Source organism: Xanthomonas sp. D-109 (assembly GCF_017746095.1).
GTDB classification, from domain to species: Bacteria; Pseudomonadota; Gammaproteobacteria; order Xanthomonadales; family Xanthomonadaceae; genus Xanthomonas_A; species Xanthomonas_A sacchari.
Map to the genome: position 1 here is coordinate 296445 of NZ_JAGHWV010000006.1, position 55920 is coordinate 352364.

The window sequence follows — 55920 nt, forward strand, 5'->3', positions numbered from 1 at the left end:
GCCTGCTGTTCAAGCCGCGCGACCAGGCGAAAGTCGAGCACATCGCCGACCGCTTCAACCAGGTCAAGGACAACTGGGGCTTCCTGGTCGAGGAACACACCACCTCCAAGCGCCAGCGCCTGTACGCGCGCCTGGATGCCGACATCCACGACCTGCTGCGGGTGGACCCGGACAACGCGCTGGGCCGCCAGTACTGGGCCGACATCAGCTACGGCAACCAGGGCCCGCTGCCGGTGCAATTGCCGCAGCCGCCCAAGGGCGTGCCGGGCTGGGCGTTCTGGCAGCTGGAAGATCTGAAGGCCACGCGCCGCTACATCAACTGGTGGATCGACGAACGCCAGGTCGACTACGGCGATTTCGGCGGCGGCATCTCCGACGATTCCGACCTCACCCAGCAATGGCCCGGCGTTGCCCTGATGGGCGTGGACCCGGACAAGCTCAACGCCTCGCTCACTGCCCTGTCCGACGCCAACTACCGCAACGGCATGTTCACCGACGGCCTCTCCACCATCGAGACCGACGAACTGCATTCCTACGAGGACGGCATCAACATCAACAGCGAAATGCTCTACCTCAACTGGGGCGACCCGCTGACGGTGGAGCGGCTGATGCGCACGGTGAAGGCGTTCGACCGCATCATCCAGGTCAACCCACAGGGCCACCTGCTGTTCGCCAGCAACTGGTTCGGCGGGCGCAAGGTCTACCGCGAACCGAACTGGCAGTGGCAGAAACCCTATTCGTTCCCGATCCTGCACCCGGCGCTGCTGCTGGGCGGCTACAACGCCGACCCCAACAGCCGCCGCATCGTCACCGGCCTGGCCGACGGCTACCTGGCCCACGCCTACACCGACGCCAAGGGCCAGTGGGCGCTGCCCAACGAGATCAACTGGGCCACCGGCAAGACCCGCGGCGGCAGCCTGTTCGACGGCAGCGGCGGCCCCGACACCCTGCACACCTTCTGGGCCGCCTACCGCTGGACCGGCGATGCGCGCTACCTCAAGGCGATCGACTACCGCGTCGCCAAGGCCGGCCCCGGCGGCCTGTCCCTGCTCAACGAGAACTTCCTCGACGTGCTCGGCAAGCGCGACAGCTGGGGCGCCAGCCTGGCCAAGGCGGCGGCCGACGCCGACCCCGACGACGCCCCGGACTTCGCCCACCACGTCGCCTGGGAACAGAGCGGCGACCCGCGCTGGCTGGAGACCCTGTACCGCGCCGAGACCCGCGACAAGCTGCAGAGCTTCTACATGAACACCGAAGGCCACTGGTGGAGCGACCGCGTCGAATCGCCCACCGTGAACCTGCAGCGCGCCCGCCTCGGCGGCGTCGCCCTCAAGCGCAACCAGACCTACCCCGGCCACACCGTCAGCTGGCGCTTCGCCGATCCCGAAGGCGCGGTGCAGGTGGCGCTGCTGCTGCCCAAGCCGCGGCAGGACCGCTTCACCGTCATCGGCTACAACACCAGCGGCAAGATGCAGCGGGCGCAGATGACTGGGTGGAATGTCGCTGCCGGGCAGTGGCGCATGCGTTCGGGTGTCGATCGCGATGGCGATGGGAAGATCGATGGCAAGGCAGCCACGCGCGAGTTCGCGTTCGAGAAGAGCGGCGCTGTGGACGTGGAGTTCCCGGCCGGGCAGACGGTGGTGATGGAGTTCGAGCTGGTCGCGCCGGCCGCGGTGCCGGTCGAGCTACGGCCGGATCTGGGGATTGGGCGTGGGGATGTGCGGGTGACCGCGGATGCCATCGAAGTCACCGTGCATAGCCTGGGGCATGTGGATGCGCTGGCGGGGTTCGTGGTGTTGGAGGATGCGCGGGGCAGGGAATTGGCGCGGGCGGCGTTTCCTGCGTTGGAGGCGCCGCGCGATCTGGAGCCGAAGACGGCGCAGGTGCGGTTGGTGGGCGCGGGTAGTGGACGCCTCAGTGGCGCCCGGTTGCGCCTAGTGACCGTAGGGAAGGTGGATGAGGTAACCCAGCGAAACAATGCGATGGATTTGCGATGAAATCCGAAGGCGGCGCGCGGGGTTTGCTGGTTATCTCGGAGTGACTTCATTAAACGCGTAACGGTTAGATCAGAAAGAACGCGGCATAACGAGCCGCGCTGAAGGCAGAACAGTGCAGATAGAGACAAGCGGCCACCTATGTCTTGGCCGGCTTGACTGAGTTCATTGACTCAGCGAGGATTGCGTTATCCAGCGTTCAGACTGTCCAATAAACGTACGCATTTGCTTTTCCGGAGTTCCTTAGATTTCAGGAGAGACATATGAGCAACCACGAAGAGGGCCTCATTACTCAGTACGTGCATCAGATCCAAGCGTTGGGCGCGCGGGCAGAAGCAGGCGAAGATGTAATTTCTGCAATAGATGCGGTTGTGAAAAAAGCAATTGAGCATTTTCGCACCGTTAAAAGTAGCGATTCTCAAGCCAATCTTTCAGCCTTCAAGGGCAAGTTGGCAATCACCGCAGAGGTTGCCCATTCCTCTCAACCCGCCCTCAAACGCACACTTCAGCATGCGGCTGAGATTTGCCCGGCTGAAATCTAACAATTCTTTGAGTCATCCGAGCCGACGCCGCTCATCGCGTGGCTTAATTCAAGTGTTAGCGCTCATAACCAACCAGTAGGCGGTTCCATGTCTTCAACTCCGCTGTCGATTCGCTCTCTCCCAACAAGATACGAGCCATTAACGAATGTATTTGGCCAAAAGGCTAAGACTACGTTTATTAAGTCGGCTCCAGATATCGAGTTTGCAAAACGGCTAATCGCATCCGCGGAAAGCGCGCAGCAAGGAAAAGTTGCTTTCATTAGCGCGCCTAGCGGTTCAGGAAAAAGTACTTTCGTGCACGGGCTCGAGATCTTCCTCGCGGACAAGGTCGATCATGTAGAACGCATCCCGGAGCAGCACGAACTCGCAGTTGAGCAAATACCAGGATACATCGCCAAAATTCCGAAGAAGAACAAAATAACGATACTAAACTTCGATGGAAGGGAGTCGCCTTATTTCGATCAGGCGCAGTATCAAACATTCTTAGGGTCACTAAATGCGGTACTACGACAGCGACCTGATCTGGTAATACTTTGGCCAGTAACGGACCCAGAATTTGCCCAAAGACTCATTGAAATTCTAAGAAAGGTCGGTGGCAACAGTGCATTCGGCATATCGCCCATGCATCAACTGATTGGACCTGAAGAATCTCAGTTCTCTTCGGTGCTAGAGAAAATACTCCAGGTAGCAAATTGGCGTCTAGATGACGCCGCTATCTCGATAACTGAGGTAGATACGTTAATCGCTGAAAATCAAAGTGTTGGTACATTTTTAGATGCGCTGCAGTCTCTGATCACTCAGCGTTTTGATGTAGGTACTTTCGGAATAACATTCCCGACACTTGTCATCACAATATCTTCTGGCGCACCAAACATTCGAGAAATATGTAGGTCCCTACGCAGGGCAGACAGTTATTATATAGAAGCATCTCGCTTACTCATGTACACGCGGCGCTCGAATGTGTCGGAGTGGTGGCAGAACCGATCCACGCACCTCAAATCCGCCCTGCCCCACGTAATAGCACTCTTTAATGCACAGCTTGCGTCCATTTCCGCTAGCTGTCTTGTTCATGCAATAGCTCAGTATGGAGAGCAGGATCTAAAAGATCTGACCTCTGGCGTTCGTGCTGATAAGGGCAATGCTAAGCGGGTTATGGGATCTTCCGAGCTATATAAGTACCTCGGCAACGAGGCTTTAGACAACCGGGAGTATGGTTCGAGCGTGAGCGCCGAGACGTATCAGTCATTTGACAAAATTCAAGCGGTTTCCGAAAGTCGGCACAGGAGCATTAATGAAGCCGTTATGTCATTGGCACTCGACTCTGGCGCAACAGCACCCGGACTGGAATTTGAGAACTCTTTAGTCAAAGGGTTGCAAACTGACGCAACCTACACCGGAGGCCGCGGTCTTGTTGCGCTTGAATTTCATCACAAGGCAACTGGCGAATCTAATCAAAACAAGATTGCAATCTACGTTCTGGAGAAGCTCAAGGAATATGCAATAAACTACGGCTTGGCGGATCGCTAGAGAAACAGGGGTCAGAGTGCACTTTATCCGTACTCAACACTTAGAAAGTGTAATCTGACCTTGGTCTCGATCCCTGTTCTATTGAACGCAAAGCCACTAAACATGGCCCGGTCTGGATGAGGCGCGGAAGACGCACACGTGACGACGACAGCTGACGACCTCAAAGCCCAACTCGCCCGCTCGGGTGTCATCCTGGAGATTGGGGGATTCCGGCCGCCCGACGATCCCCTGGCGAGTTGGTTCGGTCGTGTGAACGTCTGTGCGCTTGGCGAGGCATGGCCGGAGACGGCGGGACGGCCGATGCATGCGCTGTGTCAGATCAACGTCAGCGAATTGCCGCTGCGTCCGTCCCGCCTCGCGGATATCGCATTCATTGCGGTGTTCATCGGTCCCGATACGCTCCCGGTCGATACGCCCAACGGACAAGGGTGGTGTCTGCGGGCGTACAAGCGGCTCGATGGACTGATCCCGCTGACGCCACGGCACACCGATTCGCCAATCAGCGCATTTCCGATGCGGCCGCATGTCTTTCATGACGACTACCCGTGCTGGGAGGATGCGCCGATGGATCTGCCAGCAGATATCGAAGCGCACTACCACGATCTCTTCCGTAACCTGGATGGTTTCAAACTGGGAGGATGGCCGACGCTGATCCAGGCCGAGATCTTCTGGGCGCCCTTCAAACGCCATCCCGCATCGCCCGGGTTCGTCTTCCAGATCGACTCCACGGACAAGGGCCGCTGGATGTGGGGCGACGGCGGCGTCGGCTACTTCGGCCGCGGAACAGCACCAGGAAAAGAAGACGAGTGGGCGCTTGCGTGGCAGTGCTACTAGCAACGCCCGGCGGAGAAGGCTGCGGGACCAGGTGCGCAGTTGATCGACTGATGCATCAATCGAAATCCTAGCCAGACTGCGCGCTATTGTGCGCGGTGCGCCGACAGGTCTACTCTGATCCAGCTGTCTGGTCGACCACATTAGGGGGTGTGATATGAAGTGTGGACTGCTGTCGTTGATCCTGCTGGCGGGCCTTGTGGCATGTCACTCCGCGCCGTCGCCGCGGCCCGCCGTCGCACATGGGGATGGCGCATCGCCGGACCGTCCCGTCGATCTGTCTGCGGCGCATAGCGAAGGCGCGGGCATCGCCGCGCAACGCACATGGCTCGATCAGCACTACCCCGGCGCGCGCATCAAATCGCAGTCGCTGTTGTTCGAGCCGTCGGCCATGGACCTCATCACGATCGTGCTGCCCTCCGGCGAGGAGCGCGAGGTCTACTTCGACATCTCGTCCTACTTTGGGAAGTGGTGAGCGGCGCAAGGCATGTCATGCAGGCATTTGTCATCGGATTCCTGGCGCTGATTGCGCGCGCCGGAGCGGCCTTCGTCGTGGCGGTCGTCTTCCCATCCCGCCTGGCGTTGTGGCTGCTCCTGTTTACGTCGACCACGGCCTTCCTCTGTCTGCTTTGCGTCGACTGGTTCCTGCGGGATGGATTGGGACCGGACTCGGTCACATCGCAGGGAATGCAGGCGGTCTTGCGTGTCGCCGACAGTGCCTGGCTTCCGGCGTTGTGCTGGGTGCTCCTCAACGGTTCGGCCCATCTGGTCTATCGATGGATGCGCAGGAAACGTGGAGAACGCACCGTACTCGGCGACATGCGCTCGGGGTGAAGCGTGGCGACTAGCTCGCCGTACCAAAGGTGCTGAGTCGCGAAGCCGATCGCTTCACGCAGCGGTTCAATCAGGGAATGACAGATGCAAACAATCCGCTTTACCGCGCTGAAGATCTTGACGCTCTTCGCCGCCGTGCTGGTGGCAGTTCCGGCACAGTCGATGTCGCTTGATTGGCGAACGGTCTACTTCAAACAAGGACATCCGCTTGTAGGGGAGAACCTTGAGGACTCGATGGATAACGCGAGTGGACCTCAACTCGAGAATCTACAGGTGAATGTCTCAATCATGAAGGAGTATCCGAACGTCGCTTATGACTTGATGGGGAGGGCGAACGCAACGGAGTGCAGCCCTGCATCGTGCATGATGTTGTCGGCACGTCGCGCCGAACTGGTTTATGACTATCTGCTGGAGCAGGGCATTCCCGCCTGTCAGATCAAGACCATCGTCGCCGCCGGCACCAGCAGTCCGATTGCGCGACCGCAGGATGATGCGCCCCCTGACAGGGCAGTGCACCTGTTGGTGACGCTTGGCAAGACGTGCTGATGCAATGAGATGTCTCTGAAGCGGTCAACTGAACCGTTGACGCACGCTGGTTCCCTTTTATTGAGTTCTGTTCGGCAAGGCAAGGCAACTCCCACTCCATCGCGAACCGATCTAGGAACGCCACAGAATGCATCGACGTATCCAGGCCCTGGGAGCCGCGACCATCGTGGCGTGTGTCGCCGGCTTCATGCTCGTCGGCTATTCGCCGATGCCGTGTGCCTGCGAGACGCCATGGCAGCTGGTGTACGCCGCGTCCGGCTTGCCGTCTGACCGTCCCTATCGGACCTATGACGCGGAGCAGCTGCAACGTGGCCTTGACCGCCATCTTGCAGGATCGACTGTCGCAGGTTCGAGTGACTACTTCTTCGATGCCTGCCAGGAAACGGCGCCCCGGCGGCGGCGATGCGTCATCGCCACCGAAGAATCGCTGCTCCGAAAGTCGGGCTACGTGATCGAGATGGACACGGACGCGGAGGGAAGGCTCGAACGCACCCATGTGACGACTTACTCGGCGTGGCGCTAGCCTTTCCTACGCGGGAAAGAAATCGGATGCAGCGATGATTCGTGTCATCTCGAAATTTCTCGTGTCCGATGACTTGAGAATCGCTACGACAAGGTTATGCAACAATGCGCCTCAGGCGCTGGAGAGACAATATGAAGAATCATCTCGCCGTACTGCTGCTGATCGTGGGCCTGGCCGGTAGCGTGCCCTTGCTTGCCCAATCTTCCAAGTCGCCCTTGCTCGGCAAATGGGTGCTCGATGTTGCGAGCATGCCGGTGCCGCCCGCGCAGCGGCCGAAGGGCGCCTCGCTCACCTACAGCGATGTGGGCAAGGGCAAGTGGCAGACGAATGCCGACATCGTCGGTGGTGATGGGCATGACATCCATGCCGTCGCCATTTATCCGCTCGACGGAACCGCAGCCCCAAGCAAAGGCTACCCGACGGTCGACACCACGGCCGTATGGCTGCCGGCGCCGAACGTGATGGTCGCGGCGTTCTACTTGAAGGGAATGCCACGCACGACGCGTACTTACACCGTCGCCCCTGACGGCAAGACGATGACCGAAACCGTGGTCTGGTTGAACATCAACGGCGAGCCGGCGATCACGATGAACCGCTTCAACCGTGCTGAATAGCCTATGCGGAAAATACGGGTCAGAGAGCGCTTTCTTGGGAGTTCGCTCTGCCCCTTCTTCTAATCTCTGGAATATGGCGAATGAGGAGCAAGCATCGGCATGTCGTCATTCGTACTTCAAGCGAGAAGCATCGCTGTAGAACACCCAGAGTGGGAGTGCCATCTGGTCGGCTTCGCCGACCAAGCGTTCGATACCACGACCTATCTCCTGCTCCGGCGCGCATTCTCGTTCGACGAGCAGGACGTGGCGTTGAGGATGGACACTTATCAAGTCGAATGGTGCGGCCAGGATACCTCCGGCTATGGCGGCGTCTCCCAGTTTCTGCTCAGCCCTGGCCAAGCGCGGATCAAATTCGTCCCAGATTCGCCGATGGCACTGGCTGGCTTGGGGCTTCTCACGATCGTGTTCCAGTTGACATCGCCGGAGTACCTGGCATTGCAGGCTACCCTTCGGGGCATATTCGCGGGAAGCGGTTGCCTCTTGGTGACCGATGCTTAAAGTGTCGTATCCGACTCATATCCGCTCGCGGACTTGATCGTTCGGGATTAATGGCAAAGGTGGGCTAGATGCGACTTGTCCTTGTCACTGCACTTTTCCTGGCCGCGTTCTCAGCCGAAGCCAGCAGCACGATGTGTGCGTTCTATGCGCCACCCGGCACACCAGTGCCGAATCTGGAATTTCTCGGCTACGACAAGATTGGTGGGATCCTCATTCAAGACAAGAATGGGCCACGCAGTCTTCCGCAAGGTTCCTACAAAGTCGTTGCGTTGGATCAGAGCGCTAGCAGGATCGACCTGACCTACACCAATCCAGGCGATCCCTCGCTTCCACCGAGCTTCAGACTAAGGGGAGCAGGGCCGGACACGACGTTGACTGTGCGTGGCAAGACGTACAAGGGCAAACTAAGTTGCGGGGCGTGGTGAGCCCTCCGCGACCGCCTGGTCGTCAACCAGCGCTGTGCCGCTGAGCTGAAGGCTGGGACTGGCGCCTCTACTGAACCAGGAACCTGTTGGCGGCCTGTGCGCACTGGGCGGTCGTTTGGAGAAGCCGTAGTGAAGAGTATTGATTGGAGTCATGTGGGTCCGTCCTATAGACTGGAATTTATTCAAACCAACGACAATTCGTGCGGATCGACGCAAAAGAGGCAACTTGCGACATGAAAAGGGTCTCCCTACTCGCCGTGTTGGCGCTCAGCGTGCTGCCACCCGCCGTCGAGGCCAAAGATCTCTTCGCGAAAGATCGCTGCAAAGCCGCGTACGAATATCACTTCCTCAACAGGGCCGTGGCGTTCGAGGATTGGACAGGAGTAGAGCTCTTGCTTGAAGGAGGCGCAGACCCAAACGGCCGTGGCTATGCGCAGATCACGGAGTGCGTTCGCCTTCCAGGCGAGTTCAGCTCTCCACTTGCACTGGCAGTAAGGAGCGGGAACGCCGACCTCGTTCGCTTGCTACTGAAATATGGGGCGGATCCCAATCTTCCGGAAGGAGAGTCGGTGACCCCAACGGGGATTGCACGCGGCATGGCTTCCCCGGTCATCCTGCAATTGCTGCTTGAGCATGGCGGAAGATAGGCACAATGCGTTATTCGTGCGAAATCGCATCCATCTGCCGCTAACGGACGCATGACCACATTCCAATTCCAACCCCGCTGGAAGGAAGAACTCGTCTGCAGCGGGCCGGGTGGCGCGTTCGTGCTGGACTTCCCGATGGGCGTGCCGACGGTCTACGTGCCCACCGAGCATGCCTGGGCGCAAAGTGCACCCGAATGGGCACGCGACCTGTGGTCGGTGTTCAAGGCCGAGCTGGAAGCTTGGTGCGAGGCGCGCGACGTACAGTTCTTCCTGGATGGATCGGCCAAGTGTTATGGCGCCATCGCCAAGGCCTAGGTGAACACGCCGACAGCAGGCGGATGCACGTGGCTTGGTATCCTGGCGCGCCATCGCGGCAAGATATCCAATGAGCCAGAGTAAAGAACACGCTGACGCGACGAACGTCCCGCTGTACAACTTGATCGCGCCGGAATCGCACGAGGTCCTCGGTCCGTGGGCGGACGCGTTCCCGGCGTATACCGTCGTGGTCGGCTACTCGAGTCTCGGTCACTTCTTTCTGCATGATCCGGCCAGCCAGGATTACGCGGTGCTGCATCCGTTCAAGGCTGCCGGCAAGTCGTATGGCGCGCACGTGTCCACCGCGGCGTTCGAGGCGGCCATCCTGCGCGATCCGGGCTTCGAGGCGTACGTGTTGCACGGCGACCACGTGCGGGCGATCGCGGCGCGTCTTGGCCCGTTGAAGCCCGGGCAGATCTACATCCCGCAGCCGTATCCGACGCTGGGCGGCACGGAAGCGCCCGAGACGTACGACAAGGGCGATGTATGGGTGTTCGCGGATCTCGTCGCGCAAAGCGTGGGCTTGTGACGTGAACCCGAGCGATTTCGCAAGGCATGACTGATGGGAATGGCGCGCGCAAGTCGTCGATCGACACGTGTGTTGTGTGTGCTCGCCGGCGCGCTACTTGGTGTTGCCGCGCTGTGCGTGGGCGTTGACCCTGCGTCGCCGGTACGGTCGGGCGCGTGCGTGCTGCTTGCGATCGGCGCCAGTGTCCATGTGGTCTCTGCGTTCCTGGGCAGCGACGCCTGGCGGAGTCGCTTGATTGGGCTATGGCCGGGCATCTGAAGGCACGCTTTCAACAACCCGGGCGGCACGGCCTCGCCGCCCGAGTCAAATGCAACGCGAACGCCGCAGACGCTCGCCTCAGTGCTTTGCGGCCTTGCGCCGGTACACACCATTGAAGCTCACATTGGCGCCGCCGCACTGCAGGTTGTCCGAGACCACCAGCATGTCGCCGACTAGTTGCAGGCGGACCTTGCAGTCGTCCTCGCTCAGCTCCAGCCGGTTGCCTTCCGGAAACCCCCGTGCGGTGACGGCGCCAATGTTCGGGCCGCCCGGCCGGACTTCGGGGCTCGGGTTGGCGCTGGGCCAGTAGGCATCGCCGTTGGCGGTGAGGGTGCCGTCGCCGTTGGCGATCAATTGCAGGCCGTTGTCGCCGTCGTGCCACTGACCGACCCAGGCCTGCGGCTTCGGTGCGGCCGTCGCCGGCAGTGGCTGCACGCTGGACGCCGCCACCCAGCCGGCGCTGCCGCCGACCTTGTTGGGGTAGAACGCGCAGACGAAGCCGCCACGGCGCTGCGCCAGGATCACCGTGTCGTCCTTGACCACATAGGCGCGCTGCCGGCACGCGGTCTCGCCCTTGGCCGGGCAGCCCTCGTCGTCGTTGAGCAGGTACAGGCGCGGCACTGCGACCTTGGCGAGCGAGAACCCGGCCGTGCTCATGGGGAAGCCGCCGTTGCGGCACATCGCCGTGTCCTCGTCCGGCGCCGCGTGGGCCAGTGCGGGAATCGCCAACAAGGCGAGCAGCCAGGTCTTGTGCATCACAGTCGCTCCAAAGATGGGCCGACAGTGTGGGCCAACGGGGGTGAACCGGTGGCGAGCGAGCCGGCAGGCGAGGGCGTCGTGGCGCCTGCCAGGCACTGCCGCCACGGTGTGCAGTGGTCCAGCCGCAAGTCATGCGTGGTGTGGGGTCGCCGACGCGGAAAAACGCCTCGGCCTGTATGTAGATGCCATCAGGCACGTTGCAGGGATCCCCGTTGCGGCGATCCAGCTTTCAGACCCAAGAGGGTAGTGGAATGGCAGTGAAGTACCGGACCGGCAATGTCTTTGCGATCCCGTTGGACACGGGAACGTATGCGCTATGCCAGATGCTGTGGGCGCCGCAGGGCGACTATCGCCAGGTGGTCGGCTTCTGCGTGCTGGAACGGCATGCATCCACGCCGGTACTTGGCCCGTCGCCGGGACAGCCGCTGCCGGTGCGCGATGGCGACCAGGACATCCGGTTGCTGTTCACCGGCACCCAGAAGCTCAAGCGCGGCGACTGGCAGATCATCGGCTACGCGCCGCTGCCCAGCGACATCAGGGATTTGCTCACCTTCCACATCGCCGGGGAGCTGCACGAAGGCGATACCTTCTTGCGGATGCTGGTGGTGGACGAGTACGCCCGCTATCCGGCGATGTCGGTGCTTGGATTCGAGCTGGTGCACCGGATGCTCAGCGGCAGCCAGTGAGCCGTTGACGGCCACCGGCCGCTCGGCGAGCATCGCAGGCAGGCCCAACGCAGGCGCGTGGCCGGCGCCGTACATCACTCTGTCTGGATCAGCTGACACCATGCCCGCGAGCCTGTTGACCGAGATCGTCCTGCGCCCGCTATTGGAGATCGTTCTGTACGGCCTGTGCTACGTCGTCGGCATGATCGTGGTGCCGGCGTTCTCGTTCGGCTACTACAGCGTCGAACCGTGGAGCAGCAAGCAGCGCAGGAAATCAAGCAAGCGCAGTGCCTATCTGGCCCCGCGCGTGGTCTCGGCCGACACGGCGGCCTTCTGGGGCGGGTTCGCGCTGGTGGGCTTTGGGCTGTTGGGCTATGCGCTTTGGCAGGCGGCGGGCGCTTAACCCGGAAGCCACACCGCGTTACGCTTCCTGGACATCGACTGCAACGGATTGCACCTCCTCATGCCTCACTCTGCCACCTGCTTTACCACGCGACACACGCTGTCGGCGCTGCGCGACCAGATCGGCGAACGCCCGGAACTGGAGATGGCGTTGGAGTGCATGATCGAGGTGGAGGAGGAACATTTCCCGGACCCACCGACCTTTGCGGCACTGTCGCATCTGGCGCAGTGCACGGCGTGCCAGGCCTGGAGAACCGCCTGGATGGACGCGCAGTTCCCGGAGCGTGTGGTGTGGCGCAAGCGAATCGCTCGCTACTGCTGCAGCAGCATGTTCGCCGCTGTGACCAAGCCGGACAGGGTGGTGTGGATCGGGTTCGAGTTGTTCCGCGGCGAGGATCCGACCTGGTATATCAACGACGCGATCTGTGTGCAGTTCTGTCCGTGGTGCGGGCAGCGTCTGCCCGATCGGCCTTTCGAGCCGGATCTGGAGCCGGCGCCGGGGCAAACACCGTGAGGCTGTGCCGCCGCTGCGTCGCCATGACGGCTGCAGGGCTGCCGCGACGGTCGATCGCCCTGTGGCTGCTCAATCGGCTTGCGGATCCGTCGCACGGCCACGCTGCTTGCCGCGTGGCGACGTCGGCGCTTGGCGGTGTGCGATGAAGCAGCGCCTGCTCGCCCTCGCGATCGCGCTGCTGTCCGCCGGTGGGTGCTGCCGCTGTGGTGCGGTGTCGAGGCGTGGCTGACGTTCTGGCAACGCGGGGGCACAGCGTCGTTGCAGCGTGGTCCTCCTGGCGACTCGTTTCCGTACCTGGCCTTCGCCTCGGCCTGCAGCAAGGTCGCCAGCGTCTGGCTTGCCGTCGCAATCGGCATCTGGGCGTATGTGGGTGCGCGTGCCTGTCTACGACAGATGCGATGAGTTGTCATGCGCCCGTGCTGCAATGGATCCGGCCGGTCGCTGCATCACGGTGTCCGGCCCCGGTGGTCGGGCGCTGCGAGAGACGCCCATGTGCCGCAGGCCGCTGTGCCGGCCGCCACCGGGTTGCATGACGTGCCGCACCGCTGTCCACCTGGCCGGCCGTGCGTGCGTTACCCTCCGGGACCGCCCATCCGCGCCTGCTCGCCATGACGCAGCCGCGCCGATGCGCGTGTCCACCCCCTGATCGTTCGAGAGTCAAGCTGCCGCATGCATCCCGTCATCCACTTCCGCTCCCGCCTGCTCGAGGTGAGCGCCGAGCCGGAGAATCCGATCAATCCGATCCGCGGCAGCTCGCTGCTGGACTGGCTGCGCGTCCGCGTCGGCGACAGCATGGTGCTGTCCGAGCCGGACCCGGAAGACTGGGGATGGGCGTCCGAAGCCGAATGCCAGGGGCGCACCTACCTGGTCGGCGCCTACGCCGAGGAAGAGGTCGACGGCAACCACACCTGGATGTTGCAGATCGAGAAGGAGCGCTCGTTCTGGGAGCGCCTGCTCGGCCGCCATGCGATGCACGACGACGATCCGTGCTTTGCGCGGTTGCTTGCGCTGATCGCCGCCGAACCGCGGTTCACCGACGTGGTGGTTGAGCGCGAACCCTGACGGCCTCCGCCGCCTCGATGGCGGCGCAGCACGGTGCGCGACGGTGGATGCCCGGCTGCAGCACGCCTGCCATCGTGCTTGGGTATGCTCGCAGGCCCGTCTACGTCCGCGTGCCCCGATGCCGAGTCGAACCCTGTCGCTGTTTCCGCTGCTGCTGATCGGCATTGCGCCCGCGCTGATGGCGGCGCCCAAGCACTGCCTGCCGTACGGGCCTACCCAGGTCACCCTGTCCGGCACCCTGGCGCCGTCGCCCACCGCGTCCGCGGCGCCCACCGCGCCGCATGCCCACGCGCATGCCGACGCCACTGCGGCAGCGACCCAGGAAGAGGTGCTGATCCTGCCGCAGCCGTTGTGCGTGGCGGCGTCGGCGGACGGGCGCCAGCCGCGGCACGAGCAGGTGCGCCAGCTGCGGCTGGCGGTCACCGCGGACCAGGCGGCGCATCTTCGCGAGGAAGGAAGCGGCCAGGTGGTGCGGGTGACCGGAAGACTGGCGCATGCGCCGGCCGGTCCAGATGCACCGCCGCTGCGCCTGAGTGTGCTTGGGGTGGACAGCGACTGAAGGACCGCCCTGGTACGCGCTTTCGCTTCGACTCAGCGGCATGTGTCGTGGCCTTGTAGGAGCGGCTTCAGCCGCGACGGGCTTTCCCGGGAAAGCCCGTCGCGGCTGAAGCCGCTCCTACGCGGGTGGAGGCTCGGTGAGATCGCTACCCAGTCCCACCTGGTTACTGCGTCCACGCCGGCTGCTGGCGCGCACGGGGGAGCGCGCATTGACGGCGCGCAGCGCCTCGTTGAGGATCGCCATGCCGCACCTGGCGGCTCAAGGTGTCGGCGATCCATGAAGGCAATGCGTTTTCTGTGTGCGATGAGCCTGTGGCTGAGCGCGTTCGCCGCCATCGCGGGCGAGTCGCCGGCGCGCACGGTCCAGACGTTCTATAGCTGGGCGATCGCGCCCCAGTACGCCGACGGGGACGTTGCGCAGGTCCGGCAGCTGCTGGGGCGGGACTTGTTCGCGGCGCTGGAGGCGCAGCGCGCCTACGAGGCGGCCTGCGCCAAACTGGTACCCGCAGACGTCAAGCCGCACATGCTCGACCAGAGCCCGTTCTTCCTGTGGCCGGACCAGCCCACTGCGCTGGTCTCGACGACCACCCAGGTCACCGGCGACACCGCGCAGGTGCGCGCCCGTCTGGCCGTCGATGACCAGCAATGGACGGACACGGTGGTGCTCGGCCGCCAGGACGATCGCTGGGTGATCCTCGACATCGCGTGGCAGGAAGGAACGCTCACCCAGCGCTTGGCCGCATTCGCCGCGCAGCCGTGCACGCAGTGATGTCGCCAGCGTAAGGCGCGACGAACGAACCCGGCAGCCGTGCCGCGTTGTTGCGCAGCCTGCCGCGCGGCTGTTCGGCTAGGTGCACCCGCAACGTCGTCGGGCCTCGATCGAGATGACGCCGCCGGCAAGCGGCAGGCCGGCTTTGGTCCATCCTGCAGGCCTGTGTCACCACGTAGGCAACGCGTTTGCGTCGCGCAGATCAACCGTGTGCTTGGTGTCTGCAGCATGCGGTGACCCATGGACCCGTTCGCGCGACCGCGCGGCGTGCGCAGGCCCGTACATGTCCACGACACGGACATTGCGCGACGTCGGGCGGTCACGCGTCGTTACGCCGTGGCCGCCGCGCCGTCATTGCAATGGCGGTGCAACACAGACGACATATCGTGCCGCGCTGCGCCACCGTATGGCGCATGCCGTCGCGGGCTGCTGCGCAAGCCGAACGGACTCGATTCTGCGCGCTCACAAGGATCCGACATGCTGCTCTCCTCTCTCTCCTCGCGGCCGCTGACCGCGCGCGCCGCGCCGGCCCGTACCCGCCTGGCGCAGGCCTGCGCCGCCCTGGTGCTGGCCTCGGTCGCCGCCGCGGCCGCCGCGCAGGACAGCGCGCCGACGCTGGCCGGCAGCCAGATCCGTCCGGCCAATGCCGCCGGCAATGGCGATGCGGCCACCTCGCTGGATACCATCATCGTCACCGCTGAGCACCGCGAGCAGAACCTGCAGGAGGTGCCGGTGTCGGTGGGCGTGGTGCAGGGCGAGGCCATGCGCGACTTCACCGCCGGCGGCGACGACACGCTGCTGGCGCTGTCCGGCCGTGTGCCCAGCTTCTATGCCGAGACCACCACCGGTCGCATCTTCCCGCGCTTCTACATCCGCGGCCTGGGCAACATCGACTTCTACCTCGGCGCCTCGCAGCCGGTGTCGATCATCCAGGACGACGTGGTGCTGGAGCACGTGGTGCTGAAGTCCAACCCGGTCTACGACGTGGACCAGGTGGAAGTGCTGCGCGGCCCGCAGGGCTCGCTGTTCGGCCGCAACACCACCGCCGGCATCGTCAAGTTCGACAGCATCAAGCCCAGCGACGACTACACCGGCCGGGTCACCGCCAGCTATGGTAGCTACAACACCGTCTCGGTCGACGGCGGCATCGGCGGCCCGATCAACGACGTGCTGTCGTTCCGCGTGTCCACCCTGTATCAGCACCGCGACGACTGGGTGGACAACACCTACACCGGCCCCAGCGCCGACGGCACGGTCACCCCGAAGAAGGACGCGATGGGCGGCTACGACGACCGCAACGCGCGCCTGCAACTGCTGCTGAAGCCGAGCGAGAACTTCTCTTTGCTCGGTTCGTTCCACACCCGCGACTACGACGGCACCTCCACGCTATTCCTGCGCGGCGCCCTGCACAAGGGCTCGAACAAGGTCGACGTGCCGCGCGACCAGGTGGCCTACGACGAGGCCCACGACAACCCGCAGGCGTACAAGACCCACGGCGCCTCGCTGAAGGCGATCTACGACTTCGGCGGCGTGTCGCTGACCTCGATCAGCGCCTACGAGACCACCTCCGGCTACAGCCGCGGCGACACCGACGGCGGCGCCGCGGCCAACTTCCCGGTCAACGGCGTGCCCAACGGCTACGGCCAGTCGATGGGCCAGGTGCGCGACCTGGACCAGTACACCCAGGAATTGCGCCTGGCCAGCGAAGGCGATGCCCCGCTGCAGTGGCAGGCCGGTGCGTTCTACTTCGACGGCAAGGACACCACCGATTTCTACCAGCGCGCCTATTTCCTGCAGACCGCCGCGCGCAATCCCAACAACTGGGTGCGCCTGCACAACAGCAACACCTCCTGGGCCGGCTTCGGCCAGCTGACCTACAAGGTCACCGACGCACTGACCCTGACCGCCGGCGTGCGCCAGACCCGCGACAGCAAGGAGACCAAGCTGCTCAAGACCGCCGACACCGCGGCCGGCGTGGTCACCTACAAGGGCCGCCGCGACGTGCGCCTGGCCGACACCCAGCCGAGCTGGGACCTGAGCGCGATGTATGAGATCAACCCGAACGTCAACGTGTACGCGAAGGTCGCCCGCGGCTTCCGTGGCCCGACCATCCAGGGCCGTTCGGCGGTGTTCAACTCCGACTTCACCACCGCCGACTCGGAAACCATCCTGTCGTGGGAAGCCGGCATCAAGAGCAACCTGTTCGACAACCGCCTGCGCCTGAACGTCACCGGCTTCACCTACACCGTCGACGACATCCAGCTCAACGGCAACGACTCCAACGGCAACGGCGTGCTGTTCAACGCCGACAAGGCCAAGGCCTACGGCATGGAAGCGGACCTGGACTGGCGCCCGATCCCCAACCTGTCCCTGACCGCCGGCCTGAGCCTGCTGCACAGCGAGATCCAGGACAAGCGCGTGTACGCGCAGGTGTGCGGCCTGAACGGCGTGGTGGTGTGCACGGTGAAGGATCCGACCATCCGCATCGGCAACAACACTTTCGCCCAGATCGACGGCAACCCGCTGCCGAACGCGCCCAAGTACAACGTCAACCTGGCCGCGCGCTACGACATCCCGGTCAACGACGGCGGCGCCTTCTTCGTCGCCACCGACTGGAACAAGCAGGGCTACACCAGCTTCGTGCTGTACGACTCCACCGAGTTCACATCTAACGGCAACTTCGAAGGCGGCCTCAAGCTGGGCTACACCGGCGACTACGGCGCCTGGGAAGTGGCGGCGTTCGCCCGCAACATCACCAACGAGAAGAACCTCAAGGGCGTGATCGAGAACTACATGGCGGCCGTGTACAACGAACCCCGCATCGTCGGCGTCTCCTTCAACCTGCACTGGCACTGATCGCAGTACGTGGTAGCACCACGTCGGCAGCACCTGCCGGCAACAGCGGGCGGGAGGGCGACAGTCCTCCCGCCCGTTTGCGTTTTCGTAGAAGTGAATAGCCGGTAGCTGTAGCCATAGCCTTTTTGCTCTTTGCTCTTTGCTCTTTGCTCTTCGCTTGCGGCTTTGGCTGTTGCTTTTGATCTACCGGGTTCCCTTCCGAAGCGGCGGCCATCGCGGGGAAACACCCGAAGGGCGGCGTACATGGATGTACGCCGTCCGCGGCAGGGGCAGGATGCCCCTTCCGCGGATCCCCGTGATGGACGCGGACCTGGAGCGCGCAGCGCGGAGGGCGCGAAGGCAGGGTGTGCTTTCTTTTGGTTACTTTTCTTTGCACAAGCAAAGAAAAGTAACTCGCCCGCAAGGGCGAAAGCCTTTGCTTCTAACTGATGTATCAAATGGAGTTAACCGTAGGAGCGGCCTCAGCCGCGACGCGCGACGCGCCAGCCTCGCTATGCCCCTGGGACGATGGCTCCCGCATTGCGGCAGCCGCCGGTCACGGCGTCGGGACTGAAGTCCCTCCCACAACACGTGTCTGCGCGTGACGCATACGTTGGCGATGCCCACCCGTAGGAGCGGCTTCAGCCGCGACGGGCTTTACCGGGAACGCCCGTCGCGGCTGAAGCCGCTCCTACGACCACCTAGCCCCTCGAGCAAACCCGCCACCCATCCCAAATCCCATAGCGCCCCCGCCCCCGCTCTGCTAAAGTCCGCGCCCAGCGCTGCCGGGTCCGGCAGCCGGGCACAGCCGCCGCCATGCCTTCATCCGTGCGTCTTTCGGGGGGAGTGGTGCATGCGCGTCGCGCGATCGGTGTTGTCCTTGTCTGTCGTCTCCATCCTGCTGGGCTGGGCGCCCACAACGCGCGCCGCAGGCGGTGAGGCCGCGCCTCCCCCCGATCCCACCACCCTCGACCAGATCGTCGTCACCGGCGAGAAAAGCGGCCGCAGCGTGCAGGACACCACCAGCTCGGTCGCCGTCACCACCGAAGCGCGCATCGAGCAGGAGAACCTGCAGAACGCCTACGAGGTGTTCAACCGCACCGCCAACATGGCCCAGACCTACGGCGATGCCGGCTTCAGCATCCGCGGCATCCGCAACATCGACGGCGGCAGCGATGCGCCGCTGGCCACCATCTACCTCGACGGCGCCGCCCTGCCATGGAAGGCGATCAGCTGGGCGCCGCTGAGCCTGTGGGACCTGCAGCAGGTGGAAGTCCTGCGCGGCCCCCAGTCCACCCTGCAGGGCGAGAACGCGCTGGCCGGCGCGATCGTCCTGCGCACCGCGGAGCCGACCATGGACTGGCAGGGCAAGCTGCGGGTGCTGGCCTCCGATCCGTCCGACCGCAGCGTGGCCGGTGCCGTCGGCGGCCCGATCGTCGCCGACGAACTGGCGTTCCGGGCTTCGGTGGAGCAGCGCAGCTTCGACGGCTACACCTGGAACCTCACCCGCCAGGCCGCCGACGACGCGCAGGTCTCGGCGATCTACCGCGGCAAGCTGCTGTGGACGCCGTCGGCGATCGCCGGGCTGAAGGTGCAACTGGGCTACACCCGCTCGCATCGCACCGGCCCGTACATGTACAGCTACGTGCGCACCGACCTGCCCGACTATGTCGCGCACCGCTACACCACCAACAACACCCCGGACCGCACGCGCAGCGACAGCGACATCGTCACCCTGCAGGCCGACTACGCGCTCTCCGACGCCTGGTCGCTGTCCTCGGTCAGTGCCTGGAACAAGGTCACCTCGTCCAGCATGTGGGACATGGACCATGGCCCGGACAATGCCGGCTACGCGCGGCGCCAGCTCGACGACACCACCGCCTCGCAGGAGCTGCGCCTGCACTACGCCGGCACCGCGGTGCAGGGCCTGCTCGGCGCGTATTGGGCGCGGCACGTGGAAGACAACGACGCGCAACTGCTGAATAACGTCGCCACGCCGACCACCACCATCGCCGGCCTGCTGCGCAGCGCCGGCTTCCCCACCGCCACCGCTACCGCGATCGCCACCCGCTACGCGCAGGCGCTGCCGGTGATTCCGGTCGACTACGTCAGCGCCAGCCCGACCCGCTCCAGCAACCGCGCGCTGTTCGCCGACGGCCAATGGCAGGTCGGCCGCGGATTCTCGCTGCTCGGCGGGCTGCGCTACGACCGCCAGCGCTACGCCATGGCCTCCGACACCACCGCCGCGTTCGCCGGCCGCTATCCCGACCCGGCCGCCTTCGCCGCCAGCGGCACCGCCTTGTACCGGGCCATCGTCGCGATCAACCAGGGCGTGGCCGGCATCGTGCGCTCGGCCAACGGCGAGGTGGCCTGGAACACGCGCGACTTCGACGCGCTGCTGCCCAAGCTCGGCGTGCGCTACGACTGGAACCCGGACCTGTCGGCCAGCCTGGTGGTACAGCGCGGCTACCGCTCCGGCGGCTCCAGCTTCAACTCCGCGCGCAGCCAGGCCTTCCCCTACGACCCGGAATACACCTGGAACTACGAGGCTGCGCTGCGCTCGCAGTGGCTGGACCGGCGCCTGACGCTCAACGCCAACGCCTATTACATCGACTGGAAGGACAAGCAGACCACCGCCTACTTCGGCCTCAACAGCTTCGACTTCAACACCGTCAACGCCGGCCGCGCGCATCTGTACGGCGCCGAGCTGGAGGCCAGCCACCGCCCCAACGAGGCCTTCGACTGGTACGGCTCGCTGGGCTATGCGCGCACCCGCTACGACAGCTTCGCCACCATCGCCGGCGCCTCGGTGATCGACTACGCCGGCCGAGAGTTCGCCTACGCGCCGCACTGGACCGCGGCGCTGGGCGCCAACTGGCGCTTCGCCGGGGGCTGGCTGGCCAATCTCAACGCCAGCTTCCGCGACCGCGTGTACACCGACATCGGTGCCGGCGCCGTGCAACTGGCCTCGCGCACCGTGGTCAACGCCAAGTTCGGCTACGAGAACCTGGACTGGAGCGCGTGGATCTTCGCCAACAACCTGCTCGACCGCGACTACGTGCAGTACCGCTGGGCCACCGAGCCGGTCGCGATCCTGGGCGCGCCGCGCGTGGTCGGCATCGGTTTCGAGGCACGCTGGTGATGCTCGCCTTTGCCACCGCCGGCTATCTGCTGGCCGCCGCGCTGGCGGCGCTGGCGTTCTACCTGGCCACCGCGCACCAGCGGCTGCGTCCGGCCTGGCGCCGGCACGCGCGCGCGCTGCGCGTGGCCGGCACGCTGCTGTGCGTGGCGGCGCTGGGCGCGGCGATCGCCGCGCTGGGCGTGTGGGCCGGCGTCTTCGCCGCGTTGAGCGCGACGATGTTGGCGGCGGTGGCCTTGCCGTACCTGGATGCGTGGCGGCAATTGCACCAAGGGGCTGGCGATGTGGGCTAGGTGGCTGGCGGCGATCGTGCTGGGCCTGCCGCTGGCGGTGGGCGTCATCGGGCTGTGCGTGCTGCTGTGGCCTGGCCAACTGCAGGTGCACACGCTGCCGTGGCTGTTGCTGGTGTTCCCGATGTGGGTCGGCGCCATGTCGCTGGCCTTCGTGTTCCGCAGCGGCGCACGCGCGTGGCTGTGGCTGGGCGGTGCGACCGTGCTGTGCTACGTGGCACTGTTCCTGCTCAAGGCAAGCCATCTCGTGCAGGTGACCCCATGAAGGCCGCGACCCTGCGCCAGTTCCTGTCGGCGCACAGCTGGATGGGCCTGCTCGCCGGCATGGCCTTGTTCATCGCCTTCTACGCCGGGGCGATCAACGTGTTCACCCACGATCTGGAGCAGTGGCCGCGGCCGTCGGCGGTGCACGCCCCGGCGCTGCCGCCGGAACAGGCCGCGCAGGCGCTGGCCGATGCGGTGCTGGCGCGGCATCCGGCGCTGGCCGAGTCCTACATCCTGATGCTGCCCGGCGAAGGCCGCGCGTTGCCGCAGCTGTATGCGTTCGGGCCGGCCGCACAACAGGCCTTCGGCGGCATGGTGCAGTTCCAGCCCGGCGCCGATGGGCAACCGCTGCAACTGCCGCAGCGCAGCGGCTTCGTCGATTTCCTGTACGACCTGCATTTCACCGCCGGGCTGCCGCGCACCTTCGGCACCTACCTGTTCGGCGTGGTCTGCCTGCTGTACGGGCTGGCCCTGGTCAGCGGCGTGGTGCTGTATGCGCCGGTGCTGCTCAAGGACCTGTTCGCGCTGCGCCGCGGCCGCAACGTCAAGCGCCTGTGGCAGGACGCGCACAACGCCATCGGCATGCTGTCGCTGCCGTTCCACGTGATCTTCGCCTGGTCCGGCGCGGTGCTGACCCTGGGCGTGCTGCTGCTGGCGCCGTTCCAGTATCTGGTGTTCGACGGCAAGCTGATGCAGGTGCTGCAGCCGGACTTCGAACTGGCCCCGCACGTGCAGCCCGCGCACGTGCCTGCGCCGATGCTGCCGGTGGCCGAGCTGGTGGCGCGCGCGCGCGCGGCCAATCCCGGCTTCGTGCCGGAGAGCCTGTCCTTCCACGATGCCGGCGACGCCAACGCGCAGGTGGAGCTCTACGGCCACCAGGACCAGCGCCGGCTCAACACCCTCGGCGGCGTGGCGTTGCGCGCGGCCGACGGCAAGGTGCTGCGGGTGCTGTCGCCGCAGACCATGTCGCCGGGCGTGGCCGCGCTGCGCGGCCTGCAGACCCTGCACTTCGGCAACTACGGGCGCTGGCCGCTGCAGTGGCTGTACTTCCTGCTCGGCCTCGGCGGCGCGTTCCTGTTCTACAGCGGCAACCTGCTGTGGGTGGAAGCGCGGCGCAAACGTCGCCAGCACGCGCAGCCGCTGCGCACCCACGTGATGGCGCGGTTGACCACCGGCGTGTGCCTGGGCTGCGTGGCCGGGGTGTCGGCGTTGTTCGTGGCCGCGCGCCTGCTGCCGCCGGGGATGGAGCGCGGCGCGTACTACGCGGTGTTCGCGCTCGGCGTGGCCTGGGCACTGTTGCGGCCGACCGCCCGCGGCGCCTACGAACTGCTGCTCGCCTGCGCGGTGCTGACCGCGCTGGTGCCGCTGGCCGGCTTGCGCGGCGCCGCCGGTTGGGTGGCGCCGTGGAGCAGCGGCACGCTGCTGGCGATCGATGCCTGCGCGCTGGTATTGGCCTGGGCCTACTGGCAGATGGCGCGCGCGGCGTACCGTCGTGGGCAGGGCGGCGATCCGCACAGCGTGTGGGCGTTCCCGCCGCCGCGCTGAGGCGCCGCATGCCGCGCCATGCGGCGCAGTAGGGTGCCGCTGTCACGCGATCGATCGCCCTGAAAGTGGACAATCGCGCGCCGGTGCTTTTTCATGGTCTCGACGTGGGCACCGCAGCGTCCGCACGAAATGGAGTCGGGTTCCACGACCTGATGTGACACGCTCCGCACTTCGCGCCGCGCTGCCGTCGACAGGGGACTGCATGCACGAGCGTTACCAGGAGCCACACGACACGCCGCCGGGCGAGGCCTACGCGGCGCAACTGCGCAAGGGATTCGCCGCGCTGCGTTTCGATCCTCCGCTGGAACGGGCGTACCGCCATTACACCGCCACCACGCTGGGCTTCGCGCAGCGCGTGGCGGCCTCGCTGGGCGTGTTGATCGCGCTGCTGCTGCTGGGCTGGGATGCGGTGCATTTCGGCTGGCGCGGCGGCGGCGGCCTGTTGGGCTATGCGATCGCGGTGCGCGCGGCGACCCTGCTGGCGTTGCTGTGGGTGGCGGCGGCGATCCACCGCGCCGACACGCACGGCCCCGGCCGCGCCGCGCTGCTGCTGCTGGTCGGCGGTACCGGGCTGGTGCTGTCGAGCATCGGCTACCCGCCGCAGGAGCTGCGCTACGCGGCCGCGGTGATGACCCTGGTGCTGGTGGCCGGGTTCTTTCCGCTGGGCCTGGCCCTGTGGCAGAGCGTGGCGGTGGCGCTGCTGCTGTGTGCGATCAGCGCTGCCGCCGGCCACCTGCTGCTGGACGGCGCGGCACGGGACGCCTACCTGCGCCTGCAGTGGCTGCTGTGGACGGCGGTGCCGGTCGGCGCGGTCGGTGGCTACCTGCGCGAACACTCGCGCCGCGAAGGGTTCCTGCAGCGCCGCGTGCGCGACGACGGGGCCTTGCGCGACGCGCTCACCGGCCTGGGCGATCGCCGCCGCTTCGAGGAGCACCTGGCGGTGGCCCTGGCCGAGCGCGGGCGCCTGCAGCGCGGCCTGGCGCTGATCCTGGTCGAACTGGACGGCTTCGCTGCGCTGGTGCAGCGCGCCGGTGCCGGCGCCGGCGACCGCGCGGTGCTGGAGGTGGCCGAGGCCATGCAGTGCCTGCTGCGACCGTTGGACGTGGCCATGCGCATCGGCGCCGACCGCTTCGCGCTGGTGCTGTACGACGCCAGCGGCGCGCACCTGCGCCAGGTGGCGCCAGCGCTGCGCGACATGGTCGAGGTGATGGCGATCGCGCAGGACACGGCGGACGCGCAGGCGCTCACGGTCAGCGTGGGTGCGCTGCTGGCCACGCCCGAGGACACGCCGGCCACGCTGATGCAGCGCGCCGAGGCCTTGCTGGACGCCGCGCGCGCCGTCGGCAACCGCGTGGTGCTGGCCGAGGACACCGGTTGGTAGCGCGGTGATCCGGCGCACCAGCCCTCGCGACTGACGCCGCCGCCGTGGTAGCCATTGTGGGAGGGACTTCAGTCCCGACGCGGCACACCAACCGACCCGGGAAGCGGGCCTCTGCTTTCGACAGGCGCGCACACGTGTTTCGTCACGGCCACGCGCGCCGCGCGCGGTGATCGGTTGGCACCGCCTCAGAACGTCCCCCGCTGCACGAACGGCACCTGCGCGTAGAGCCGGCGTTCGCCACCACGCGGGTCGTGCGCCAGGCGGCTGTCGGTATCGAACAGCATTGTTTCGCGCTGCGCCAGCGAATACGGTGCCCAGCGCGGCAGGCCGGCGTGGTTGGGATCGCCGTGGCGGGCGAAGGCCAGCAGCGCTGTGCTCATCGCATCGGCCATGCGTTGCGCATCGGCGCCATCGCCGGTGCGCGATCCGGGTTGGCGGATGTTGTCGAACACCAGCGGGATGTCCAGGGTGTGGAAGGCGCCGAACTTGCCGCCGTCCAGCGGCGAGCCCCAGTCCAGTTGATAGACCCAGGTCGGCGCGCCCTGCCGCGCACGCGCCTCGGCTTCCTCCACCGCACCGCGCCAGGAGCGTCCGGCGGTGGTGGCGGCGAAGAACACCTCGCTCGGCGTGTAGTGCGGATACAGCCGCCGGTACTCGGCGATCACCACCTGCGGCGACAGGTCCACGAACTGCTCCTGCGCCAGCTTGCCCGGCAGCGTGTCCCAGGTCAGCGCGAAGTTGGCCGGATCGTGGCCGAGGAAGGCGCGGGTCTCGTCGTGGGTGTTGCCGATCACCATCGGGATGCGCGCCGACTGCGGCGGCGCGTCCGGCCAGAACGGATGGCGGTGCAGCACCTGCGCATCCAGCACCGGGCCCAGGTACAGCGCGGTGTCCTCCGCGCGCGATGGATCGCGGATGCGGGTGGCGTCGAGCACGCGTTGCAGCGGCAGCGTGCGCAGCGCGTCCAGTTGCGATGGTTCCAACTGCAGGGCTTGCAGCAGCAACTGCGCGCGCTGGCTGGCGGCCCGCGGCCCGGCGGCGGTGACCTGCTGCCCGCTCATGGTCCAGGCGCGGTGGAACAGGCCCTGCGCGGCCGGCATCGCCATCAGCGTGGCGATCTTGGCGCCGCCGCCGGACTGGCCGAACACGGTGACGTTGCCGGCGTCGCCGCCGAACTCGGCCGCATGCGCGCGCACCCACTGCAGCGCCTGCACCAGGTCGAGCTGGCCGACGTTGCCGGAGGCGGCATAGGCCTCGCCCCAGAACGGCGCCAGGTACAGATAGCCGAAGGCGTTGAGGCGATGATTGACGCTGACCACCACCACGTCGCCGCGCTGGCACAGGCGCACGCCGTCGTACAACGGGTCGCTGCCGGAGCCGTTGTTGTAGGCGCCGCCGTGGATGTAGAACAGGATCGGGCGCTTCGCGCCGTCGCGCAGGCCGGGCGTCCAGACGTTGAGGAACAGACAGTCCTCGCTGACCGGCTCGGACCCGCGCTGCGGTGCCGATGCGCCGTAGGCGCTGCAGTCGCGCACGCCGTGCCAGGGCCGTTCCTGCAGCGCCGGCTGGAAACGTCGCGACGCGGTGTCGGCGCCGTAGGGAATGCCCTTGAACACGCACACGCCCTGCTCGCGCAGGCCGCGGATGCGGCCGCTGCGGGTGCGTGCCAGTGGTGCCGCTGGCGTCGGCGCCGATGCGCACGCGAGGCCGGGCAGCACGCCACTGACGGCCAGCGCGCCGAGTGCGCCGTCGCGCAGGAAGCGGCGCCGGCCCTGGTCGTCGGGCGCGGTGGGATGCGGGGCGGGCAGACGAGGGCGGGCGGTCATGCGTGGACGGACTCCTGATGTGGCGATCGGGGACGCGTGTGCGGCGTGGCGGCGCGATCGCCTGGCCGGGCAGCCAACGGCGCGCAGGCCATGTGGTTCACTTTCCCCCCGCCGGCGGCGGGATCGGTGCGCGGGCGCGCGGATCGTCCTGCACGTTGCGCATCCAGCTCAGCGCCAGTTGCGGCCATGCCGCCAGCGGCAGGCCGGCGATGCCGCGGACACCGAAGCCATGGCCGCCGTGCGCGAACAGGTGCAGCTCGGCCGGTATGCCCGCCTGGCGCAGCGCCTGATAGAACAGCAGGCTGTTCTCCACCGACACCACCGGGTCGTCCTGCGCCTGCGCCAGGAAGGTGGGCGGCATGCCGGCGTGCACGCGGTTCTGCAGCGAGTAGGCGGCCATGGTCGCCGCGTCCGGGTGGCGGCCGAGCAGCCGCAGCCGCGAGCCGGTGTGCGCCGCGGTGCCGCTGCCCATGTCGATGACCGGGTACAGCAGCAACAGGAAGTCCGGGCGCGCGCTGACCTGGTCGATCGCATCGCGCGCCGGATACACCACGTCGTCGTAGCGGGTGCCGAGGCTGGCGGCGACGTGGCCGCCGGCGGAGAAGCCGATCGCGCCGATGCGCTGCGGGTCCACCCCGTAGTCGGCAGCATGCGCGCGGATCAGGCGCAGCGCGCGCTGCGCATCGGCCAGCGGCTGGTCGCGCGCCGTGACGCCGTCGACGGCTGCATCGGGCAACCGATAGCGCAGCACGAACAGGGTGATGCCGCCCTGTTCGGCGAAGATCGGCACCAAATCCGTGCCTTCCTTGTCCAGCACCACGCGCGCGTAGCCGCCGCCAGGCGTCACCAGCAGCGCGCTGCCGTTCGGGTGCTTCGGCCGGTACACCACCATGTAGGGCTGGTAGCGGCCGCTGAGCGCGCGATCGGGCAGGGCCGGATCGTCGCTGCGCTCGACCAGATGCGCTTGCTCGGGTCCGGGCGTCGACCCCGGCGCCGGACCGGACCACAGCGGCAGCCGCGTCGCCAGTTCGGCGGCGCTCTCGCTGGCCGGGCGCTCGGCCGCTGCCGTAGGGCGGAGGGCGCCCAGCAATAGGCACAGCGCCGCCAGCAGGGCGATGCCAGGGCGGGACCGGCGCCTGCCGCAGGGCGACGACAGCGGTTCGGTGGGGCGCAGGTGTATGGAGAGGAGTCGGGCCGACATCATCGAGATCTCGTCGTGGATGGAAGAAACCCGCGGCGCGTGGCCGAGGGCACGATGGCCCCAGTGTGCGCGCCGCCTGCGCCAACGCATGACGCTGTATCGCTGTTGCTGTTGCTGTTGCTGTTGCTGTTGCTATTGCCTTTGCCTTTCCCGATTCCCGATTCCCGATTCCCGATTCCCAGCCCTTTTGCCGCACCGCACATTGCCAATGACACCGGTTTACCATATACAACGGCGCAACGCGCTGTCGATGCGCGGCGCAGCAATTCCGATCCCCCACATTCCTTGCGGAGATGCCCTTGAGCCTTCCTTCCGGCCCGTCGCAGACGCCACCGCCCGCGTTGGCCGACATCGCGGCCCGCTTCGTCCAGGCCCGTCGCCAGGGCCGCGCATTGCCCGATTTCCCCGGTGTCATCCCCGACGATCTGGAGACCGCCTACCGCGTGCAGGACCTGGCGATCGCGCAATGGCCGGACCGCGTGGTCGGCTGGAAGGTCGGCTACATCGCCCCCGAGCGTCGCGACCACTCCGGGGACGAGCGCCTGCTCGGCCCGATCTTTGCCGCTGCGCTGTGGAATGCTACCGGTGGAACAACCGACATCCCGGTGTTCGACGGCGGCTTCGGCGCGGTCGAGGCCGAGTACGTGCTGCGCCTGGACGCCGACGTGCCGGCCGACCAGGTGCACTGGACCGCGGAGCAGGCCGCGCAGGTGCCGGCGACGCTGTTCGTCGGGGTCGAGGTGGCGAGCAGCCCGCTGGCCACGATCAACCAACTGGGGCCGCGTGTGGTGATCTCCGATTTCGGCAACAACAACGGCCTGCTGCTGGGGCCGCAGGTGCCGGACTGGACCGCGCTGGACGAGACCGCGCTGCGCGCCGAGACCTGGATCGAGGGCCAGTGCGTGGGCACCGGCGGCGCCACGCTGCTGCCGGGCGGGCTGCGCGCGGCGTTCGCGTTCGCGCTGGCGCGCTCGGCCCGGCGCGGGCGGCCGCTGCGCCGCGGCGAACTGATCGCCACCGGCAACGCCACCGGCATCCACGACATCGCCATCGGCCAGCAGGCGACGATCCGCTTCGATGGCTACGGCGAACTGCATTGCAGGGCGGTCGCAGCCTAGGCTGCTCGCTGACCACGACGCGCGGGAGGGCGCAGCATGATCACTCGTAGACGATTCCTCGGTGCCGGCATCACCGCCGCGGCGGCGGCCGGCGTGCCGCTGGGCGCGCTGGCGCAGCGCGGCGACACCCGCCTGCTCACCGCCACCGACGTGCACGTGGCCGACTACCCCACCGTGGAGGCGGTGCGCTGGTTCGGGCAGACCCTGGAGCAGCAGACCGGCGGCCGCCTGCGCCTGCGCCAGTACCACTCCGGCCAGCTCGGCCGCGAGGCGGAGGCGATCGACATGGCGCGCTTCGGCGCCATCGACATCACCCGCGTCTACTCCGGCGCGCTGAACAACACCTTCCCGCTGACCCAGGCGCTGTGCCTGCCGTACGTGTTCGACTCGGTGGCGCACCTGCGCCGCGCGATCGACGGCCACGTCGGCGACAGCATCCTGCGCAGCTTCGAACAGCGCGACCTGGTCGGGCTGGCGATCTACGACTCCGGCGCGCGCTGCTTCTACAACACCAAGCATCCGCTGCGGCAGCCCAAGGACCTGCACGGGCTCAAGCTGCGCGTGGCGAACTCGGACATCTTCCTCAAGCTGATGCGCATGCTCGGCGCCAACCCGACGCCGATGTCGCTGGGCGAAACCTTCTCGGCGATGGAAACGCACATGATCGACGGCGCCGAGAACAACATGCGCAGCTTCCAGTCCAGCCGCCACTTCGAGGCCGCGCACTACTGGTCGCAGAGCGATCACTCCTACGCGCCGGACGTGCTGGTGATGTCGCGGCGCAGCTTCGAGGCGCTGGCGCCGGACGAGCGCGCGCTGGTGCTGGAGACCGCACGGCAGTCGGTGACGGTGATGCGCCGGCTGTGGGACGCCTCCGAGGCGCAGGCGCGGCAGCAGGTGATCGACTACGGCGTGGCCATCAATGAGGTCGACATGCCGGCCTTCCGCAAGGCCGCCGCGCCGCTGCTGGCCGAGTACCGGCAGCAGCCGGAGATCGAAGCCCTCTACCGCCGCATCCGCGATTTCGCCTGAGCCCATGCCGATGACCGACCACGACCCCGCCCTCCCGGTGCCGCCGCTGCAGCGGCTGCTGGACCGGATCGCCAACCTCGCCATCGGCATCGCCGCCGCCGCCCTGCTCGGGCTGGTGGTGGTGCAGGGCTGGCAGGTGTTCACCCGCTACGTGCTCAACGACTCGCCGAGCTGGACCGAGCCGGTGACGCTGCTGCTGCTGAGCACGGCGATGAGCCTGGGCGCCGCCGCCGGCGTGCACACCCGCCGCCATTTCGGCTTCTTCCTGCTGGCCGAGACGCTGCACGCCAATCTGCGCCGCGTCATCGACCTGCTGCGCCCGCTGCTGGTGGCGGCGATCGGCGCGGTGATCGCCTGGTGGGGCGCGGTGCTGCTGCTGGACGGGCTGGACATCAAGATGGCCGGCGCGCAGATGCCGCAGAGCATCAACTACCTGCCGCTGTCGATCGGCGGCGCGCTGATGAGCGTGTTCGCGCTGTACCAGGCCTGGCGGGTGCTGCGCCCGGGCACCACCGTGGGGAGGAACTGAGCATGGCCATCGCCATCCTGTTGGGATTGTTCGTGGTGCTGCTGCTGATCGGCGTGCCGGTGGCATATGCGCTGGGCGCGGCGGCGCTGGCCACGCTGCTGTATCTGGACCTGCCGGCGGTGGTGCTGGTGCAGCAGATCTCCGCCGGCAGCGGCTCGGCGTCGCTGATCGCGATCCCGTTGTTCATCTTCGCCGGCGAACTGATGCTGCGCGGCGGCATCTCCGACCGCCTGATCGCGCTGGCGTCCTCGCTGGTGGGGCGCATGCGTGGCGGCCTGGGCCAGGTCAGCGTGCTGTCCTCGCTGTTCTTCGGCGGCGTGTCCGGCTCGGCCATCGCCGACGTCTCGGCGGTCGGCGGCACCATGATTCCGCAGATGATCAACCGCGGCTACGACCGCGACTACGCGGTCAACGTCAGCATGACCGCGGCGCTGGTGGCGCTGCTGGTGCCGCCCTCGCACAACCTGATCCTGTTCTCGGCCGCGGCCGGCGGCGGCCTGTCGATCGCCGACCTGTTCGCGGCCGGCATCGTCCCGGCGCTGCTGATGACCGCGGCGATGATGATTACCGGCTACGCGGTGGCGCGCTCGCGCGGCTACGGCACCGAGGCGTTCCCGGGCTGGCGCGCGGTGGCGCTGCGCCTGGTCGGCGCGCTGCCGGGCCTGGGCCTGGTCGCGCTGATCTTCGTCGGCATCCGCGCCGGCATCTTCACCGCGGTGGAGAGCGCGGCGATCGCGGTGGTGTACGCGCTGCTGGTCACCGCGCTGCTGTACCGGCAACTGCGCTGGGCCGAGTTCTTCGGCGCGGTGACGCATGCCGCGCGCACCACCGGGGTGATCCTGTTCGTGATCGCCACCGCGGCGGTGTTCGGCTGGCTGCTGGCCTATCTGCAGGTGCCGGCGGCGGCGGTGCACTTCCTGCAGTCCATCGCCCACAGCCAGCACACCGTGCTGCTGATGATCGTGGTGATGCTGCTGCTGCTGGGCATGTTCATGGACCTGGCGCCGAAGATCCTGATCTGCACGCCGATCTTCCTGCCGGTGGCCAAGGCCTACGGCATCGACCCGATCCACTTCGGCCTGGTGATGGTGCTGGCCGGCGGCATCGGCCTGATCACCCCGCCGGTCGGCTCGGTGCTGTTCATCGGCACCTCGATCGGGCAGATCACCGTGGCCCAGAGCATGCGCACCATCTGGCCGTTCTGGCTGGCGGCGCTGTGCGTGCTGCTGATCGTGGCGTTCTTCCCGGAGCTGTCGCTGTGGCTGCCGCGCGCGCTGCGCGCCTGAGCCGGGCAGGCGGCGCCGGGGCGCGTCATGGCGCGCCACCGGCGTGAAACGCCTGCCGCTCCGGCGCGCCAGGCGCCTGGCGTCGACACCGGCGCCAGGTCGGGTCGGGTCGGCGCCGACGCGCTGCGTTTACCCCGGTTCCGTGACCGTACGCTGGAGCGAGCATGACACCCAGTAGAATCCCCTCTCTTTCGTCCGGTTTTCCGTCCATGGCGCCGAACAAGCCCCGCCCCGCCGATGCTCCCGCTTCCGCCCACGGCAAGGCCGCGACGATCAACGACATCGCGCGCCTGTCCGGGGTGTCGAAGAAGACCGTGTCGCGGATCATCAACAACTCGCCGCTGGTGCGCAAAGACACCCGCGAGAAGGTCGAGGCGCTGATGCGCGAGGTCGGCTACGCGCCGGACCCGCTGGCGCGCGGGCTGGCGTTCCGCCGCTCGTTCCTGATCGGCATGGTCTACGACAACCCCACCGCGCAGTACATCGTGGACATGCAGTACGGCGCGCTGGACGCGCTGCGCGGCTCCAGCTTCGAGCTGGTGGTGCACCCCTGCGACAGCCGCAGCCCCGGCTACATCGAGGGCGTGCGCCGCTTCGTGCAGCAGCAGAAGCTGCACGGGGTGATCCTGGTGCCGCGCGCCTCCGAGGACCAGGCCCTGGCCGACATGCTCGCCGGCATCGGCGTGCGCTACACCCGCATCGCCTCGCTGCCGCTGGACGACACCTCGCAGATGGTGGTCACCCACGACCGCGACGGCGCCGCCGAGGCCGCCGACTATCTGCTGTCGCTGGGCCACCGCGACATCGCCCTGATCACCGGCCCCAGCGCCTACCGCTCCGCCCACGAGCGCACCGCCGGCTTCATCGACGCGCTGACCCGGCGCGGCATCGAGCTGCCGCCGGCGCGCATCGTCGAGGCCGGCTACACCTTCGAATCGGGCGTGGCCGCGGCGGAAAAGCTGCTGCTGGGCAAGCAGCGGCCCAGCGCGATCTTCACCGGCAACGACGAAATGGCCGCCGGCGTGTACAAGGTCGCGCTGCGCGCCAACATCAACATCCCGCGCCAGCTGTCGATCATCGGCTACGACGACAGCCCGCTGGCCTCGCGGCTGTGGCCATCGCTGACCTCGGTGCGCCGGCACACCCGCGACACCGGCCGCACCGCCGCGGCGATGCTGATCCAGCCCGAGGGCACGCCGTCGCTGGCGGTGGCCAGCGTGCGCCCGCACCTGATCGTGCGCGATTCCTGCCAGCCGCCGGAAGACTGAGCGCGGCGCGGCCGGTGTAGACTGCCCGGCGACCGTGCGGACACCGCTCCGCCCATCGAAGGCCCGCTCCGTCCCGGCACCGTCCGTGCGGACCCACGCGGCCCTCCTGCGAGGAGCTTCGCCATGTCGTCCCCCGTCCCTGCCGCCGCCGCGGTCCGTTTCGGCCGCCTGGCGCCGACCGTGCCCGTCGCCGAGATCGCCCGCGCCGTGGCCTTCTACACCGAGCGCCTGGGTTTCCGCAGCGTGTTCCAGAACGGCAGCCCGGTCGGCTTCGTGATCCTGAAGAAGGACGCCGCCGAACTGCACCTGACCCTGCGCCCCGACCACCGCGGCAGCACCAGCAACGTCGCCCACCTGATCGTCGACGACGCCACGGCCCTGTACGACAGCCTGCAGGCGCAGGGCGTGCGCATCATCAAGGCGCTCCGCGATGCCGACGTCGGCCTGCGCTGCTTCGTCTTCGCCGACCCCGACGGCAACCGCATCGACGTCGGCGAGCCATTGCCGCGCTGAGCCGCTGCGCCGCCCTGCGGCGCAGTGCCTTTCATCCCCAATCCTGAATCCCCAATCCCCGCCCTTCGTGCACTGCGGAATGACACCGGTTTACCAGACCCGCTAGACTGCACTCCGTGGCGGGCTGCCGCATGCCGTCGCCTGCACTGGAGAGGCCCATGTCCCTGTACTGCAAGACCCACTACGCCACCCATCCCGACGCGATCAAGGGCGCCAGCAACGACCAGTTGCGCGACCTGTACCTGCTCGACGGCCTGTTCGTGGACGACGCGGTGACCCTGAAGTACACCCACTACGAGCGCTTCGTGCTCGGCGGCGCGGCCCCGCGCACGCGGGCGCTGACGCTGCCGGCGCAGACCGAGCCGGCCTCGGCCGCCGGTCACCCGTTCCTGGAGCGGCGCGAGCTGGGCGTGATCAACGTCGGCGCCGGCAGCGGCACCGTCACCGTCGACGGCACCGCGTATCCGCTGGGCCCGAAGGACGGCCTGTACGTGGCGATGGGCAGCGCCGAGGTGGTGTTCGCCTCCGACGACGCAGCCAACCCGGCGCAGTTCTACCTGGCCTCCACGCCGGCGCACGCGCGCTTCGCCACCAAGCGCCTGTCGATCGCCGAGGCGGTGGCGCTTGACCGCGGCGCGCTGGAGACCAGCAACGAACGCACCATCTACCAGTACATCGTGCCGGCCACCTGCCAGTCCTCGCAGCTGCTGCTGGGCCTGACCGTGCTCAAGCCGGGCAGCGTCTGGAACACCATGCCGCCGCACCTGCACGACCGCCGCAGCGAGGTCTATTTCTACTTCGACCTCGGCGCCAACGACCGCGTCTACCACTTCATGGGCGAGCCGGACGCGCAGCGCCACATCGTGGTGCAGAACAACGAGGCCGTGGTGTCGCCGCCCTGGTCGATCCACATGGGCGCCGGCACCGCCAACTACGCCTTCATCTGGGCGATGGGCGGCGAGAACCTCGACTACACCGACATGCACGTGCTGGACATCTGCCAGCTCAAGTAGGCCGCCGTCGCGCGCGCCGCACCCATTCCCGTCGTCCGCAGTCCCTCAAGGAGTCCACGCAATGACCCACCCGTTCAGTCTCGAAGGCAAGGTCGCCCTGGTCACCGGCGCCAACACCGGCCTCGGCCAAGGCATCGCCGTGGCGCTGGCGCAGGCCGGCGCCGACATCGCCGCCGCCGGCATCGCCGCGCCCACCGAGACCGAGGCCAAGGTCACCGCGCTGGGCCGCCGCTTCGTCGCCATCGAGGCCAACCTGATCAGCATCGAGCCGGTGCAGCGCATCCTCGACGAGACCCTGGCCGGGCTTGGCCGTCTCGACATCCTGGTCAACAATGCCGGGCTGATCCGCCGCGCCGACGCGGTGGAATTCAGCGAGCAGGACTGGGACGACGTCATGAACGTCAACATCAAGTCCGCGTTCTTCATGTGCCAGGCCGCCGGCCGCCACTTCATCGCCCAGGGCAGCGGCAAGATCATCAACATCGCCTCGATGCTGTCGTTCCAGGGCGGCATCCGCGTGCCCTCGTACACCGCCAGCAAGTCCGGCATCGCCGGCATCACCCGCCTGCTGGCCAACGAGTGGGGCGCCAAGGGCGTCAATATCAACGCCATCGCCCCGGGCTACATGGCCACCGACAACACCGCGCAGCTGCGCGCCGACGCCGCCCGCAACCAGGCGATCCTGGACCGCATCCCGGCCGGCCGCTGGGGCGTGCCGGAAGACCTGGGCGGCACCGCGGTGTTCCTGGCCAGCAGCGCCTCGGACTACGTCAACGGCACCGTGATCCCGGTCGACGGCGGCTGGCTCGCCCGCTGACCAGAGCGCGTGGCCTACTCCCTTCCCCCACCGGGGGAAGGTGCCCGAAGGGCGGATGGGGGTGCGACCACCGCCGACCCATCCCAACCAAACCACCCTGACCACCAACAAATTCCCCACCCCAAAGGACCCCCATGAAAATCGCCCTAATGAACGAGTTCAGCCAGGCCGCCAAGAACCCGGTGATCCTGCAGCAGCTCAACGACGTCGCCGCCGCCCAGGGCCACAGCGTGTTCAACGTCGGCATGGACGGCGACGCCGACCACCGCCTGACCTACATCCACCTGGGCATCTGCGCCGGCCTGCTGCTCAACGCCGGTGCGGTGGACTTCGTGGTCGCCGGCTGCGGCACCGGGCAGGGCGCGATGATGTCGCTCAACGCGCACCCGGGCGTGTTCTGCGGTTACTGCATCGAGCCGACCGACGCCTACCTGTTCGCCCAGGTCAACAACGGCAACGCGCTGGCGCTGGCCTTCGCCAAGGGCTACGGCTGGGGCGCGGAGATCAACGTGCGCTACATCTTCGAGAAGGCTTTCAGCGGCGAGCGCGGCATGGGCTACCCGGCCGAGCGCCGCGAATCGCAGCAGGCCAACGCCGGCATCCTGACCCAGGTCAAGCAGGCCCTGGCCAAGTCCTACCTGGACGGCCTGCGCGCGCTGGACCCGGAACTGGTCAAGCAGGCCGTGGGCGGCCCGCGCTTCCAGCAGTGCTTCTTCGACAACGCCAAGGACGCCGACCTGCGCGCCTTCGTCGCCGGCGTGCTGGGCAAGGCCGAGGCTGCGGCGGCCTGAGGTCGCGCAGACGCCCGGGCGGGCGCGCCCAGGTGCTGTTCGCAAAACGCCCCGCACCCGCGGGGCGTTTTGCATACGGTCTTACTGCACCAACAGCAGGCCTTCGGCCAGCGGATAGTTCCGCTCCGGGCAGGCGATATGCATGCTGTCCACCACGTAGAACGTCTGGCCCAGCTTCTGCTCGGTGTGCACGACGTAGGTCAGCGTGCCGCGCGGCGCATACAGCTTGGCGAGGATGCCGTGGCCAACCAGCAGTCGCTTCAGGTCCTTGGCGAAGTTGTTGGCGATGGAGTTGGTCTGGCTCTGTGCGCCGACCTGGCACGCCATCAGCACGATCTCCTCGAACGACTCCTTGCCCAGCCCCTTGGCCAGCAGTTGCTGCAGGAATGCCTCCGGCGTCAGGCCGGCGAAGACGTTGACGTTGCCGTGCGAATTGATCACCAGGCGCTTGCCGCGCGTTTTGTTGCTGGGCGACAGCGATGTCGCATCGAGCATGGTCAAGGCATGCGACTGGGTTTCGCCGAAGTGGGATTGCAAGGCCTTCAGTTTGGCGCCGCGCTGATCCGCCTGATCGCCGTCCAGGCCGACATAAATGAGCATGAGCATTCTCCCGACGCACAGGGCCGCCGACACGCGGTGGGCGGGAGCGTCCGGGAATCCGGGGTGGCCGCGTCGTGGCGCACCGATGTCGCTCGCTGCGCAGCGTAGGTTCGCCATCGGCGACGCCGGGATCGGCGCATTGCCGATTTGCCGAGGTGTACCGGCCGATCTCTGCTGCGGCGCCGTTTGCCGCAGCGTCATGCCGCCGCATTCCAGCCCGGTTGCGCGACGACGCGAGGAAACGCTGCCCGTGTCCCACCGCATCGCAGCCTGCCCGCAGGAGGCTGGCCTAAAGTTCCAGGTGAGGCCGCCGATATCTACCACCTAGCTGGGTCCCGCTGCGTCGCGGGACGACATGGATTTTTCTTTCCCTGCCCTGCGCAGGATGGTCATGGAGCGACATCACTCTTCCGCTATGCCTGTCTTCCTCTGCCTGCCGATGCCACGCACCGCGTCGTACGCACGCGATGCGCGCACGCCTGCCGCACGTGGCGCCGCTGGACAAGGACACAGCCGGTGACGATTCGTTTTTTTCGTAGCTGTATCAACAAGGGGTAATCGATGAAGGACAGTGTGATCAAGGGAGCCATCGGGCTGGTGCTTGCGTTGGGCATGGCGGCGTGCGCGACCGAAACCCATCAGAGCGTCAGGCCGCAGACCGTGGCGGCGGCCAGCGTGCCCTACGCCGGCGCGCGCGCGCCGATCGCCGTCGGCAAGTTCGACAACCGCTCGTCCTTCATGCGCGGCCTGTTCTCCGATGGCGCGGATCGTCTGGGGAGCCAGGCCAAGACCATCCTGATCACCCACTTGCAACAGACCAATCGCTTCCGCGTGCTGGATCGCGACAACATGGGCGAGATCAAGCAGGAAGCGCAGATCAAGGGGCAGGCGCAGCAACTCAAGGGCGCCGATTACGTCATTACCGGCGACGTGACCGAGTTCGGCCGCAAGGAAACCGGCGATACGCAGCTGTTCGGCATTCTCGGGCGCGGCAAGCAGCAGCAGGCCTATGCGAAGGTCAGCCTGAATGTGGTCGATAGCGCGACGTCCGAAGTGGTGTATTCGGTGCAGGGCGGCGGCGAGTACACCCTGTCCAACCGCGAGATCGTCGGCTTCGGCGGCACCTCCAGCTACGACTCCACCCTCAACGGCAAGGTCCTGGATCTGGCGATCCGCGAGGCTGTCAACAATCTCACCGCCGCGGTCGACGCCGGCGCATGGAAGCCGGTCAAGTGACCCGCAACGGACCCTCGCACATGAACACCATCAACGTCCGCAAGCGGCGCTGGCTCGGCGCCTGCGCCATGCTCGCGCTGGTCGGCTGCGCCCATCAGAGCGCATCGCTCTACCAGTGGGGCAGCTACCAGGATCAGGTCTATAGCCACTTCAAGGGCGGAAGCCCGGAGCAGCAGATCCAGGCGCTGGAAAAGGACCTGCAGGTGATGCAGGCCGCCAACCGCAGGCCGCCGCCTGGACTGCAGGCGCATCTGGGGATGCTGTACGCCGAAACCGGCAACGACGCCAAAGCCCAGCAGCAGCTCCTCGCCGAGAAGGCGCAGTACCCCGAGTCCGCCACGTACATCGATCTGCTGTTGAAGAACGGCCGCAACGCGAGGAGCGCGCAATGAAGAACGTCGCAAGAATGGCCTGCGTGGCCGTGCTCGGCCTGTTGCTGAGCGCCTGCGCGACGCAGCCGATGTCCCGCGATTACAGCGCGTACAAGGCCAGCAAGCCACGGTCGATCCTGGTACTGCCGCCGGTCAGCCACGCCCCGGACGTCAATGCCAGCCTGAGCGTGCTGTCGGTGACCACGCTGCCCTTGGCCGAAGCCGGCTACTACGTGATGCCGGTGGCGCCGGTCTACGAGACCTTCAAGCAGAACGGCATCACGGTGGCCGACGAGGCGCAGGCGGTCTCTCCGGAGAAGTTGCGGGAAATCTTCGGGGCCGACGCCGCGCTGTACATCACCGTGGAAAAGTACGGTGCCGTGTATCAGGTCATCAACAGCGTGGTGGTGGTGTCAGCCAACGCCAAACTGGTGGATCTGCGCACCGGGACAGTGCTGTGGCAGGGCCAGGCGCAGGCGTCCAGCGGCGAAAATCAGAACAACGCCGGCGGCGGTCTGCTTGGCATGTTGGTGACGGCCGCGATCAATCAGGTAGTCAACCAGGTCACCGACCAGGGGCATCAGATCGGCAACGTGGCCAGCCAGCGCCTGCTGTCCGCCGGCCACCCTGGCGGTCTGCTGTACGGACCCTACAACCCTAAGTACGGCACCGACTGACCCTGCTCCACGCCCGTCTCCGCCAGGGTCAGGTGGAGACGGGCAGTGCCGCACCTCACACGTCGCCGCCGTCCGCCCAGCCTTCGCCGCTGCCGGCATGGAACACGCGGTCCTGCGCCTGCACCTGGCCGGCCGGCAACTGCGCCTGGTCGGCCAGTGCCGCGTAGATCGGGGTGAAGTCCGGCGCGGTCGCCTGCATCAGCTGTTCGAAGCTGTCGATGACGAAGTAGGTCTTCTGGTAGGTGTCGATGCGGTAGCGGGTGCGCATGATCCGCTCAAGGTCGAAGCCGATGCGGTTGGGCGCGTCCGACTCCAGCGAATACAGCGATTCGCCTTTGGAGGAGACGATGCCGGCGCCGTAGATGCGCAGGCCGTCCGGGGTGTCGATCAGGCCGAACTCCACCGTGTACCAGTACAGCCGGGTCAGGTTCTGCAGCGCGTCCGGGCCGATCGCGTGCGCCTTCACCCCGCCGCGGCCGTAGGCCTGCATGTAGTCGGCGAACAGCGGGTTCATCAGCAGCGGCACGTGGCCGAACAGGTCGTGGAACAGGTCCGGCTCGGCGATGTAGTCGATCTGCTCGGGACGGCGGATCCACCAGGTCACCGGGAAGCGGCGGTTGGCGAGATGGTCGAAGAAGTCCAGTTCCGGCAGCAGCCCTTCGACGCCGACCAGGGTCCAGCCGGTGGTCGCCTGCAGCACCGCGTTGAGCTCGTCGAAGCGCGGGATCGCCTGTGGCGTCATGCCCATCGCGTCCTGCGCCTGCAGGAATTCGTCGCAGGCGCGGCCGACCAACAGCTCGCGCTGGCGCGCGTACAGCGTGCCCCAGGTGGCATGGTCGTCGGCGCTGTAGCTCTCCCATGGCTGGGTCACCACGGACGTGGTGTAGACCGGCACATAGCCCTTGTCGGTCTGCTGGTGTTCGACGCGGCGCGGTGCGGTGTCCATGGTCGACGCTCCGGAAAGGAATAGCCACGATGGTAGGCGTGCAGCCGCGCAATGGGCTTGCGAAGTTGCACGGTTCCGCGCGCTGCGCGCAATATTGTTGCGTGTAAGCCATGTTGCAGAGCAATAAATGACCGGATCGCCGACCTTCGACCGCACCGACCTGCGCCTGCTCGCCCTGCTGCAGCGGGAAGGCCGCGCCAGCAACGCCGAACTGGCCGCGCAGGTGAACCTGTCGCCCTCGGCCTGCCTGCGCCGGGTGCAGCGGCTGGAAGCCGAGGGCGTGGTCGCCGGCTACGCCGCGCGGTTGGTGCCGGCGGCGATCGGCCTGGGCCTGCAGGCCTTCGTCCGCGTGCAGTTGGAAAAGCACGGGCAGAGCGGCATCGCCCATTTCGCCGACAGCGTGCAGGGCTGGGACGAGGTGGTCGCCTGCCATGCGCTGACCGGCGACATGGACTACCTGCTGCACGTCTACGTCCGCGATCTGGCGCACTTCTCCGCGTTTCTGCTGGACAAGTTGCTCAATGCCGCCGGCGTCGCCGACGTCAATTCCAGCTTCGTGCTGCGCACGGTCAAGGACTTCGCCGGCCTGCCGCTGCCGCGCGGCTAGCGGGACTGCTACGGATGTGTCGCCGTGTGTCGCCGTGTGTCGGCGCGTGGCCGCTCTTGTTAAGTTGTTGCTAACGATTTACATTTGCGTTCTGCGACGGCCATCCACGGCCACAGCCCCTCCGCCAGCCCTGCAGGGCCAGCCACGCCGGTCTCCGCCGTGGGGTGCGGCTGCGCCTGTCCTTTTCCCGCCACCCGCGGCGCGACCGTGTCGCCCGTGCCCAAACTTCGCGAGATCGATCCATGCTTTCCTCCGCTCCACGCCGTCTGCTGTCCCTCGCCGTGCTGTCCGCGCTCTCCGCCGCCTCGGCACCGCTGCTCGCCGCCGAAGCCGAGGCCGCGGCCGATGTGCAGCCGACCACGCTGGACAAGGTCGAGGTCAGCGGCAGCCCGTCGCGCGCGCAGCCGTCCACCACCACCCGTCTGCCGCTGACGCTGCAGGAGACGCCGCAGTCGGTGAGCGTGCTGGGCCAGCAACGGCTGGAAGAGGAATCGCTGTTCAGCATCAACGACGTCATGCGCAACGTCACCGGCGTCAACGTGTCCTTCTACGACACCCAGCGCCCGCTGTACTTCGCGCGCGGCTTCCAGATCACCGACTTCCAGGTCGACGGCCTGCCCACCTACAGCGGTTCCACCAACCAGGAATACGACATGGTCTTCTACGACCGCGTCGAGGTGATCCGCGGCGCCAACGGCCTGCTCAGCGGCGCCGGCATTCCCTCGGCCACGGTCAACCTGCTGCGCAAGCGCCCGGGCAAGACCTTCGATGCCGCGTTCGCGGCCTCGCTCGGCACCTGGGACTTCCGCCGCACCCAGGCCGACGTCACCGCGCCGCTGACCGCCGACGGCCGCTTCCGCAGCCGCTTCGTCGCCGCCTGGCAGGACCGCGGCTACTACTACGACCACTACAGCGACCAAAAGATGTCCGGCATGGCGGTGCTGGAGGGCGACCTGACCGGCACCACCACGGTCACCGTCGGCTACCAGCGCCAGGACAACGACCCGGTCGGCGCGACCTGGGGCACGGTGCCGTATTTCTTCGCCGACGGTGCGTACGCCGACCTGCCCACGTCCACCAACCTGGCGCCGAAGTGGACGCGCTGGCAGCGCAACACCCACACCACCTTCGCCAACCTGGAACAGCGCTTCGGCGAGAACTGGCTGCTGAAGGTCAACCTGGCGCGCACCGAGGGCGAGGTGAACAACCTGCGCGTTTACGGCAGCGGCTATCCCAAGCGCGACGGCAGCGGTATCTACCTGCGCGCAGCCGCCGGTCGGACCACCGACACCCGCGACGGCCTGGACGTGTACCTGTCCGGTACGTTCCCGCTGTTCGGCCGCGACCACGACGTGGTGATCGGCGGCAGCTGGCAGGACCTGCAGTCGACCACGCCGACCCTGGCACTGCGCTATCCAGGCGACTGGACCACCTGCGGCCGCGAGCGCTGCTACTACATCCCCAACGTCTACGACTGGCGTGGCGACGTGGGCCAGATCACCACCACCCGCACCGGTGCGCGGCGCGAGGCGCGCACCACCCAGCGCGGCGTGTATGCCTCCACCCGGCTGCGCCTGGCCGACCCGCTGTCGCTGATCGCCGGCGCGCGCCTGAGTTCCTGGCAGACCCGCACCCAGGCCTTCGCCGCCGACGGCAGCTACACCGGCACCAGCGGACGCTACCGGGTCAGCGACGAGGTCACGCCCTACGTCGGCCTGGTCTACGACATCACCCCGGCCATCTCCACCTACGCCAGCTACACCGAGATCTTCAATCCGCAGAACTACAAGGACAAGGACAACAACCTGCTGGCGCCGGTGCAGGGCTCCAACCTGGAAGCGGGCATCAAGGCGCAGCTGGCCGATGGCCGCGCGCTGCTCAGCGCGGCGGTGTTCGAAGCCAGGCAGGACAACTACGCGGTGCGCGACATGACCCAGCCCGAAGCCTCGCTGCCCGACGGCAGTTCGGCCTACATCGGCGTCGACGGCACCAAGAGCCGCGGCTGGGAAGTGGAATACAACGGCGAACTGCGCCCGGGCTGGACGCTCAACGCCGGCTACACCCGCGCCAAGGTCACCCGCGCGCCGACCGATGCGATCTACGCCAACCTGCCGGAGGACTACCTGCAGCTGTCCACCCAGGTGCGCCTGCCCGGCGCCTGGCAGCGCCTGAGCCTGGGCGGCGGCGTGAGCTGGCAGAGCGCGGTGCGCGGCTACAACATCCAGCGCCCGGTCGGCGACGGCAGCGCCGCCACGCGTCCGGTCACCGTGGTGCAGGACCCGTACGCGCTGGTGCATTTCAACGCCAACTACCAGCTCAGCGCGCAGTGGACCGCGACCCTGGCGGTGACCAACGCGCTGAACAAGAAGTACTGGGCCAACCTGGACTACCAGAACTACGGCGAGCCGCGCTTCGTCAGCTTTACATTGCGCTGGCGGTACTGAGCCGCGGCGCATGACGGGCAAGGACGCCTGTCGCGCAGCCTGGCATTGCTGCGCCGGTCGTCGCCGTGGCGATGCGTGCCGATGGCCGGCACTGCGCGTCTATACTGCCGCCGCCATCATCGGAGGATGCAGATGCGACCCGCCACGCGCTTGGCCCAGTGCTTGTTGCTTGCCGGCATCCTGCCCCTGGCAGGGTGCGCCCAGTCCGGCTCTGCCGACACGCCGGCGGCCACCTCCACCAACGCCCAGGGCTGCGTGAGACAGCGCCAGCTCGGCCCACAGGATCCGTTCAAGACGCCGCCGCCATTGATGGAGGCATGCCTGGGTCCGTACAAGCTACGCATTCCTGCCAACTACTTCGGCGACCAGATGGGGCCGAACTTCGACGACAGTTTCGGCCTGTACCTGGAATACCCGTCGCTGCAGCCGTTCGCGCCGGGCGAACGCACGCATCTGCGCCTGGATGTGTCGACGCGGACGGTCGATATCGGGTATCACTATCTGGATGGCGTGGATCCAAATGACGTCCTGTACGCGCCGAATTCTACGGATGATGACGACCCGGCTGAACGTCTTGAGGGCAGAATTCAGGGTAAGGAGATTTATGGCCTGACGCCATACTATGCCGATCTGAAAAAATCCTTCGCCTATTATCGTAAAAAGGGCTACAACGAGTCGCACTCGGATGAGCCAACAAGCATTTTCAATGTCGCCAGCCAAAAAGACTGGTATGTGGCGCGCGATCACAAGGGGCAGATCAGCACGCTCATCAAGTGCACGTCGCATGAAGTGGCCCAGTCAGGTGTCGAGTACCGCGATGGGAAACTGGTCCGAAGCAAAGAAGATCCACTTCCGGACTGTACTCATTTGTTTGTCATAAAGGACTTGAACGCCATGGTGGAAATCCGGTACGTCCGCTTCGCGCTGCCAGATTGGGCAAAGATCGAAGCAGCTGCGCGCGACAATCTGAAGAAGTTCATGGTGCGGAGTCGAGGGCTGTAAGGTGCGATCTATTCGGGATAAGGAGAATCTCTGATGGCAGGACTTGATGAAAAGGATATCGAAATCCTCAAATACTATGCCCAGGATGGAAACCGGGAGCTTTACTGGAACTACCTCGCGCACAAGCAGGGAAATGACGGCTATGGCTTGCTTGCGCTTGGCGTAGTTCGCAACGACAACGCGCCAGGTGCCACTGCCAATGCATTTGCAGATCGCCAGGCGCGGGAAGATGGTGTCCGCATGAGTGAGCGCCAATGGAATGGTTTTGGTGTCGACTTGATGAGGAGTGATTTCGAGCAGCGTGAGCTCTATCAGAAGAAAGCGCATCGCCCCGATCTGGCGCTCAACCTACCAGTCAAGGACGTCGAAGCCGTCCACGACGCCACCTTCCAGAAGCATCACATCAACCCCAACGGCTGGACGCCGCGCGAACTGCTCGACGCCGCGCGCCGCCATGGCGGTGAGCCCGAGGCGGAGAAGGTCTGGTCGATGATGCTCGACAATTCCGCACTCGGCTTGAGCCGCGCCGGTTTCACCATGAACGACGTGCGCAAGTACGACGACGCGCAACTGGATGTGATGTCCTACACCGGGCGCATGACCGCCGCGCGCCTGCTCGCGCACGAAGCGCGGCCGATCACCGATCCGGAACGGATCGGCGCGCAGAGCTTCTATTACGAGCGCGATGCGCGAACCGGGCAATGGACCAACTGGGTGTCCGGTGGCGAGCAGACCATCGCCCAGCCGGTGCGCGACCCGCAACAGCTGCGCGAGCTCGACGATACCCGTGCGCTGCGCCTGGAGCGCCAGCAGTTGCGCGAACAGTTCCACCCCGAGGATCCGTATCGCCACCAGCCGATCCTGCGCAGCCCGCAGACGCTGGCCGAAGCCGATCCGGTCCAGGCGGGACCGGCGGTCGCGCAGGCCGCGCGCACGTCCGATCCCACCGAGCCGGGCCATCCGCGCCATGCGCTGTACCAGCAGTGCGCCGCCGGCACCCAGGCGCTGGATCGGCAGTTGGGACGCAGCCCCGATGCGGACAGCGCCTGCATGGCGGCCAGCGTCACCGACCTTGCCGCACGCAACGGTCTGCAGCGAGTGGATCACGTGCTGTTGAGCGAGCACGGGCGCACGGCGCAGCCGGGCGAGCTGGTGTTCGTCGTGCAGGGCGATCCGAAGGATCCGGCGCACCTGCGCGCGCACATGTCCACCGAAGAGGCGATCCGCACGCCGGTCGCGCAGTCCTTCGAGCGGCTTGCCGAGTTCGATCGGCAGCAGGCACTTGTCCAGGCGCAGCAGGTCGCGGTGCAGCAGACCGTGCAGCAACAGGACGCACAGCGGCAGAGTGCCGCGGTGCCGCGGATCTGAGCGACGCGCCGCTTGCGGGACCTGTGGTCATGTCCGCAGGGCGCATGCTGGAGGCGACTGCTGTGCGTCCCACGCCAGACGCCACAGCGGCGCTCGCGTGTCTGCAAACGTGACTGACTTACCCTCACCCCCGGCCCCTCTCCCGGTGGGAGAGGGGAGTGACGCCTCAGTCCTTGGGCTTGCAGGGATCGTCGCGGCGCAACAGGCGGCCCAGCCGCGACGGCGGTTCGCACGGCGGCGGCGCCGGTTGCGCGGCCTTTGCCGCCGCGGCGGCGGCGTCGCTGCGTTGCTGCTGCAGTTGCGCCAGCTTGGCCTTGATCTGCGGCATCGCCGCCAGTGCGGCCTTCTCGCCTTCCAGGATCGCGGCGTTGCGCTGGGCGAAGTCGGCCGCGCCGATGTCGTTGACCTTGGGCCGGATCACGATGTCGGCGCGGCCCAGTTCCTGCTGGCCCAGGCGCTGGCCCATGATCGCGATCGACTGGTTGACGGTGCCGAGCATGCTGCCCGGGTTCTTGCCGCTGGCCTTGCTGGAGATGTCCACGGCGATGACGAAGTCGGCGCCGAGCTGGCGCGCCGCATCCACCGGCACCGGGCTGACCACGCCGCCGTCCACGTAGTGGAACTTGCCGATGGTCACCGGCTCGAACACGCCGGGAATGCTGCTGGAGGCACGCACTGCCTGGCCGGCGTTGCCGCGTACGAACACGGTGCGCTCGCCGTCTTCCAGGCGCGTGGCGACGGCGGCGAACGGCTTGGCCAGCTTCTCGATCGGCTTGCCCTTGAGCTGGGCGTTGACGTAGTCCTGCAGCGCCTGGCCCTGCACCAGGCCGCCGGAGAACAGGCGCATGTCACGGATGCTGCTCTCGTCCAGCGCCACCGCCGCCTGCTGCATCTGGAACGCGTCCATGCCGCTGGCGTACAGCGCGCCGACCACGCTGCCGGCGCTGGTGCCGGATACCACCGTCGGCTCCAGGCCGTTGGCCTGCAGCATCTTGATCACGCCGATATGGGCGAAGCCCTTGGCCGCACCGCCGCCCAGGGCGATGCCGATGCGCAGCGGCCTGGCCGCCGGCGTGGGCAGCGGTGCCGGTCCGGTCACCACCGGGGCCGGCGGGGCCGGCTTGGGCTCACCGCCGCAGGCGGCAAGCAGGCCGAACAGGGACAGGGACAGCAGCAGGCGCGGGGAACGAAGCACGGTCATGGAAGCGTCGCGGAAAGGAGGAAGGAGCCGGCGCGAGCATAGCGGCATCCTCCTGCACCGCCCACGACTGGAGGTCATGCTTGGGTGGTCCGGGCGCTTCAGTGTCGGCGCGGAGGTTGAGTCTGCGAGGCGCTTCGCGCCCCGCACCCTCACCCCAACCCCTCTCCCGGGGGGAGAGGGGCTAAGCATGCTGGCTCAGAAGTTGTTGTCGCCGTCGAGGATGCGGCCGAAGCCGCCCAGTACCGAGCCTTCGCCGCGGTTCTGCCCGCCGCCCTGCGGTGCGGCGGCGAGCATGCGTCCGGCCAGGCGCGAGAACGGCAGCGACTGCAGCCAGACCTTGCCGGGGCCGGTGAGGGTGGCCAGGAACATGCCTTCGCCGCCGAAGAACATGCTCTTGATGCCGGTGACCGGGCGCACGTCCATGTCCACCGAGGCGTGGAAGGCGACCACGCAGCCGGTGTCCACGTCCAGCCGCTCGCCGGCGGCCAGTTCGCGCTCGACCACGCAGCCGCCGGCGTGCACGAACACCCAGCCGTCGCCCTCCAGCTTCTGCATGATGAAACCTTCGCCGCCGAACAGGCCGGTCATGATCTTGCGCTGGAAGTGGATGCCCAGCGACACCCCGCGCGCGCCGGCCAGGAAGCTGTCCTTCTGGCAGATCAGGCGGCCGCCGTGCTGGTCCAGCTTCATCGCCAGCACCGTGCCGGGGTAGGGCGCGGCGAAAGCGACCTTGGCCTTGCCCTGGCCCTGGTGGGTGAACACGGTGGTGAACAGGCTCTCGCCGGTGACCAGGCGCTTGCCGGCCGACAGCAGCTTGCCCATCAGCCCACCCTGGTCGGCGTTGGAGCCGTCGCCGAACACGGTGTCCATCCGCACCGCCGCGTCCTTGAACATCAGCGCGCCGGCCTCGGCCACCGCGCTCTCGCCCGGGTCCAGCTCGATCTCCACGAACTGCATTTCGTGGCCGACGATGCGGTAGTCGATCTGGTCGGCGCGGCTGGCGGCGGTGGGCAACGGCGGCAGGCCCGGCGGCAGGAAGGACGCGCCGCCCCGCAGCGCGGCGATCTGCGCCACCGGCAGCCAGCCGCTCTGGCCCTGGCACCAGGCCAGCGCCGTGGGGTTGTTGCGGGCGAAGGCGACCGCGTCGGCATCGTCGAACGGGCCGGAGCGGGTCTGTTCGCTGCCGGTCAGGAAATACCACTGGCTCATGGGTGCAGGTCCTTGGCGGGAAGTCGCGCGAGTCTAGCCTGCCGTTCCGGACCGTTCGCATCTGCCCAAAGGCAGGGGCGGTGCAGGCGGTCCGCACGCCGTGCCTACAGCGCGCTGGCCGGCCGCACCTGCAGGACGCCGGCCTCCGCGGCGCAGTCGCCGGCCGGCGCGCGCCCGGCCGCGCGTGCGGCCGCGATCTCGCCGCGGGCCGCGGCCAGGTCGGCGCGGAAGGCCGCATCGTCGTGCAGCCGCGCCACCGTGGCCGCGCCAATGAACCGGCCGGCGAGCACGTCGCTCTGCCAGTGCACGTTGCACACCAGCCGGCTCTCGCCGTAGTTGCGGCCGCGCGTGATCAGCGCATCGGCGCGCTCGGGCGCGATCTCGCTCAGGGTCAGCGCCCAGGCCCAGCCGATGGCGCTATGCCCCGACGGATAGGAACCGCTCTGGCGCAGGTCGTCCAGATCGTCCGGGGTGCACACCGCCTGCTGGTTGCGCAGGAACGGCCGCGCGCGCTGGTACTGGCGCTTGGCCGCCTTGGTGGCGGCGCTGGCGTCGATGCGGCTGCGCTCCAGCAGGGTGTACAGGTGCGGGGTGTGCTGCGCGTCGATCGCCACGCCCAGCGCGCAGGCGAACTGGCCGGCGCCGTTGGGGAAGCTCAGATCGGCATCGCGCGCGGCCTGCTGCCAGCGCGCGCTGCCGCGCAGGGCCAGCGCCTCGCGGTTGATCGCCAGGTCCAGCGCCTCGCCCGGCGAGTCGGCCGCCGGCGGCGCCGGAAGCAACCGCAGACTGTCCGGCACCGCTGTGGCCGGCAGGTAGCCCACGGCCTTGGCCGGCGCCGGCGCACGCAGCGCGGGGCCGCTGCAGGCGGCCAGGGCGAGCGCCAGCACGGCGGCGGCGGAGCGGAAACGGCAGGCGGGCGACACGGACATGCGAACTCGGACAGCGACGGCGGACCGGTCAGTGTACGGCGCGGCGCAGGGACAGGTGGCCCGTCGCGGCATGCCGCGGCGCCCGACCCCGGGTAGGAGCGGCTTCAGCCGCGACGGGCGTTACCGGGAAGGCGTCGCGGCTGAAGCCGCTTCTGAGGATGCAGATTGGCGTATTTCTGGAAGCACCTTTCCCGCCTCAGCCCCCGTCACGCTCCCCACGCGGCGGAAAGCGCAGCACCACCCCGCGCGGCGCCGACGGCGGCTGCCACAGCACCGGCACCTGGGTCGGCGGTGGCGGTTCCAGTTCGTCGTCGGCGGCGAGGAGGTCGTCGGTCTCGTCCTCGTCCTCCCAGCTGTAGCGCTTGCGCGGCGGCAGCGGATCGCGGTGGCGCAGCAGCAGCGCCGCGACCACCCCGCCCACCGCGCCGCCCAGGTGCGATTGCCAGGACACCCCGTCCTCGTGCGGCAGCACCGTCACCAGCATGCCGCCATAGAACAGGAAGGCGATCATGCTGGCGGCGATCGCGGCGCGGTCGCGGCGCAGCAAGGCCAGTACGAACACCAGGAACAGCAGGCCGTGGGCGACACCGCTGGCGCCCAGGTGATGGCTGCCGGGATCGCCGAGCCACCAGGCGCCCAGGCCCGAGCCCAGCCACAGCAAGGGCAGCCCGGCCAGGGTGGCGCGCGGATACACGCTGCCGGCCAGGGTGCCCAGGATCAGCAGGGCGCCGGCATTGGCCCCCAGGTGCTCCGGCGAGCCATGTAACAGCGGCGCGGTGAGCACGCCGAGCAGGCCGGCGGCCGTGTGCGGTGCGACCGCCCAGGGCCGCCAGTCGAACAGGCCCTGGCTGGCGAACACCGCCACTAGCACCGCCACGAAGGCCAGGCTGACATTGAACGCGCGCAGGATCCGCGCGCGGTCGAAGCGGCCCTGCGCATCGGGCTCGGGCGTGGGCGAGGGGAGCGAAGAGGTGTCCATGTTCCCTGGATGGCGGCGCCCCGCCACCAAGGCAAGGCGCCGCCGGTGGGAGGGACTGGCCGCGGCCGCGGGACAATCCGCGGCCGCGGCACAGGTGCCGGGTCAGTGCGCCGGCTTGGCCGGGCGCAGCAGGCTCAGCACCACGGTGGCGCCGATCACCACCGCCACCGCCAGCAGCGACACCAGCACCGGGATCTTGTACAGGTCGATGATCAGCATCTTGGTGCCGATGAACACCAGCACGATCGCCAGGCCGTAGGGCAGCAGGTGGAAGCGATCGGCCATGCCCGCCAGCAGGAAGAACATCGCGCGCAGGCCCAACACCGCGAACACGTTGGAGGTCAGCACGATGAACGGGTCGGTGGTGATCGCGAAGATCGCCGGGATGCTGTCCACCGCGAAGATCACGTCGGTGATCGCGATCAGCATCAGCACCGCGAACAGCGGGGTGAACCAGCGCTTGCCTTCCTGGGTCACGCTCAGCGCGTTGCCGTGGTACTGCGGGGTCAGGCGCAGGTGCTTGCGCATGAAGCGCAGCACCGGGTTGGCTTCCAGGTCCGGCTCCTTGCCCGCGGAGAACCACATCTTGATGCCGGTCAGCAGCAGGAACGCGCCGAACACGTACAGCAGCCAGTGGAACTTGGTCAGCAGCACCGAGCCGGCGAAGATCATCACCGCGCGCAGCACGATCGCGCCCAGTACGCCGATCACCAGCACGCGCTGGCGCTGCTCCTCCGGCACCGCGAAGTAGCTCATGATCATCAGGAACACGAAGATGTTGTCGACCGCCAGCGACTTCTCGACCAGGTAGCCGGTCAGGAACTCAAGCCCCAGGCGGTTGCCGGTGGCCACGTCGATGGTCTCGCGCAGGTACCACCACAGGCCCGCGTTGAACGCCAGCGCCAGCGCGATCCAGCCGATGCTCCACCACAGCGCCTCCTTGAAGGTGACCTTGTGCGGACCGCCGTGGCGCATCAGCACCAGGTCCGCCAGCAGCGCCACGACCACCACGATCGCGAAACCGCCCCACAACCACACGTTGCCTATCGTTTCCATTGGGAATTTTCCGTCAGTGAACAGGGAACCTCGGGGCCGCGTTGGCGGAGGCGTTCCGGACGGAGACGACGGATGTCGTCCAGAGGGTGCCTTCGCCACTGCGGCGAAGGTCTCGCTCGCAACCGGCGGACCGGTTGCCGTTGCACCGGAGCCCGCGGGCTCGAATTGACGGCGACAACGTCGGGAGCTACTCCCCTTCTGCGCGCATTCTTGCGGCTGCCGGCGGTGCCGTCAATCGGGGCGGCTACAATGGCGTTCATGAATAGTCCCCTGCCCGTTGTCCGCCTCAAGAACGCCTGGCGCTCCAGCCATCCCTGGATCTTCCAGAAACTGGTCGAAAAACCCGCCGCCAAGCCCAAGCCGGGCGCGCTGGTGGACGTGGTCGGGGTGGACGGCGACTGGATCGGCCGCGGCTTCTACAACGGCCACTCGCGCATCGCCGTGCGCATCCTCGAGACCCATCCCGACATCGCGGTCGACGAAGCGTGGTTCGCGCGCAAGATCGCCGAGGCGGTGTCGCTGCGCCGTGACGTGCTCAAGCTGGACGCGGTCAGCGATGCCTGGCGCGTGGTGCATGCCGAGGGCGACGGTCTGTCCGGCCTGGTGGTGGACCGCTACGGCGACCTGCTGGTGGTGGAATTCTTCAGTGCCGGCATGTTCCGCCACCGCGAGTGGATCTACGCCGCGCTGCGCGCGCAGTTCCCCGGCGCCCGCTTCTACAGCTTCGCCGAGGAGCACGTGCAGAAGCAGGAGAGCTTCGACTACCGGCCGGTGTCCAGCAGCGGCGAGCGCCCGGAGCCGGCGATCATCAGCGAGTACGGCGTGCGCTTCCGCGCCGACCCGGCCGGCGCGCACAAGACCGGCTTCTTCGCCGACCAGCGCGAGAACCGGCAGTGGCTGAGCCAGCAGGTGGAGGGCAAACGCGTGCTCGACCTGTGCTGCAACACCGGCGGCTTCGCGGTCTACGCCAAGGTCCGCGGCGCCACCGAGGTGGTCGGCGTGGACATCGACGAGGACGTGATCGAGATCGCCAAGGGCAACGCCCGCCTCAACGACGTGCGGCCCAAGTTCGTGCAGGCCGACATCTTCCCGTATCTGCGCGACGCCGCTGCCCGCGGCGACCAGTACGACGTGGTGATCCTGGACCCGGCCAAGATGACCCGCGACCGCGATCAGGTGATCCCGGCGCTGAAGAAGTACCTGGACATGAACAAGCTGGCGCTGGGCGTGGTCGCCCCGGGCGGCCTGTTCGCCACCTTCTCCTGCACCGGCCTGGTCGCCGAGCACGAGTTCCTGGACATGCTGCGCCGCGCCGCCTATTTCTCGGGCCGCACCATCCAGATCCTGAAGGTGGCCGGCGCCGGCGCCGACCATCCGTTCATGGCCCACGTGCAGGAATCGCGCTACCTCAAGGCGGTGTTCTGCCGCGTGCTGGACTAGCGCGCCGCGCATGCGCCAGGCCGAACCGCGATGCCTGCGTGACGGCCTGATTCGGGCGCGCCGGCCGGCGCTCGCCGCCGCCGCTGCATGAAGATCGTCATCGCTCCGGACGCATTCAAGGAGAGCCTGTCGGCGGCGCAGGCCGCGGCGCAGATCGCGGCCGGCTTCCGCAGCATGTTCCCGGACGCACAGTACGTGCTGCTGCCGTTCGCTGATGGCGGCGAGGGCACGGTGGACGCGCTGGTGGCCGGCGCTGGTGGACGTCGGGTCGCCTGCACGGTGACCGGGCCGCTGGGTGAACCGGTGGCGGCGCAGTTCGGGTTGAGCGAGGACGGCGACACCGCGCTGATCGAGATGGCCGCGGCCAGCGGGCTGATGCTGGTGCCGCCGCATGTGCGCGATCCGCGCCTGACCGGCACCCGCGGCGTCGGCGAACTGATCCTGGCCGCGCTGGATGCCGGCGCGCGCCGGCTGCTGATCGGCATCGGCGGCAGCGCCAGCAACGACGGCGGCGCCGGCATGGCGCAGGCCCTGGGCGTGCGCCTGCTGGACACGCACGGCCGCGACCTGGCCGCCGGCGGCGCGGCGCTGGGCGCGCTGGCGCGCATCGACCTGGACGGGCTGGACCCGCGGCTGCGCGACTGCACCATCGAGGTCGCCTGCGACGTCGACAACCCGCTGACCGGGCCGAGCGGCGCCTCGGCGGTGTTCGGGCCGCAGAAAGGCGCCACGCCGGCGATGGTCGCCCAGCTCGATGCCGGCTTGCGGCACTACGCCGAGGCGATCGAACGCACCCTGGGCATGGCGGTGGCGCAACTGCCCGGCGCTGGCGCCGGCGGCGGCATCGGCGCGGCCCTGGTCGCCTTTCTCGGCGCGCGCCTGCGCCCGGGCGTGGAGATCGTCGCGCAGGTGCTGGGGCTGGAAGCGCACCTGGCCGGCGCCGATCTGCTGGTCACCGGAGAGGGCCGCCTGGACGGGCAGAGCGCGCAGGGCAAGGTGCCGGTCGGCCTCGCCCGCATCGCGCGACGCCACGGCGTGCCGGTGCTGGCCATCGCCGGCGGCCTGGGCGACGGCGCGGCGGACCTGCATGCGCAGGGGATCGACGCGTTGTTCGGCGCGGTGCAACGGGTGTCCACCCGCGAGGCCGCGCTGGCCGACGCCGCGGATGCCCTGCGCGCGGCGGCGCGCAACGTGGCTGCGGCGATCGCGCTGGGCCAGCGCCTGGGCGGCTCCCGGACGCAATAGCGGCCCGTGCCGCTGGTGCGGCTTGGCGGCGCACTGCAAGCCGCGGCGTTGGTTCGCGATACGTCAGCCCCTGTGGGAGGGACTTCAGTCCCGACGCGCTGACCGGTGGTTATCGCAGAACCCGTGAGTCCGTTGCCCCGCGCGTCGCGGCTGAAGCCGCTCCCACAGGTGGGTATTCGCCAGCGGATGCGCCACGCGCAGGCAAGCCGTGTGGGAGGGACTTCAGTCCCGACGCGATGGCCTGTGGTTACCGCAGGGCCCCGCTGGACCGCTGCCCCACGCGTCGCGGCTGAAGCCGCTCCCACAAGGGGGCATTTCGCCAGCGGACGCGCCATGCACAGGCAAGCCCTGTGGGAGGGACTTCAGTCCCGACGCGATGAAACGGCGGTTGTCACAGGGGAAAGGGAGCCCGTCCCTGGCAGGCGTGGGTCCGCGCTGAGCCCGCTTTTGCCAATCCCAACTCCCAACTCCCGATACCCGCACCAAACTGGTGCTGCAGCCCGCGCTCATTTGGCGCACGCCGCCCCATTCAGGTAAACTGAAAACGTTTACAACACGGATGCTCTCGCAATGGAAACCCCCAATCTTCCGCAACGCGCCCCGCTCAGCCCCAAGTGGCAGTTCCGCTTCGACTTCTTCGACCGGTATGGCGCCCCCTCCACGCCCGAGTACAAGGCCGCGTTCAAGGCGCTGCCGTTCATGGAGCGGTTGAAGATCAACATGAACTTCTTCGCCCTGTTCTTCGGCTTCATCTACTTCTTCGTCCTCGGCATGTGGCGCAAGGCGCTGGGGCTGATCGGCATCTCGCTGGTGCTGGGCATCGTCGCGGCGTTCCTGCCCGACGCGCTCGGCCGCGGCCTGGGCATCGCCTACTCGCTGCTGGTCGGCATGGCCGCCAACTACGCCTACTACCTGGACCAGCGCAAGGGCAGCGTCAGCTGGAACCCGTTCGAGGGCGTGCGTTGGTGGTAATGGCCGGGTGTGGCGGCGCGAGCATGCGCTGCGCCGCCACGTCAGTCAGCGCTTGCGTTTCCAGAACTGCCAGGCCGGTGCCGATGTCGGCGTGACCGCCGCGGCGGTGGCCTGCACCGGGGCCAGTTGCCCCTGCACGCTGGTCAGGCGCTGCTGCGCATCGAACGCCAGGACGATGCGGCTTTCGCCGCGGGTCGCCACGGTCTGCGCAGGGTCGCGCTGCAGCGCAAAGCCCTGGTCGGCCAGAAAGCCGTCGGTCATGGCGCGATGGTCGAGTTCGAACTGCATCGGCAATTCGCCGAGCAGGCGCAGCACGCGGGCGTCGTCGCAAGGCGCGAAGACCGCGGCCGGCACGTCATCGAGCAGGAAGAACAGCGCGCCGCCATCGTACGGCGCGCGGTAGTAGCAGCGCCCGCGCAGGGCGCCGGCGAGCAGGGCGACATGGTGGCCGGCGTCCGTGCCCACTGCCGAGGACGGTTCGACTAACTCCTCGATGCCTTCGCGCTCGCCGTATGCGCGTAGCGCGGTCGCCTCGGTCAGCAGGGCCGGCGGCAGGTTGCTGGCGGTGTTGGCCCAGGCCCACAGCCAACTGGCGCTGGCCTCGGCGGCCGTGCCCAGCAACTGCAACGGAAACGACAGATCCTCGCCGAAGTGCACCCGGCCTTCGCCCAGGTCCACTTGCCAGCGACGCTCGGCCAGCACGTCGGCCAGCGCCAGTTGGCGGGCATAGGCACTGCCGATGTGGCGTGCCAGGGCCGCTTGGAATTGCGGACTCATCGCGGGGTCTGCGCGCGCTGCAGCAGGCTGTTGCGGCGGCCATACAGCAGGTAGGCGACCACGCCCAGCGCGTTCCACAACCCGAACCAGATCTTCGTGGTATCCGGCAGGCTCCAGAACAGGTACAGGCAGCCGCCGATCGCCAGCGGCCCGACCAGCCACGCCAGCGGCGTGCGGAAGGTGCGGGCACGGCCGGGTTCGCGGCGGCGCAGGACCAGCATGCAGGCGGCCACGGCGATGAAGGCGGCCAGGGTGCCGGCATTGGCCAGCGCGGCGATCTCGTCCAGCCGCGCCACGCCGGCCAGCGCCGCCACCAGCGCCGCGGTGAACAGCGTGGTCGCCACCGGCGTGCCAGTGCGCGCGTTGACCTTGGACAGCCCGCGCGGCAGCAGACCGTCGCGCGACATCACGAAGAAGATCCGGCTCTGCCCGTACAGGAACGCCAGCAGCACGGTCGGCAGCGCGATCACCGCGACCACGCCGATCGCCGCCGCCGCCTTGCCGTGGCCGAGTTCGCGCAGGATCAGCGCCAGCGGCTCGGCGCTGGCGCCGAACACGTCGTAGCGCATCGCGCCGACCGCGGCCAGCGCCACCAGGATGTAGATCAGGGTGCAGCCGATCATCGAGCCGACGATGCCGATCGCCAGGTCGCGCTTGGGGTTCTTGGTTTCCTCGGCGGCGGTGGAAATCGCATCGAAGCCGTAGAAGGCGAAGAAGATGATGGCCGCCGCGGCCATGACCCCGTGCGCCACGCCGTCGGCACCGACCGTCTTGGGGAAGCCGTAGGGCATGAACGGATGCAGGTTGGCGCTCTGGAACGCCGGCAGCGCCACCGCCACGAAGATGCCCAGGGCGATCAGCTTCAGCACCACCAGCACCGCGTTGAGCGTGGCGCTTTCCTTGGTGCCGGCCATCAGCAGGCCGGCCACGGCGAAGGTGATCAACACCGCCGGCAGGTTGACGATGCCGCCGGCGTGCGGCCCGGCGGTCAGCGCCGCCGGCAGGTTCAGATCCATGCCGCTTTGCGCGCTGGCCCAATGCAGGAAGCCGACGAAGTAGCCGGACCAGCCCACCGCCACCGTGCTGACCACCAGCGAGTACTCCAGGATCAGGCTCCAGCCCACCACCCAGGCGATCGCCTCGCCCAGCGCGACGTAGCTGTAGGTGTAGGCGCTGCCGGCGGCCGGCATCATCGTCGCCA

At 67.6% G+C, this 55920-nt stretch carries 57 protein-coding genes (2 of these 57 running past the window's edge); 45 read left to right on the top strand and 12 right to left on the bottom strand.

What is annotated here, in order from left to right; all coding sequences use genetic code 11:
* From J7357_RS07375 to J7357_RS07440, 14 genes are all read left to right on the top strand, one after another.
* Positions 1-1997, top strand: partial view of a LamG-like jellyroll fold domain-containing protein gene (locus tag J7357_RS07375; RefSeq protein ID WP_209245664.1) — the 3' portion only. It extends 1816 nt beyond the left edge of the window; only the last 1997 of its 3813 coding nucleotides appear in the window; its start codon lies beyond the left edge, outside the window; its stop codon occupies positions 1995-1997.
* A gap of 260 nt (positions 1998-2257) precedes the next feature.
* Positions 2258-2536, top strand: coding sequence for a hypothetical protein (locus J7357_RS07380; protein ID WP_209245606.1), 279 nt, complete (start codon positions 2258-2260; stop codon positions 2534-2536).
* A gap of 87 nt (positions 2537-2623) precedes the next feature.
* On the top strand, positions 2624-4063 hold the full coding sequence (locus J7357_RS07385) for a hypothetical protein (protein ID WP_209245607.1): 1440 nt from the start codon (positions 2624-2626) through the stop codon (positions 4061-4063).
* 138 nt (positions 4064-4201) lie between these two features.
* Positions 4202-4897 (top strand): DUF1963 domain-containing protein, encoded by a 696-nt coding sequence (locus J7357_RS07390; RefSeq protein ID WP_343237399.1) that lies wholly within the window; start codon positions 4202-4204, stop codon positions 4895-4897.
* 175 nt (positions 4898-5072) lie between these two features.
* Complete coding sequence (locus J7357_RS07395; RefSeq protein ID WP_148828251.1) at positions 5073-5369, top strand: hypothetical protein; 297 nt, start codon at positions 5073-5075, stop codon at positions 5367-5369.
* Positions 5370-5386: 17 nt separating this feature from the next.
* The gene (locus tag J7357_RS07400) at positions 5387-5728 is read left to right on the top strand and encodes a hypothetical protein (protein WP_209245608.1); all 342 of its coding nucleotides are present in this window, start codon (positions 5387-5389) and stop codon (positions 5726-5728) included.
* An 84-nt stretch (positions 5729-5812) separates the two neighbouring features.
* The gene (locus J7357_RS07405; RefSeq protein WP_209245609.1) at positions 5813-6274 is read left to right on the top strand and encodes a hypothetical protein; all 462 of its coding nucleotides are present in this window, start codon (positions 5813-5815) and stop codon (positions 6272-6274) included.
* Between the two features lie 127 nt (positions 6275-6401).
* Entirely contained in the window at positions 6402-6797 is a 396-nt protein-coding gene (locus J7357_RS07410) for a hypothetical protein (RefSeq protein ID WP_209245610.1), read from the top strand.
* Positions 6798-6928: 131 nt separating this feature from the next.
* The gene (locus J7357_RS07415) at positions 6929-7411 is read left to right on the top strand and encodes a hypothetical protein (protein WP_209245611.1); all 483 of its coding nucleotides are present in this window, start codon (positions 6929-6931) and stop codon (positions 7409-7411) included.
* Positions 7412-7510: 99 nt separating this feature from the next.
* Entirely contained in the window at positions 7511-7909 is a 399-nt protein-coding gene (locus J7357_RS07420) for an Imm10 family immunity protein (protein ID WP_209245612.1), read from the top strand.
* A 68-nt stretch (positions 7910-7977) separates the two neighbouring features.
* On the top strand, positions 7978-8334 hold the full coding sequence (locus J7357_RS07425) for a hypothetical protein (protein ID WP_209245613.1): 357 nt from the start codon (positions 7978-7980) through the stop codon (positions 8332-8334).
* Positions 8335-8534: 200 nt separating this feature from the next.
* Positions 8535-8981 carry a hypothetical protein gene (locus tag J7357_RS07430; protein WP_209245614.1) on the top strand — a complete coding sequence of 149 codons (447 nt, stop codon included), beginning with the start codon at positions 8535-8537 and terminating at the stop codon, positions 8979-8981.
* 51 nt (positions 8982-9032) lie between these two features.
* Complete coding sequence (locus J7357_RS07435) at positions 9033-9296, top strand: hypothetical protein (protein WP_209245615.1); 264 nt, start codon at positions 9033-9035, stop codon at positions 9294-9296.
* Positions 9297-9366: 70 nt separating this feature from the next.
* Positions 9367-9825: a T6SS immunity protein Tdi1 domain-containing protein gene (locus J7357_RS07440; protein ID WP_244667341.1), complete on the top strand. Its 459-nt coding sequence runs from the start codon at positions 9367-9369 to the stop codon at positions 9823-9825.
* A gap of 336 nt (positions 9826-10161) precedes the next feature.
* On the opposite strand, the gene J7357_RS07445 is transcribed toward J7357_RS07440, so the two are convergent.
* Complete coding sequence (locus J7357_RS07445; RefSeq protein WP_209245616.1) at positions 10162-10839, bottom strand: hypothetical protein; 678 nt, start codon at positions 10837-10839, stop codon at positions 10162-10164.
* A gap of 254 nt (positions 10840-11093) precedes the next feature.
* On the opposite strand from J7357_RS07445, the gene J7357_RS07450 reads away from it, so the two are divergent.
* The 12 genes from J7357_RS07450 to J7357_RS07505 all read left to right on the top strand — a co-directional run bounded on the left by J7357_RS07450 (position 11094) and on the right by J7357_RS07505 (position 24266).
* The gene (locus tag J7357_RS07450; RefSeq protein WP_244667342.1) at positions 11094-11528 is read left to right on the top strand and encodes an immunity 26/phosphotriesterase HocA family protein; all 435 of its coding nucleotides are present in this window, start codon (positions 11094-11096) and stop codon (positions 11526-11528) included.
* 100 nt (positions 11529-11628) lie between these two features.
* The gene (locus J7357_RS07455) at positions 11629-11910 is read left to right on the top strand and encodes a hypothetical protein (RefSeq protein ID WP_209245617.1); all 282 of its coding nucleotides are present in this window, start codon (positions 11629-11631) and stop codon (positions 11908-11910) included.
* Between the two features lie 48 nt (positions 11911-11958).
* A complete protein-coding gene (locus J7357_RS07460) occupies positions 11959-12423 on the top strand; it encodes a hypothetical protein (RefSeq protein WP_244667343.1) in 465 nt (154 codons plus the stop codon).
* 669 nt (positions 12424-13092) lie between these two features.
* A complete protein-coding gene (locus tag J7357_RS07465) occupies positions 13093-13485 on the top strand; it encodes a hypothetical protein (protein WP_209245618.1) in 393 nt (130 codons plus the stop codon).
* Between the two features lie 118 nt (positions 13486-13603).
* Positions 13604-14044, top strand: a complete 441-nt coding sequence (locus tag J7357_RS07470; RefSeq protein ID WP_209245619.1) for a hypothetical protein — start codon at positions 13604-13606, stop codon at positions 14042-14044.
* A 285-nt stretch (positions 14045-14329) separates the two neighbouring features.
* Positions 14330-14812, top strand: a complete 483-nt coding sequence (locus J7357_RS07475) for a DUF3828 domain-containing protein (RefSeq protein ID WP_209245620.1) — start codon at positions 14330-14332, stop codon at positions 14810-14812.
* 477 nt (positions 14813-15289) lie between these two features.
* Positions 15290-17668, top strand: coding sequence for a TonB-dependent receptor (locus J7357_RS07480; RefSeq protein ID WP_209245621.1), 2379 nt, complete (start codon positions 15290-15292; stop codon positions 17666-17668).
* Between the two features lie 859 nt (positions 17669-18527).
* Complete coding sequence (locus J7357_RS07485) at positions 18528-20789, top strand: TonB-dependent receptor (protein WP_244667344.1); 2262 nt, start codon at positions 18528-18530, stop codon at positions 20787-20789.
* Complete coding sequence (locus tag J7357_RS07490; RefSeq protein ID WP_209245622.1) at positions 20789-21079, top strand: hypothetical protein; 291 nt, start codon at positions 20789-20791, stop codon at positions 21077-21079. The genes J7357_RS07485 and J7357_RS07490 overlap by 1 nt, the downstream gene beginning before the upstream one ends.
* Positions 21069-21341, top strand: a complete 273-nt coding sequence (locus J7357_RS07495) for a hypothetical protein (RefSeq protein ID WP_209245623.1) — start codon at positions 21069-21071, stop codon at positions 21339-21341. Before J7357_RS07490 ends, J7357_RS07495 begins: the two co-directional genes overlap by 11 nt.
* Positions 21338-22885: a PepSY-associated TM helix domain-containing protein gene (locus tag J7357_RS07500; RefSeq protein ID WP_209245624.1), complete on the top strand. Its 1548-nt coding sequence runs from the start codon at positions 21338-21340 to the stop codon at positions 22883-22885. The genes J7357_RS07495 and J7357_RS07500 overlap by 4 nt, the downstream gene beginning before the upstream one ends.
* A gap of 202 nt (positions 22886-23087) precedes the next feature.
* Positions 23088-24266 carry a GGDEF domain-containing protein gene (locus J7357_RS07505; protein WP_209245625.1) on the top strand — a complete coding sequence of 393 codons (1179 nt, stop codon included), beginning with the start codon at positions 23088-23090 and terminating at the stop codon, positions 24264-24266.
* Positions 24267-24451: 185 nt separating this feature from the next.
* Here the strand turns inward: J7357_RS07505 and J7357_RS07510 are convergent, their stop codons facing one another.
* Together J7357_RS07510 and J7357_RS07515 are read right to left on the bottom strand one after the other, a co-directional pair.
* Positions 24452-26092 (bottom strand): carboxylesterase family protein, encoded by a 1641-nt coding sequence (locus J7357_RS07510; protein WP_209245626.1) that lies wholly within the window; start codon positions 26090-26092, stop codon positions 24452-24454.
* A 97-nt stretch (positions 26093-26189) separates the two neighbouring features.
* On the bottom strand, positions 26190-27293 hold the full coding sequence (locus J7357_RS07515) for an alpha/beta hydrolase (protein ID WP_244667345.1): 1104 nt from the start codon (positions 27291-27293) through the stop codon (positions 26190-26192).
* Positions 27294-27586: 293 nt separating this feature from the next.
* Between J7357_RS07515 and J7357_RS07520 the strand changes: the two genes are divergently transcribed.
* From J7357_RS07520 to J7357_RS07560, 9 genes are all read left to right on the top strand, one after another.
* A complete protein-coding gene (locus tag J7357_RS07520) occupies positions 27587-28411 on the top strand; it encodes a 2-keto-4-pentenoate hydratase (protein WP_209245627.1) in 825 nt (274 codons plus the stop codon).
* Positions 28412-28447: 36 nt separating this feature from the next.
* Complete coding sequence (locus J7357_RS07525) at positions 28448-29443, top strand: TRAP transporter substrate-binding protein (protein ID WP_209245628.1); 996 nt, start codon at positions 28448-28450, stop codon at positions 29441-29443.
* A gap of 10 nt (positions 29444-29453) precedes the next feature.
* Positions 29454-29972, top strand: coding sequence for a TRAP transporter small permease (locus tag J7357_RS07530; RefSeq protein ID WP_019799830.1), 519 nt, complete (start codon positions 29454-29456; stop codon positions 29970-29972).
* Between the two features lie 2 nt (positions 29973-29974).
* On the top strand, positions 29975-31258 hold the full coding sequence (locus tag J7357_RS07535) for a TRAP transporter large permease (RefSeq protein WP_010343058.1): 1284 nt from the start codon (positions 29975-29977) through the stop codon (positions 31256-31258).
* Between the two features lie 209 nt (positions 31259-31467).
* The gene (locus J7357_RS07540) at positions 31468-32526 is read left to right on the top strand and encodes a LacI family DNA-binding transcriptional regulator (protein ID WP_010343057.1); all 1059 of its coding nucleotides are present in this window, start codon (positions 31468-31470) and stop codon (positions 32524-32526) included.
* Positions 32527-32649: 123 nt separating this feature from the next.
* Positions 32650-33039 carry a VOC family protein gene (locus tag J7357_RS07545; RefSeq protein ID WP_209245629.1) on the top strand — a complete coding sequence of 130 codons (390 nt, stop codon included), beginning with the start codon at positions 32650-32652 and terminating at the stop codon, positions 33037-33039.
* Positions 33040-33197: 158 nt separating this feature from the next.
* Positions 33198-34052 carry a 5-dehydro-4-deoxy-D-glucuronate isomerase gene (gene kduI, locus J7357_RS07550; RefSeq protein ID WP_010343055.1) on the top strand — a complete coding sequence of 285 codons (855 nt, stop codon included), beginning with the start codon at positions 33198-33200 and terminating at the stop codon, positions 34050-34052.
* A 61-nt stretch (positions 34053-34113) separates the two neighbouring features.
* On the top strand, positions 34114-34869 hold the full coding sequence (gene kduD, locus J7357_RS07555) for a 2-dehydro-3-deoxy-D-gluconate 5-dehydrogenase KduD (RefSeq protein WP_209245630.1): 756 nt from the start codon (positions 34114-34116) through the stop codon (positions 34867-34869).
* 134 nt (positions 34870-35003) lie between these two features.
* Positions 35004-35660 carry an RpiB/LacA/LacB family sugar-phosphate isomerase gene (locus J7357_RS07560; protein ID WP_209245631.1) on the top strand — a complete coding sequence of 219 codons (657 nt, stop codon included), beginning with the start codon at positions 35004-35006 and terminating at the stop codon, positions 35658-35660.
* 81 nt (positions 35661-35741) lie between these two features.
* Here J7357_RS07560 and J7357_RS07565 read toward each other — a convergent pair whose 3' ends face one another.
* On the bottom strand, positions 35742-36461 hold the full coding sequence (locus tag J7357_RS07565) for a hypothetical protein (protein WP_244667346.1): 720 nt from the start codon (positions 36459-36461) through the stop codon (positions 35742-35744).
* A gap of 360 nt (positions 36462-36821) precedes the next feature.
* Between J7357_RS07565 and J7357_RS07570 the strand changes: the two genes are divergently transcribed.
* The 3 genes from J7357_RS07570 to J7357_RS07580 are packed head-to-tail and all read left to right on the top strand — an operon-like array spanning position 36822 to position 38544.
* Positions 36822-37496 (top strand): CsgG/HfaB family protein, encoded by a 675-nt coding sequence (locus tag J7357_RS07570; RefSeq protein ID WP_209245632.1) that lies wholly within the window; start codon positions 36822-36824, stop codon positions 37494-37496.
* Between the two features lie 20 nt (positions 37497-37516).
* On the top strand, positions 37517-37888 hold the full coding sequence (locus J7357_RS07575; RefSeq protein ID WP_019799822.1) for a DUF4810 domain-containing protein: 372 nt from the start codon (positions 37517-37519) through the stop codon (positions 37886-37888).
* Positions 37885-38544 carry a DUF799 domain-containing protein gene (locus J7357_RS07580; RefSeq protein WP_209245633.1) on the top strand — a complete coding sequence of 220 codons (660 nt, stop codon included), beginning with the start codon at positions 37885-37887 and terminating at the stop codon, positions 38542-38544. Before J7357_RS07575 ends, J7357_RS07580 begins: the two co-directional genes overlap by 4 nt.
* Positions 38545-38599: 55 nt before the next feature.
* Here the strand turns inward: J7357_RS07580 and phhA are convergent, their stop codons facing one another.
* On the bottom strand, positions 38600-39490 hold the full coding sequence (gene phhA / locus J7357_RS07585) for a phenylalanine 4-monooxygenase (RefSeq protein ID WP_209245634.1): 891 nt from the start codon (positions 39488-39490) through the stop codon (positions 38600-38602).
* A 127-nt stretch (positions 39491-39617) separates the two neighbouring features.
* Between phhA and J7357_RS07590 the strand changes: the two genes are divergently transcribed.
* From J7357_RS07590 to J7357_RS07605, 4 genes are all read left to right on the top strand, one after another.
* Complete coding sequence (locus J7357_RS07590) at positions 39618-40097, top strand: Lrp/AsnC family transcriptional regulator (protein WP_010343045.1); 480 nt, start codon at positions 39618-39620, stop codon at positions 40095-40097.
* Positions 40098-40339: 242 nt separating this feature from the next.
* Positions 40340-42541, top strand: a complete 2202-nt coding sequence (locus J7357_RS07595) for a TonB-dependent siderophore receptor (protein ID WP_209245635.1) — start codon at positions 40340-40342, stop codon at positions 42539-42541.
* Between the two features lie 132 nt (positions 42542-42673).
* Positions 42674-43543: a hypothetical protein gene (locus J7357_RS07600; protein ID WP_209245636.1), complete on the top strand. Its 870-nt coding sequence runs from the start codon at positions 42674-42676 to the stop codon at positions 43541-43543.
* 33 nt (positions 43544-43576) lie between these two features.
* Entirely contained in the window at positions 43577-44911 is a 1335-nt protein-coding gene (locus J7357_RS07605) for an XVIPCD domain-containing protein (protein WP_244667347.1), read from the top strand.
* A gap of 166 nt (positions 44912-45077) precedes the next feature.
* Here J7357_RS07605 and J7357_RS07610 read toward each other — a convergent pair whose 3' ends face one another.
* The 5 genes from J7357_RS07610 to J7357_RS07630 form a co-directional block, all read right to left on the bottom strand.
* Complete coding sequence (locus tag J7357_RS07610) at positions 45078-46112, bottom strand: patatin-like phospholipase family protein (RefSeq protein ID WP_209245637.1); 1035 nt, start codon at positions 46110-46112, stop codon at positions 45078-45080.
* A gap of 195 nt (positions 46113-46307) precedes the next feature.
* Positions 46308-47321 (bottom strand): TIGR00266 family protein, encoded by a 1014-nt coding sequence (locus J7357_RS07615; RefSeq protein WP_209245638.1) that lies wholly within the window; start codon positions 47319-47321, stop codon positions 46308-46310.
* 104 nt (positions 47322-47425) lie between these two features.
* On the bottom strand, positions 47426-48250 hold the full coding sequence (locus tag J7357_RS07620; protein WP_209245639.1) for a phosphatase PAP2 family protein: 825 nt from the start codon (positions 48248-48250) through the stop codon (positions 47426-47428).
* Positions 48251-48446: 196 nt separating this feature from the next.
* Entirely contained in the window at positions 48447-49229 is a 783-nt protein-coding gene (locus tag J7357_RS07625) for a rhomboid family intramembrane serine protease (protein ID WP_209245640.1), read from the bottom strand.
* A 102-nt stretch (positions 49230-49331) separates the two neighbouring features.
* Positions 49332-50285: a TerC family protein gene (locus tag J7357_RS07630; RefSeq protein WP_010343036.1), complete on the bottom strand. Its 954-nt coding sequence runs from the start codon at positions 50283-50285 to the stop codon at positions 49332-49334.
* Positions 50286-50543: 258 nt separating this feature from the next.
* Here J7357_RS07630 and J7357_RS07635 point away from each other — a divergent pair, with 258 nt between their 5' ends.
* The 3 genes from J7357_RS07635 to J7357_RS07645 all read left to right on the top strand — a co-directional run bounded on the left by J7357_RS07635 (position 50544) and on the right by J7357_RS07645 (position 53942).
* A complete protein-coding gene (locus J7357_RS07635; protein ID WP_010343035.1) occupies positions 50544-51725 on the top strand; it encodes a class I SAM-dependent rRNA methyltransferase in 1182 nt (393 codons plus the stop codon).
* Between the two features lie 87 nt (positions 51726-51812).
* Complete coding sequence (locus J7357_RS07640; RefSeq protein ID WP_209245641.1) at positions 51813-52970, top strand: glycerate kinase; 1158 nt, start codon at positions 51813-51815, stop codon at positions 52968-52970.
* A gap of 570 nt (positions 52971-53540) precedes the next feature.
* Positions 53541-53942, top strand: coding sequence for a DUF2628 domain-containing protein (locus J7357_RS07645; protein WP_010343033.1), 402 nt, complete (start codon positions 53541-53543; stop codon positions 53940-53942).
* Positions 53943-53987: 45 nt separating this feature from the next.
* On the opposite strand, the gene J7357_RS07650 is transcribed toward J7357_RS07645, so the two are convergent.
* Both J7357_RS07650 and J7357_RS07655 read right to left on the bottom strand, forming a co-directional pair.
* Positions 53988-54719: a DUF6882 domain-containing protein gene (locus J7357_RS07650; protein ID WP_209245642.1), complete on the bottom strand. Its 732-nt coding sequence runs from the start codon at positions 54717-54719 to the stop codon at positions 53988-53990.
* Positions 54716-55920, bottom strand: partial view of an amino acid permease gene (locus J7357_RS07655; protein ID WP_209245643.1) — the 3' portion only. It continues 238 nt past the right edge of the window; the window shows 1205 of its 1443 coding nt (coding positions 239-1443); the start codon falls outside the window, past its right edge — the gene reads right to left on this strand; it ends in the stop codon at positions 54716-54718. Before J7357_RS07655 ends, J7357_RS07650 begins: the two co-directional genes overlap by 4 nt.

Excerpts from the sequence above, each read along its gene's own strand:
- J7357_RS07530 (WP_019799830.1), top strand. The coding sequence starts at position 29,454 with ATGACCGACCACGACCCCGCCCTCCCGGTGCCGCCGCTGCAGCGGCTG.
- J7357_RS07620 (WP_209245639.1), bottom strand. The coding sequence starts at position 48,250 with ATGTCCGTGTCGCCCGCCTGCCGTTTCCGCTCCGCCGCCGCCGTGCTG.
- J7357_RS07625 (WP_209245640.1), bottom strand. The coding sequence starts at position 49,229 with ATGGACACCTCTTCGCTCCCCTCGCCCACGCCCGAGCCCGATGCGCAG.
- J7357_RS07525 (WP_209245628.1), top strand. The coding sequence starts at position 28,448 with ATGATCACTCGTAGACGATTCCTCGGTGCCGGCATCACCGCCGCGGCG.
- J7357_RS07565 (WP_244667346.1), bottom strand. The coding sequence starts at position 36,461 with ATGACGCTGCGGCAAACGGCGCCGCAGCAGAGATCGGCCGGTACACCT.
- J7357_RS07480 (WP_209245621.1), top strand. The coding sequence starts at position 15,290 with ATGCTGCTCTCCTCTCTCTCCTCGCGGCCGCTGACCGCGCGCGCCGCG.
- J7357_RS07490 (WP_209245622.1), top strand. The coding sequence starts at position 20,789 with ATGCTCGCCTTTGCCACCGCCGGCTATCTGCTGGCCGCCGCGCTGGCG.
- J7357_RS07615 (WP_209245638.1), bottom strand. The coding sequence starts at position 47,321 with ATGAGCCAGTGGTATTTCCTGACCGGCAGCGAACAGACCCGCTCCGGC.
- J7357_RS07420 (WP_209245612.1), top strand. The coding sequence starts at position 7,511 with ATGTCGTCATTCGTACTTCAAGCGAGAAGCATCGCTGTAGAACACCCA.
- J7357_RS07385 (WP_209245607.1), top strand. The coding sequence starts at position 2,624 with ATGTCTTCAACTCCGCTGTCGATTCGCTCTCTCCCAACAAGATACGAG.
- J7357_RS07475 (WP_209245620.1), top strand. The coding sequence starts at position 14,330 with ATGCGTTTTCTGTGTGCGATGAGCCTGTGGCTGAGCGCGTTCGCCGCC.
- J7357_RS07450 (WP_244667342.1), top strand. The coding sequence starts at position 11,094 with ATGGCAGTGAAGTACCGGACCGGCAATGTCTTTGCGATCCCGTTGGAC.
- phhA (WP_209245634.1), bottom strand. The coding sequence starts at position 39,490 with ATGGACACCGCACCGCGCCGCGTCGAACACCAGCAGACCGACAAGGGC.
- J7357_RS07415 (WP_209245611.1), top strand. The coding sequence starts at position 6,929 with ATGAAGAATCATCTCGCCGTACTGCTGCTGATCGTGGGCCTGGCCGGT.
- J7357_RS07505 (WP_209245625.1), top strand. The coding sequence starts at position 23,088 with ATGCACGAGCGTTACCAGGAGCCACACGACACGCCGCCGGGCGAGGCC.
- J7357_RS07435 (WP_209245615.1), top strand. The coding sequence starts at position 9,033 with ATGACCACATTCCAATTCCAACCCCGCTGGAAGGAAGAACTCGTCTGC.
- J7357_RS07650 (WP_209245642.1), bottom strand. The coding sequence starts at position 54,719 with ATGAGTCCGCAATTCCAAGCGGCCCTGGCACGCCACATCGGCAGTGCC.
- J7357_RS07520 (WP_209245627.1), top strand. The coding sequence starts at position 27,587 with ATGCCCTTGAGCCTTCCTTCCGGCCCGTCGCAGACGCCACCGCCCGCG.
- J7357_RS07465 (WP_209245618.1), top strand. The coding sequence starts at position 13,093 with ATGCATCCCGTCATCCACTTCCGCTCCCGCCTGCTCGAGGTGAGCGCC.
- kduD (WP_209245630.1), top strand. The coding sequence starts at position 34,114 with ATGACCCACCCGTTCAGTCTCGAAGGCAAGGTCGCCCTGGTCACCGGC.
- J7357_RS07495 (WP_209245623.1), top strand. The coding sequence starts at position 21,069 with ATGTGGGCTAGGTGGCTGGCGGCGATCGTGCTGGGCCTGCCGCTGGCG.
- J7357_RS07610 (WP_209245637.1), bottom strand. The coding sequence starts at position 46,112 with ATGACCGTGCTTCGTTCCCCGCGCCTGCTGCTGTCCCTGTCCCTGTTC.
- J7357_RS07515 (WP_244667345.1), bottom strand. The coding sequence starts at position 27,293 with ATGTCGGCCCGACTCCTCTCCATACACCTGCGCCCCACCGAACCGCTG.
- J7357_RS07540 (WP_010343057.1), top strand. The coding sequence starts at position 31,468 with ATGGCGCCGAACAAGCCCCGCCCCGCCGATGCTCCCGCTTCCGCCCAC.
- J7357_RS07605 (WP_244667347.1), top strand. The coding sequence starts at position 43,577 with ATGGCAGGACTTGATGAAAAGGATATCGAAATCCTCAAATACTATGCC.
- J7357_RS07545 (WP_209245629.1), top strand. The coding sequence starts at position 32,650 with ATGTCGTCCCCCGTCCCTGCCGCCGCCGCGGTCCGTTTCGGCCGCCTG.
- J7357_RS07630 (WP_010343036.1), bottom strand. The coding sequence starts at position 50,285 with ATGGAAACGATAGGCAACGTGTGGTTGTGGGGCGGTTTCGCGATCGTG.
- J7357_RS07425 (WP_209245613.1), top strand. The coding sequence starts at position 7,978 with ATGCGACTTGTCCTTGTCACTGCACTTTTCCTGGCCGCGTTCTCAGCC.
- J7357_RS07640 (WP_209245641.1), top strand. The coding sequence starts at position 51,813 with ATGAAGATCGTCATCGCTCCGGACGCATTCAAGGAGAGCCTGTCGGCG.
- kduI (WP_010343055.1), top strand. The coding sequence starts at position 33,198 with ATGTCCCTGTACTGCAAGACCCACTACGCCACCCATCCCGACGCGATC.
- J7357_RS07455 (WP_209245617.1), top strand. The coding sequence starts at position 11,629 with ATGCCCGCGAGCCTGTTGACCGAGATCGTCCTGCGCCCGCTATTGGAG.
- J7357_RS07445 (WP_209245616.1), bottom strand. The coding sequence starts at position 10,839 with ATGCACAAGACCTGGCTGCTCGCCTTGTTGGCGATTCCCGCACTGGCC.
- J7357_RS07470 (WP_209245619.1), top strand. The coding sequence starts at position 13,604 with ATGCCGAGTCGAACCCTGTCGCTGTTTCCGCTGCTGCTGATCGGCATT.
- J7357_RS07595 (WP_209245635.1), top strand. The coding sequence starts at position 40,340 with ATGCTTTCCTCCGCTCCACGCCGTCTGCTGTCCCTCGCCGTGCTGTCC.
- J7357_RS07570 (WP_209245632.1), top strand. The coding sequence starts at position 36,822 with ATGAAGGACAGTGTGATCAAGGGAGCCATCGGGCTGGTGCTTGCGTTG.
- J7357_RS07590 (WP_010343045.1), top strand. The coding sequence starts at position 39,618 with ATGACCGGATCGCCGACCTTCGACCGCACCGACCTGCGCCTGCTCGCC.
- J7357_RS07580 (WP_209245633.1), top strand. The coding sequence starts at position 37,885 with ATGAAGAACGTCGCAAGAATGGCCTGCGTGGCCGTGCTCGGCCTGTTG.
- J7357_RS07440 (WP_244667341.1), top strand. The coding sequence starts at position 9,367 with ATGAGCCAGAGTAAAGAACACGCTGACGCGACGAACGTCCCGCTGTAC.
- J7357_RS07600 (WP_209245636.1), top strand. The coding sequence starts at position 42,674 with ATGCGACCCGCCACGCGCTTGGCCCAGTGCTTGTTGCTTGCCGGCATC.
- J7357_RS07575 (WP_019799822.1), top strand. The coding sequence starts at position 37,517 with ATGAACACCATCAACGTCCGCAAGCGGCGCTGGCTCGGCGCCTGCGCC.
- J7357_RS07645 (WP_010343033.1), top strand. The coding sequence starts at position 53,541 with ATGGAAACCCCCAATCTTCCGCAACGCGCCCCGCTCAGCCCCAAGTGG.
- J7357_RS07535 (WP_010343058.1), top strand. The coding sequence starts at position 29,975 with ATGGCCATCGCCATCCTGTTGGGATTGTTCGTGGTGCTGCTGCTGATC.
- J7357_RS07405 (WP_209245609.1), top strand. The coding sequence starts at position 5,813 with ATGCAAACAATCCGCTTTACCGCGCTGAAGATCTTGACGCTCTTCGCC.
- J7357_RS07380 (WP_209245606.1), top strand. The coding sequence starts at position 2,258 with ATGAGCAACCACGAAGAGGGCCTCATTACTCAGTACGTGCATCAGATC.
- J7357_RS07635 (WP_010343035.1), top strand. The coding sequence starts at position 50,544 with ATGAATAGTCCCCTGCCCGTTGTCCGCCTCAAGAACGCCTGGCGCTCC.
- J7357_RS07510 (WP_209245626.1), bottom strand. The coding sequence starts at position 26,092 with ATGACCGCCCGCCCTCGTCTGCCCGCCCCGCATCCCACCGCGCCCGAC.
- J7357_RS07400 (WP_209245608.1), top strand. The coding sequence starts at position 5,387 with ATGCAGGCATTTGTCATCGGATTCCTGGCGCTGATTGCGCGCGCCGGA.
- J7357_RS07500 (WP_209245624.1), top strand. The coding sequence starts at position 21,338 with ATGAAGGCCGCGACCCTGCGCCAGTTCCTGTCGGCGCACAGCTGGATG.
- J7357_RS07410 (WP_209245610.1), top strand. The coding sequence starts at position 6,402 with ATGCATCGACGTATCCAGGCCCTGGGAGCCGCGACCATCGTGGCGTGT.
- J7357_RS07560 (WP_209245631.1), top strand. The coding sequence starts at position 35,004 with ATGAAAATCGCCCTAATGAACGAGTTCAGCCAGGCCGCCAAGAACCCG.